The 55689-nt window shown below is 65.6% G+C and carries 56 protein-coding genes and 2 riboswitches; of the genes, 35 read left to right on the forward strand and 21 right to left on the reverse strand.

The genetic code is table 11. From position 1 onward, the window contains the following. Positions 1-106: 106 nt before the first annotated feature. Positions 107-706: a cytochrome b gene (locus tag AAFG07_RS16435; RefSeq protein ID WP_342728177.1), complete on the forward strand. Its 600-nt coding sequence runs from the start codon at positions 107-109 to the stop codon at positions 704-706. A gap of 94 nt (positions 707-800) precedes the next feature. After that, on the forward strand, positions 801-1829 hold the full coding sequence (locus AAFG07_RS16440) for an agmatine deiminase family protein (RefSeq protein ID WP_342728178.1): 1029 nt from the start codon (positions 801-803) through the stop codon (positions 1827-1829). A gap of 56 nt (positions 1830-1885) precedes the next feature. On the opposite strand, the gene AAFG07_RS16445 is transcribed toward AAFG07_RS16440, so the two are convergent. The 4 genes from AAFG07_RS16445 to AAFG07_RS16460 all read right to left on the reverse strand — a co-directional run bounded on the left by AAFG07_RS16445 (position 1886) and on the right by AAFG07_RS16460 (position 6810). After that, complete coding sequence (locus tag AAFG07_RS16445; RefSeq protein ID WP_342728179.1) at positions 1886-3058, reverse strand: M20 aminoacylase family protein; 1173 nt, start codon at positions 3056-3058, stop codon at positions 1886-1888. Between the two features lie 239 nt (positions 3059-3297). Beyond that, complete coding sequence (gene purB, locus AAFG07_RS16450) at positions 3298-4605, reverse strand: adenylosuccinate lyase (RefSeq protein WP_342728180.1); 1308 nt, start codon at positions 4603-4605, stop codon at positions 3298-3300. Between the two features lie 164 nt (positions 4606-4769). Beyond that, the gene (locus tag AAFG07_RS16455) at positions 4770-5438 is read right to left on the reverse strand and encodes a response regulator transcription factor (RefSeq protein WP_342728181.1); all 669 of its coding nucleotides are present in this window, start codon (positions 5436-5438) and stop codon (positions 4770-4772) included. Between the two features lies 1 nt (position 5439). Continuing rightward, positions 5440-6810, reverse strand: coding sequence for a histidine kinase (locus AAFG07_RS16460; protein WP_342728182.1), 1371 nt, complete (start codon positions 6808-6810; stop codon positions 5440-5442). Between the two features lie 221 nt (positions 6811-7031). Here AAFG07_RS16460 and AAFG07_RS16465 point away from each other — a divergent pair, with 221 nt between their 5' ends. From AAFG07_RS16465 to AAFG07_RS16495, 7 genes are all read left to right on the forward strand, one after another. Beyond that, entirely contained in the window at positions 7032-7808 is a 777-nt protein-coding gene (locus AAFG07_RS16465; RefSeq protein WP_342728183.1) for a MotA/TolQ/ExbB proton channel family protein, read from the forward strand. Then, positions 7805-8476 carry a hypothetical protein gene (locus tag AAFG07_RS16470; protein ID WP_342728184.1) on the forward strand — a complete coding sequence of 224 codons (672 nt, stop codon included), beginning with the start codon at positions 7805-7807 and terminating at the stop codon, positions 8474-8476. The genes AAFG07_RS16465 and AAFG07_RS16470 overlap by 4 nt, the downstream gene beginning before the upstream one ends. Further along, complete coding sequence (locus AAFG07_RS16475; RefSeq protein ID WP_342728185.1) at positions 8469-9077, forward strand: hypothetical protein; 609 nt, start codon at positions 8469-8471, stop codon at positions 9075-9077. The genes AAFG07_RS16470 and AAFG07_RS16475 overlap by 8 nt, the downstream gene beginning before the upstream one ends. Before the next feature lie 642 nt (positions 9078-9719). Beyond that, positions 9720-9854, forward strand: coding sequence for a hypothetical protein (locus tag AAFG07_RS16480; protein WP_256375171.1), 135 nt, complete (start codon positions 9720-9722; stop codon positions 9852-9854). Then, the gene (locus AAFG07_RS16485) at positions 9851-10444 is read left to right on the forward strand and encodes a TetR family transcriptional regulator (protein ID WP_342728186.1); all 594 of its coding nucleotides are present in this window, start codon (positions 9851-9853) and stop codon (positions 10442-10444) included. Before AAFG07_RS16480 ends, AAFG07_RS16485 begins: the two co-directional genes overlap by 4 nt. A 108-nt stretch (positions 10445-10552) precedes the next feature. Further along, entirely contained in the window at positions 10553-11293 is a 741-nt protein-coding gene (locus AAFG07_RS16490) for a metallophosphoesterase family protein (RefSeq protein WP_342728187.1), read from the forward strand. A 5-nt stretch (positions 11294-11298) separates the two neighbouring features. Next, positions 11299-12768 carry a bifunctional serine/threonine-protein kinase/universal stress protein gene (locus AAFG07_RS16495; protein WP_342728188.1) on the forward strand — a complete coding sequence of 490 codons (1470 nt, stop codon included), beginning with the start codon at positions 11299-11301 and terminating at the stop codon, positions 12766-12768. On the opposite strand, the gene rpe is transcribed toward AAFG07_RS16495, so the two are convergent. Next, on the reverse strand, positions 12769-13470 hold the full coding sequence (gene rpe / locus AAFG07_RS16500; protein ID WP_342728189.1) for a ribulose-phosphate 3-epimerase: 702 nt from the start codon (positions 13468-13470) through the stop codon (positions 12769-12771). Between the two features lie 251 nt (positions 13471-13721). On the opposite strand from rpe, the gene AAFG07_RS16505 reads away from it, so the two are divergent. After that, positions 13722-14549, forward strand: a complete 828-nt coding sequence (locus tag AAFG07_RS16505) for an EF-hand domain-containing protein (RefSeq protein WP_342728190.1) — start codon at positions 13722-13724, stop codon at positions 14547-14549. Between the two features lie 204 nt (positions 14550-14753). Here the strand turns inward: AAFG07_RS16505 and AAFG07_RS16510 are convergent, their stop codons facing one another. From AAFG07_RS16510 to AAFG07_RS16550, 9 genes are all read right to left on the reverse strand, one after another. Continuing rightward, positions 14754-15749, reverse strand: a complete 996-nt coding sequence (locus tag AAFG07_RS16510; protein WP_342728191.1) for a P1 family peptidase — start codon at positions 15747-15749, stop codon at positions 14754-14756. 195 nt (positions 15750-15944) lie between these two features. Beyond that, the gene (locus AAFG07_RS16515; RefSeq protein ID WP_342728192.1) at positions 15945-17504 is read right to left on the reverse strand and encodes a GMC family oxidoreductase N-terminal domain-containing protein; all 1560 of its coding nucleotides are present in this window, start codon (positions 17502-17504) and stop codon (positions 15945-15947) included. A gap of 149 nt (positions 17505-17653) precedes the next feature. Then, complete coding sequence (locus tag AAFG07_RS16520; protein ID WP_342728193.1) at positions 17654-19225, reverse strand: ABC transporter substrate-binding protein; 1572 nt, start codon at positions 19223-19225, stop codon at positions 17654-17656. 301 nt (positions 19226-19526) lie between these two features. Beyond that, positions 19527-19644: riboswitch (glycine riboswitch) on the reverse strand. A gap of 3 nt (positions 19645-19647) precedes the next feature. Continuing rightward, positions 19648-19757: riboswitch (glycine riboswitch) on the reverse strand. Positions 19758-20030: 273 nt separating this feature from the next. Next, the gene (locus AAFG07_RS16525) at positions 20031-21149 is read right to left on the reverse strand and encodes a branched-chain amino acid ABC transporter substrate-binding protein (RefSeq protein WP_173637440.1); all 1119 of its coding nucleotides are present in this window, start codon (positions 21147-21149) and stop codon (positions 20031-20033) included. Between the two features lie 166 nt (positions 21150-21315). Then, the gene (locus AAFG07_RS16530) at positions 21316-22065 is read right to left on the reverse strand and encodes an ABC transporter ATP-binding protein (protein WP_342728194.1); all 750 of its coding nucleotides are present in this window, start codon (positions 22063-22065) and stop codon (positions 21316-21318) included. Further along, entirely contained in the window at positions 22062-22895 is an 834-nt protein-coding gene (locus AAFG07_RS16535) for an ABC transporter ATP-binding protein (protein WP_342728195.1), read from the reverse strand. Before AAFG07_RS16535 ends, AAFG07_RS16530 begins: the two co-directional genes overlap by 4 nt. Further along, positions 22892-24217 carry a high-affinity branched-chain amino acid ABC transporter permease LivM gene (livM, locus tag AAFG07_RS16540; RefSeq protein WP_342728196.1) on the reverse strand — a complete coding sequence of 442 codons (1326 nt, stop codon included), beginning with the start codon at positions 24215-24217 and terminating at the stop codon, positions 22892-22894. The genes AAFG07_RS16535 and livM overlap by 4 nt, the downstream gene beginning before the upstream one ends. A 10-nt stretch (positions 24218-24227) precedes the next feature. Further along, positions 24228-25145, reverse strand: a complete 918-nt coding sequence (locus AAFG07_RS16545; RefSeq protein ID WP_176530347.1) for a branched-chain amino acid ABC transporter permease LivH — start codon at positions 25143-25145, stop codon at positions 24228-24230. Positions 25146-25524: 379 nt separating this feature from the next. Next, a complete protein-coding gene (locus AAFG07_RS16550; RefSeq protein ID WP_342728197.1) occupies positions 25525-26283 on the reverse strand; it encodes a hypothetical protein in 759 nt (252 codons plus the stop codon). 183 nt (positions 26284-26466) lie between these two features. Here AAFG07_RS16550 and AAFG07_RS16555 point away from each other — a divergent pair, with 183 nt between their 5' ends. Then, positions 26467-27009 (forward strand): hypothetical protein, encoded by a 543-nt coding sequence (locus AAFG07_RS16555; protein ID WP_342728198.1) that lies wholly within the window; start codon positions 26467-26469, stop codon positions 27007-27009. On the opposite strand, the gene AAFG07_RS16560 is transcribed toward AAFG07_RS16555, so the two are convergent. The 3 genes from AAFG07_RS16560 to AAFG07_RS16570 all read right to left on the reverse strand — a co-directional run bounded on the left by AAFG07_RS16560 (position 26989) and on the right by AAFG07_RS16570 (position 29850). Continuing rightward, positions 26989-27381 carry a carboxymuconolactone decarboxylase family protein gene (locus tag AAFG07_RS16560; RefSeq protein WP_173637433.1) on the reverse strand — a complete coding sequence of 131 codons (393 nt, stop codon included), beginning with the start codon at positions 27379-27381 and terminating at the stop codon, positions 26989-26991. The genes AAFG07_RS16555 and AAFG07_RS16560 overlap by 21 nt on opposite strands. Before the next feature lie 227 nt (positions 27382-27608). Beyond that, the gene (gene pcaD / locus AAFG07_RS16565) at positions 27609-28391 is read right to left on the reverse strand and encodes a 3-oxoadipate enol-lactonase (RefSeq protein ID WP_342728199.1); all 783 of its coding nucleotides are present in this window, start codon (positions 28389-28391) and stop codon (positions 27609-27611) included. Between the two features lie 103 nt (positions 28392-28494). After that, positions 28495-29850 (reverse strand): 3-carboxy-cis,cis-muconate cycloisomerase, encoded by a 1356-nt coding sequence (locus tag AAFG07_RS16570; protein ID WP_342728200.1) that lies wholly within the window; start codon positions 29848-29850, stop codon positions 28495-28497. Between the two features lie 210 nt (positions 29851-30060). Here AAFG07_RS16570 and AAFG07_RS16575 point away from each other — a divergent pair, with 210 nt between their 5' ends. The 9 genes from AAFG07_RS16575 to AAFG07_RS16615 all read left to right on the forward strand — a co-directional run bounded on the left by AAFG07_RS16575 (position 30061) and on the right by AAFG07_RS16615 (position 37677). Beyond that, complete coding sequence (locus AAFG07_RS16575; RefSeq protein WP_016840413.1) at positions 30061-30507, forward strand: carbon monoxide dehydrogenase subunit G; 447 nt, start codon at positions 30061-30063, stop codon at positions 30505-30507. Positions 30508-30675: 168 nt separating this feature from the next. Beyond that, on the forward strand, positions 30676-31161 hold the full coding sequence (locus tag AAFG07_RS16580) for a (2Fe-2S)-binding protein (RefSeq protein WP_021077804.1): 486 nt from the start codon (positions 30676-30678) through the stop codon (positions 31159-31161). Between the two features lie 37 nt (positions 31162-31198). Further along, a complete protein-coding gene (locus AAFG07_RS16585) occupies positions 31199-32005 on the forward strand; it encodes a xanthine dehydrogenase family protein subunit M (RefSeq protein WP_229169887.1) in 807 nt (268 codons plus the stop codon). A gap of 86 nt (positions 32006-32091) precedes the next feature. Then, positions 32092-32997 (forward strand): MoxR family ATPase, encoded by a 906-nt coding sequence (locus AAFG07_RS16590; RefSeq protein ID WP_342728201.1) that lies wholly within the window; start codon positions 32092-32094, stop codon positions 32995-32997. Between the two features lie 178 nt (positions 32998-33175). Next, complete coding sequence (locus AAFG07_RS16595; RefSeq protein WP_342728202.1) at positions 33176-34378, forward strand: VWA domain-containing protein; 1203 nt, start codon at positions 33176-33178, stop codon at positions 34376-34378. A gap of 29 nt (positions 34379-34407) precedes the next feature. Beyond that, complete coding sequence (locus AAFG07_RS16600; protein ID WP_021077800.1) at positions 34408-34731, forward strand: XdhC family protein; 324 nt, start codon at positions 34408-34410, stop codon at positions 34729-34731. Between the two features lie 2 nt (positions 34732-34733). Then, positions 34734-35435, forward strand: coding sequence for an XdhC family protein (locus AAFG07_RS16605; RefSeq protein ID WP_342728203.1), 702 nt, complete (start codon positions 34734-34736; stop codon positions 35433-35435). Continuing rightward, positions 35432-37036 (forward strand): molybdopterin-binding/glycosyltransferase family 2 protein, encoded by a 1605-nt coding sequence (locus AAFG07_RS16610; RefSeq protein WP_342728204.1) that lies wholly within the window; start codon positions 35432-35434, stop codon positions 37034-37036. Before AAFG07_RS16605 ends, AAFG07_RS16610 begins: the two co-directional genes overlap by 4 nt. A 284-nt stretch (positions 37037-37320) precedes the next feature. Beyond that, positions 37321-37677 carry a DUF4189 domain-containing protein gene (locus AAFG07_RS16615; protein ID WP_229170874.1) on the forward strand — a complete coding sequence of 119 codons (357 nt, stop codon included), beginning with the start codon at positions 37321-37323 and terminating at the stop codon, positions 37675-37677. Between the two features lie 69 nt (positions 37678-37746). Here the strand turns inward: AAFG07_RS16615 and AAFG07_RS16620 are convergent, their stop codons facing one another. Next, a complete protein-coding gene (locus AAFG07_RS16620; RefSeq protein ID WP_342728205.1) occupies positions 37747-38964 on the reverse strand; it encodes an FAD-binding oxidoreductase in 1218 nt (405 codons plus the stop codon). Positions 38965-39310: 346 nt separating this feature from the next. Here AAFG07_RS16620 and AAFG07_RS16625 point away from each other — a divergent pair, with 346 nt between their 5' ends. Continuing rightward, the gene (locus AAFG07_RS16625) at positions 39311-39721 is read left to right on the forward strand and encodes a DUF2000 family protein (RefSeq protein WP_342728206.1); all 411 of its coding nucleotides are present in this window, start codon (positions 39311-39313) and stop codon (positions 39719-39721) included. Between the two features lie 347 nt (positions 39722-40068). Here the strand turns inward: AAFG07_RS16625 and AAFG07_RS16630 are convergent, their stop codons facing one another. Then, positions 40069-40272, reverse strand: coding sequence for a hypothetical protein (locus AAFG07_RS16630; RefSeq protein ID WP_342729447.1), 204 nt, complete (start codon positions 40270-40272; stop codon positions 40069-40071). Here AAFG07_RS16630 and AAFG07_RS16635 point away from each other — a divergent pair. The 9 genes from AAFG07_RS16635 (at position 40184) to AAFG07_RS16675 (ending at position 49373) form a co-directional block, all read left to right on the forward strand. After that, positions 40184-40807: a helix-turn-helix domain-containing protein gene (locus AAFG07_RS16635; RefSeq protein WP_342729172.1), complete on the forward strand. Its 624-nt coding sequence runs from the start codon at positions 40184-40186 to the stop codon at positions 40805-40807. The two genes, AAFG07_RS16630 and AAFG07_RS16635, sit on opposite strands and share 89 nt — an antisense overlap. Continuing rightward, the gene (locus AAFG07_RS16640; protein ID WP_342728207.1) at positions 40804-41589 is read left to right on the forward strand and encodes an efflux RND transporter periplasmic adaptor subunit; all 786 of its coding nucleotides are present in this window, start codon (positions 40804-40806) and stop codon (positions 41587-41589) included. The genes AAFG07_RS16635 and AAFG07_RS16640 overlap by 4 nt, the downstream gene beginning before the upstream one ends. Next, the gene (locus AAFG07_RS16645) at positions 41586-42545 is read left to right on the forward strand and encodes an ABC transporter ATP-binding protein (protein WP_342728208.1); all 960 of its coding nucleotides are present in this window, start codon (positions 41586-41588) and stop codon (positions 42543-42545) included. The genes AAFG07_RS16640 and AAFG07_RS16645 overlap by 4 nt, the downstream gene beginning before the upstream one ends. 6 nt (positions 42546-42551) lie before the next feature. Continuing rightward, the gene (locus AAFG07_RS16650; protein WP_342728209.1) at positions 42552-43715 is read left to right on the forward strand and encodes an ABC transporter permease; all 1164 of its coding nucleotides are present in this window, start codon (positions 42552-42554) and stop codon (positions 43713-43715) included. Positions 43716-43832: 117 nt separating this feature from the next. Continuing rightward, positions 43833-45146, forward strand: a complete 1314-nt coding sequence (locus AAFG07_RS16655; RefSeq protein WP_342728211.1) for an adenylate/guanylate cyclase domain-containing protein — start codon at positions 43833-43835, stop codon at positions 45144-45146. 71 nt (positions 45147-45217) lie between these two features. Beyond that, a complete protein-coding gene (locus AAFG07_RS16660; RefSeq protein WP_342728212.1) occupies positions 45218-45946 on the forward strand; it encodes a GntR family transcriptional regulator in 729 nt (242 codons plus the stop codon). A gap of 45 nt (positions 45947-45991) precedes the next feature. After that, positions 45992-47236 (forward strand): MFS transporter, encoded by a 1245-nt coding sequence (locus AAFG07_RS16665; RefSeq protein ID WP_342728213.1) that lies wholly within the window; start codon positions 45992-45994, stop codon positions 47234-47236. 15 nt (positions 47237-47251) lie between these two features. Beyond that, entirely contained in the window at positions 47252-48151 is a 900-nt protein-coding gene (locus AAFG07_RS16670; protein WP_342728214.1) for an amidohydrolase family protein, read from the forward strand. A gap of 307 nt (positions 48152-48458) precedes the next feature. Further along, on the forward strand, positions 48459-49373 hold the full coding sequence (locus AAFG07_RS16675) for a PhzF family phenazine biosynthesis protein (protein ID WP_342728215.1): 915 nt from the start codon (positions 48459-48461) through the stop codon (positions 49371-49373). Between the two features lie 2 nt (positions 49374-49375). Here AAFG07_RS16675 and AAFG07_RS16680 read toward each other — a convergent pair whose 3' ends face one another. Together AAFG07_RS16680 and AAFG07_RS16685 are read right to left on the reverse strand one after the other, a co-directional pair. Next, entirely contained in the window at positions 49376-49837 is a 462-nt protein-coding gene (locus AAFG07_RS16680) for a DUF488 domain-containing protein (protein ID WP_342728216.1), read from the reverse strand. Between the two features lie 10 nt (positions 49838-49847). Beyond that, entirely contained in the window at positions 49848-50675 is an 828-nt protein-coding gene (locus AAFG07_RS16685) for a DUF72 domain-containing protein (RefSeq protein WP_342728217.1), read from the reverse strand. Between the two features lie 139 nt (positions 50676-50814). Here AAFG07_RS16685 and AAFG07_RS16690 point away from each other — a divergent pair, with 139 nt between their 5' ends. The 5 genes from AAFG07_RS16690 (at position 50815) to AAFG07_RS16710 (ending at position 55328) form a co-directional block, all read left to right on the forward strand. Continuing rightward, positions 50815-51201 carry a hypothetical protein gene (locus AAFG07_RS16690; RefSeq protein WP_342728218.1) on the forward strand — a complete coding sequence of 129 codons (387 nt, stop codon included), beginning with the start codon at positions 50815-50817 and terminating at the stop codon, positions 51199-51201. Positions 51202-51268: 67 nt separating this feature from the next. Beyond that, positions 51269-51472: a hypothetical protein gene (locus AAFG07_RS16695; protein WP_342728219.1), complete on the forward strand. Its 204-nt coding sequence runs from the start codon at positions 51269-51271 to the stop codon at positions 51470-51472. Positions 51473-51910: 438 nt separating this feature from the next. Beyond that, positions 51911-53044 carry a glycosyltransferase family 2 protein gene (locus AAFG07_RS16700; RefSeq protein WP_342728220.1) on the forward strand — a complete coding sequence of 378 codons (1134 nt, stop codon included), beginning with the start codon at positions 51911-51913 and terminating at the stop codon, positions 53042-53044. A gap of 7 nt (positions 53045-53051) precedes the next feature. Continuing rightward, complete coding sequence (locus AAFG07_RS16705; RefSeq protein WP_342728221.1) at positions 53052-54554, forward strand: glycosyltransferase family 39 protein; 1503 nt, start codon at positions 53052-53054, stop codon at positions 54552-54554. A gap of 78 nt (positions 54555-54632) precedes the next feature. Then, entirely contained in the window at positions 54633-55328 is a 696-nt protein-coding gene (locus AAFG07_RS16710; RefSeq protein WP_342728222.1) for a DUF899 family protein, read from the forward strand. The last annotated feature ends 361 nt before the right edge of the window (positions 55329-55689 follow it).

Below are 55689 nucleotides of genomic sequence, written 5' to 3' on the forward strand. Positions count from 1 at the left end.
CAAAAGGCGGTGAAGCCGGGAATTTCATATGGCCTTGACCTATCCCTGCAAGTATCACGGCAAACTATTGCTGCGACGTGCGAAATCCAAACGGGGCCATTCGACCATGATCCGCAATACCGCCGCGAGCTGGGGCTCGCTCGCCCGTGCGTTCCACTGGGTGCTGGGCATCACTATCATCGGCATGCTGGCCTATGGCTGGTGGATGAACCACTTCCCGGCACGGGCGGACAAGTTCTTCTACCGGTCGATCCATGCCGATATCGGCTATCTGGTGCTGCTGCTGACCGTGCTCCGGCTGCTCTGGCGCGGCATCAACCCGACGCCGGTGCTGCCGGCCGATATGCCCGCCTGGCAGCGGATCGCCGCCCGCGTCAACCATGGCGCGCTCTATGCCGTGACCATCCTGGTGGCGATGCTGGGCTGGGCGCATTCCGGATCCCGCGACCAGGACTATTCGAGCTTCTTCGGCCTGTTCCACGTTCCCCAGATCACCTCGCCCGACAAGGCGGCGGCGGATGCCTTTGAGCATCGCCACATCTTCTTCGCCTACGTCTTGCTCGCACTGATCGTGCTGCACCTTGCCGCGGTCGCGTTCCATCATTTCGTCAGGCGCGACCGGGTCGCCGCGCGGATGATGGGGGCGGGCGAGGTCGACCCCGCCCATGAGGCGGCACGCGCGGCGACGCCGAGGACGAGCGGGTGACCGCCGAGCCTCGAACGGCCAGGTGATGGCATCGCACGGGCACCGGCGCTAGTCTGGCGGTGAACCCGGGAGGGCCGTCGCGGCCGGAACGCTCGTGGATGATTTGGCGCGGGACAATGCGAACTGGCGGATGCCGGACGAGGGCGCGCCGCATGCCGCGACCTGGATGGCCTTCGGCGCCAGCGCCGCGATCTGGGGCGGCAAGCTGCTTCCGGTCGCGCGGGAAAATCTTGCAGACATTGCCAAGGCGATCGCAGCCTATGAGCGCGTCAACATGCTGGTGCGCGAGGAGGACCGCGAGATTGCCGCGCGGCTCTGCGGCCCCGCGGTCAGCCTCGTCGTTCAACCGGTCGATGACGTGTGGATGCGCGACACCGGACCGGTGTTTGTGAGGGACCCGTCGGGACAGCTTGGCGCGGTCGGTTTCAACTTCAACGGCTGGGGCAACAAGCAACGCCATGCGCTCGATGCCGAGGTCGCCGCGCACGTCGCCCGGGCCGCGAAGGCGATGTTCTTGAAGGCGGGCCTGGTGCTGGAAGGCGGCGGGATCGAGGTCGACGGTGAGGGGACCGCCATCATCACCGAGAGCTGCGTCCTCAACCCGAATCGCAATCCCGGCGTCTCCCGGGACAAATGCGAAGCCGAGTTATCTCGCCTGCTCGGGCTGGAGAAGATCATCTGGCTGCCCGGGATCGCCGGCAAGGACATCACCGACGGCCATACCGATTTCTACGCACGATTTGCCGGTCCCGGCGTTGTCGTGGCGGGCCTGGAGGTGGACCCGTCGTCGTTCGATCACGCGGTGACCAAACGACACCTCGATATCCTGCGCGGCGCTGTCGATGCGAAGGGCCGGCGTCTGGATGTCGTGGTGTTGCAGGGCCCGTCGACGGTGCGTCCAAAGCACGGCAGCAAGGACTTCGCCGCCGGCTACATCAATTTCTACGTCTGCAACGGCGCCGTCATCGCGCCCGAGTTCGGCGACGCGACCGCGGACCGCAACGCGCGCGACAAGCTTCGCGATCTGTACCCGGACCGGGAGATCATCCAGCTCAACATCGATGGCATCGCCGCCGGTGGCGGCGGCATTCACTGCACCACGCAGCAGCAGCCGCGCCTGTGAAAAGCTGGCGGCCCGGCCACGCAGCGGGCGACCGGGCCGTGGCCGCACGAGCGGCGTTAGCCCGCCGGCATCTGCTTCTCGACCAGCCGCACCCAGTAGGAGGCGCCGTGGCCGAGGATGTTGTCGTTGAACTTGTAGGCCGGGTGATGGCACATCGGGCCGTCGCCCATGCCGAGGAACACGAACGCGCCGGGGCGCGCCTCCAGCATGAACGCGAAATCCTCGGCGCCCATCACCGGCACCAGATTGTCGTTGACGCGGTCTGCGCCGGCCACATCGCGGGCGACCTCGGCGGCGATGCCGGCTTCGCGCGCATGGTTCAGCGTCACCGGATACATCCGCCCATAGTCCGTCTCCGCCGATCCGCCATAGGCTTTGGCGATGTTGGAGGCGACCTCGCCGATCCGGCGCTCGACCAGATCGCGCACGCCGGGATCCAGCGTGCGCACGGTGCCGCCGAGCGTGACGGTCTCCGGGATCACGTTGAACGCGGCGCCGGCCTCGAACATGGTGATCGAGATCACCGCCGATTTCAGCGGATCGATATTGCGCGACACGATCGATTGCAGCGCATTGATGATCTGGGCGCCGATCAGCACGCTGTCGACCGCCTCATGCGGGGCGGCACCGGCGTGGCCGCCCTTGCCGTGGACGACGATCTTCAAGGTGTCCGACGAGGCCAGCATCGGGCCCGGCGTAGTCGCGAAATAGCCCTCGGGCAGGCCGGGCATGTTGTGCAGGCCATAGACCTCCTGGATGCCCCAGCGGGTCATCAGCCCGTCGTCGACCATCGCCTTGCCGCCGGCGCCGCCTTCCTCGGCGGGCTGGAAGATCACGACCGCGGTGCCGTCGAAATTGCGGGTCTCGGTGAGGTATTTCGCGGCGCCGAGTAGCATCGCGGTGTGGCCGTCATGGCCGCAGGCGTGCATCTTGCCGGGGACCTTCGAGGCGTAGGCGACGCCCGAGGCTTCCGCGATCGGCAGCGCGTCCATGTCGGCGCGGAGTCCGATGGTCTTGCCCGAGGCGGACTTGCGGCCGCGGATCACGCCGACCACGCCGGTGCGTCCGATTCCCGTCACCACCTCGTCGCAGCCGAACTCGCGCAGCTTGTCGGCAACGATGCCGGCGGTGCGGTGGACCTCGTAGAGCAGTTCGGGGTTCTCGTGGAAGTCATGGCGCCAGGCGGCCATTTCATCCGAGAGGGCGGCAACGCGATTGACGATGGGCATGAGGAGTGTCCGTTTCTTGTGAGCTTTGTAGTGAACCGTGGTGGGCGGGTCAGCGTAGCGTAACCCGCCGGCTTGTCACGCGAAAGCGACCGTCATTCCGGGGCGATTCGAGCCCCAATTCGCAATTGCGAACTGTGGAATCCAGCCCGTAGCCCGGATGGAGCGCAGCGCAATCCGGGGTCTGCATCCGCGGCAAGATCCCCGGATTTCGCTTGCGCTCCATCCGGGCTACGGAGTGTTCACGCTTCGCCGAACACCCGCTGGAAGATCGTGTCGACGTGCTTGAGGTGATAGCCGAGGTCGAACTTCTCCTCGATCTCGGCATCCGTCAGGTATTTCTTCACGTCCGCGTCCTGCTTCAGCAGCGTCTGGAAGTCGCCTTCGCCGCGCCAGACCGGCATCGCGTTGCGCTGCACGAATTTGTAGGCGTCCTCGCGGCTGGCACCCTTCTGGGTCAGCGCGATCAGCACGCGCTGCGAATGCACCAGGCCGCCGAGCCGATCGAGGTTCTTCTGCATGTTCTGCGGATAGACCAGCAGCTTCTCGATCAGGCCGGCGAGGCGGACCAGCGCGAAATCGAGCGTGACAGTGGCGTCGGGGCCCATCATGCGCTCGGCCGAGGAGTGCGAGATGTCGCGCTCGTGCCACAGCACAACGTTTTCCAGCGCCGGCGTCACATAGGCGCGCACCATGCGCGCCAGGCCGGAGAGGTTCTCCGACAGCACCGGGTTGCGCTTGTGCGGCATTGCCGACGAGCCCTTCTGGCCCTCGGAGAAGAATTCCTCGGCTTCCAGCACCTCGGTGCGCTGCAAATGGCGCACTTCCACGGCGAGCCGCTCGACCGAGGCGGCGATTACGCCGAGGGTGGCAAAATACATTGCGTGGCGGTCGCGCGGGATCACTTGCGTCGAGACCGGCTCCGGCCGCAGGCCCATCGCTTTCGCGACATGCTCTTCGACCCGCGGGTCGATCTGGGCGAAGGTGCCGACCGCGCCGGAGATCGCGCAGGTCGCGATTTCGTCGCGCGCGGCAACCAGGCGGGCGCGGGCACGCGCGAACTCCGCATGAGCATAGGCGAGCTTGAGGCCGAAGGTGACCGGCTCGGCATGGATGCCGTGGGAGCGGCCGATGGTCGGCGTCATCTTGTGCTCGAAGGCGCGGGTTTTCAGCGCCGCCAGCACCCGGTCGAGATCGGCGATCAAGAGGTCGGCGGCGCGCTTGAGCTGGACGTTGAGGCAGGTGTCGAGCACGTCGGAGGAGGTCATGCCCTGGTGCACGAAGCGCGCCTCGGGGCCGACGATCTCGGCGAGATGGGTCAGGAAGGCGATGACGTCGTGCTTGGTCTCACGCTCGATCTCGTCGATCCGCGCGACGTCGAAAGTGGCGTCCTTGCCCTTGGCCCAGATCGTCTTGGCGGCTTCCTTGGGGATCACGCCGAGCTCGGCCAGCGCGTCGGCGGCATGCGCCTCGATCTCGAACCAGATCCTGAAACGCGTCTGCGGCTCCCAGATGGAAGCCATTTCCGGGCGGGTATAGCGGGGGATCATCGAGAGCTCCGAATCGAGCGGGGTGGGGCCACGCACTGGGAATATAGTGCGGAAAACGGGCCAAAATAGCCGGCGTGGTGGCCGTAGCCCGGATGAGCGAAGCGATATCCGGGGCCTCGCGGCCGCTCCCGGGTGTCGCTGCGCTCACCCGGGCTACAAGGCGGCTACAAATTCGCCAACCCGCATTCGACGGCCAGGCGGACCAGCTGGGCGTCGGTCCGCATGCCGGTCTTGGCCTTGATCAGATAGTGGTAGTTCTGCACGGTCTTGGTGCTGAGGTTGAGATTGGCCGCGATCTGTTCCTTGGTGTTGCCTGCCGCGAACTGCCGGAGAATCTCGATCTCCCGCTCGCCGAGCTGGTCGAGCGCCGATTTGGCCGGCACCAGGCTCTCCAGCGCGAGCACCCGCGCGACGTCGTCGCTCATCGCATGCTCGCCGCGCGCCACTGAGCGGATCGCCGCGATCAGCTCGGCCGGCTCGCTGCCCTTGGTGACGAAGCCGCTGGCACCGGCGCCGAACGCCGCCTTCACCTGCGCGGCCTCGCTGTGCATGCTGAAGACCAGGATGCGGGCATCGGCATCGCGCGCGCGGATGTTGCGGATCGCTTCCAGTCCGCTGGCGCCGGGCATCGAGATGTCCATCACCACCACATCGGGCTGGTGCGACTTGAACGCGCGGTAGGCATTGGCGGCGTTGTCGGCCTCGGCGACGACGCGAAAATCGTCTTGATGCTCGAGCACGCGCCGGTAGCCCTGACGGACGACGGGATGATCGTCGACCAGCAGGATCGAGATGCCCCGAGTCCTTACAGTTGTCGTCGACACGGTCGTCATCTCAGGCAGCGAGCGGGATCGTGGCGGCGACGGAGAGGCCGCGGCTGGCACGCGCGATCGACAGCGAGCCGCCGAGAGCTGCCACGCGCTCGCTAACGCCGGTGAGGCCGAAGCCCGCTGACTGCGCCACCTTGGCGGCATCGCCGCCGCCGTCGTCCTCGACCCGCACCAAGAGCGCGTTCTCCGCTCCGGTCCGCCGCTCGATCCGCAGCACGATCTCGCGCGCGGCGCTGTGGCGCAGCGCATTGGTCAGGCACTCCTGCGCGATGCGATAGGCAGTCGCGGCGACCGTGCCGCTGATGTCGGCGAGGTCGCCCTGTAGATCGAGCTGGATCATCGGCTGCGTCGTGCGCGATCGCCAGCTGTCGACGAGATCGACCAGGCTTGCCTCCAGCCCGAGCTCCTCGGCCGGCGGATGGCGCAGGCGGTTCAGCGTATCGCGCAGGCAGGCGATGATGCGGCGCGTGGCCTGCGAGATCATCCGTGCATCCTGCGCAATTTCGGTGCCGGCGGCGTATTTGTCCCCGGCGCTTGCCTCGATCGTGGTGGCGAAGGCGAGGATCGCGGTGAGATTCTGGCCGAACTCGTCGTGCAGCTCGCGGGCCAGCGCGCGGCGTTCGTCGCTGCGGATTTCGAGCAGCCGCCGCGTCAGCATCGTGCGCTCTTCCTCCGCCTGCGCGAGGCGGTCGCCGAGATCGCCGACGGCGCGTCCGATCATCGCGAGATCCATCGAGCGGACGCGCGGCAGCGGCGTGCGGTACTCGCCCTCGGCCATGCGCCGCAGCGCTGACACGATCGAGTGGGCGGGCGCCAGCGTATGCGCGATCGCGAGCGAGGCGAGCAGCGCGATGGCGAGCGCCATCAGCAGCGCGACATGGATGTTGTCCAGGATGTGCTGCCAGGCGAGCGCGATCGCGGCCTCCGGATCGGAGATGGCGCGGACGGTTCCAGCGGTCGCAGTGCGGGCGCTGATCGGCCGCTCGACGGTGGCGTGATCGCCGAGCACGGTCTGCACCGTGGCCGCGAACCAGTGCGGCGGCGCCTTGCCGATCCCCTTGCTCTGGCCGCAGAGCGGCTTCTCGAAGGCGCCGGCCGGTTCGAACTGCACGCAGATCCCCGGAGCAATCAGGCCCATGGTTTCGATGGTGCGCCAGTCCGGCGCCGGCAGCAGTTGCTCGCGCATCCGGTTGCTGCGCAGCAGCAATTCGCGCCAGTACAGTGCTTCAAGCGCCTGCGAGACCCGCTCGGCGGACGCCGACGTGGCGCGATCGACGCTGCGATAGGCATCGATCGTGGCCCAGACGGTGGCCGCGCCGAGGCACAGCGCGACGATGACGAGCAGGCGGGCGACCAGTTGAAGCACGAGGCGCATGCGATCACTCCACGGCCGGAGCATGATCCAGAAAGAGGGGCGGAGCCTAACAGCAACCCCGTTCCCGGCAAGTGCAAGCATGCGCAGCGATGCAGGTCGGGAAATTTGCCCGACGAAACCTGGGCAGATGTCTTTGGACGGCGCCCACAGGCTCTGCTCTAACGGGAGGCGAGGCCGTCGCGGAGCCTCATGGAACAATCGCCGCTGGGAGATCACGCAGCATGAATGCCAAGGTCGGCGCCGCCGCATCGGCCGGCACGGATGCGGCGGAGCGCAGTGTCCTGCTGCTCTGGATGATCTTCACCGGCCTTTCGGTGTTCGCTGCCTTCCTGCTGTGGCGCTATGGGCTGATCCGCCTCTTGGTCAGTTCCGACCGCACCTACATCTCCAGCATCATCGCCGTGCTCTACATCGTCACCTGCATCCATTGCTTCTGGCGGACGCGGGCGATTGCGCGGGAAGGGGAGGTCGCGCGCGGCTGCCGCGCCATCCTCGCCGCGCCCGATGGCGCCAAGGTGCTGGCGTCGGATGCGCGCGGCCTGCCCGGTGGCCTCGTCACCGATCACATCAAGAGCCTGGTGCAGAAGGCCGATGCGCAAGCCAAAGGCCGCATCGACCAGACCCTACTGCTGCGGACGCTGGCGGACCGCCTGCGCGGCTCGAACGGATTTGGCGCCTTCGTCTCCGACACGCTGATGAAGCTCGGCCTGCTCGGCACCATCATCGGCTTCATCATCATGCTGGCGCCGATCGCCTCCCTCGATGCCGCCGACAAGGTTGCGATGAAATCGTCGATGGGCCTGATGAGCGACGGCATGGCGGTCGCGATGTACACGACGCTGGCCGGGCTGATCGGCTCGATCCTGGTCCGGATCCAGTACTACATGCTGGATTCCGCGACCCAGCGGGTGTTCTCCGATGCCGTTGTGCTGACCGAGACGCACGTTACCCCGGCGCTGGAACGCCGCCTTGGTACGCCCCTTGGAACGCCGCCATGATGGACGAGTTCGGGCTCTATCCGCGCGAGGAAACATTCGATCCGCTCGGCGTGATGCTGTTCAAGGCGCTGCAGGTGATCGCCTTCCTGTTCTTCCTCGCGCTGCTTTCGGTGTCGCCGGACTCCAAGGAGGGCAAGATCGACTCCAAGGCGGAGTTCATCATCACGATGGACTGGCCGGACAACCATCCTGACGATCTCGACCTGTTCGTGCAGGACCCGGCCGGCAACATCGCCTGGTACCGGCATCGCGAGGCCGGCTTTCTGACCCTCGATCGCGACGATCGCGGCGGCGCCAACGACTTCATCGTGGTCAACGGCAAGAAGATCGCCTCGCCGATCCGCGAGGAGATCGTCACCTTGCGCGGCATCGTCGCCGGCGAATACACCGTCAACGTCTCGCATTTCCAGGCGACGACCGGCGAGCCGGTGCAGGCCAATGTGAAGGTGCAGAAGCTCAATCCGACGGCGCAGGTCATCTTCGACGACAAGCTGACCGTCACTCACACCGGCGACGAGAAGACCGCGGTCAGGTTTCGTATCGACGCCGAGGGCAAGGTAATCAACGTGGACCAGCGGCCGAAATCGCTGCTGGAGACGTTTCGTAACGTCCACGCCAACGGCGCCGATCTCGACCCGAAGACCGGGGTGAGGATGCGCCGTGATTAGCCTGCAGTCGGTCATCCTCACGCTTGCGGTCGCCTACGCGGCGGTCGGCGCGCTGCTGCTGATCGTGCTGGTCTATGCGCGGCTGCACTGGTCGCTGAAGGCTGTCGTCATCGTCGTGACCAGCGCCTTCTACTTCGTCAGCTTCGGCGGCATGCGCGGCCTGCTCGGCTGGGCCTCCGCGGAAAAGCTGCCGGCGAATTTCAAGCTGCTGTCGACGCGGATCGTGGAGCCGCATTCGCTGGAGGGCGATCCGGGCTCGATCTATCTCTGGGTTGAAGAACTCGACGAAGACAATCGGCCGAGCGCCGTACCACGCGCCTTCCGGATTCCCTATAGCGACGGGTTGGCCGAGCAGACCCACACCGCCGACAACGAGATCAAGGCCGGGCATCCGCAGGGCGGGCGGGCAGCGGATTTCGGCGGCGGCGACGGGACCATCATGGACTTTGTCAGGGAGTACATCACGCCGAAGACGATTCTGGAGACCACCGGCGGCGACTCCACGACCGGGACCTTCGTGCCGCCGCCGGCGGGCGCGCAAGGATCGGTCTTCACGCCGCTGCCACCGCCGCGAATGCCACCCAAGGACGAGCAGCGATAGATGGATGCGCACCGCCACGCGGATGGCATAAAAATAGGGATCGCCAATAATCGGTCAGCCGGGTGGACAGTAGTCATCCGGAATTCCTCAATTCCGTGAACCGTGTAGTCTTAGAGCTAACCGGGGCTAGATTTCATCCCCAAGCCATTTTCCCGGCAAAGGGGCCGCTGCGTGAAGCGGCCCCTTTCGATTCCGGAGCCAATTCCAACACTGAGGTTCCGGTGCTGTGAGGCGGCCTCAGAGTACTGACAGGAATGCGATCGCGAGAACCATCAGCCACCCGACGATGACGAGCGAGACCACCGCGCCCGCGGTGATCTTGGCGATCTCCTTGAAGGTCATTGGATGATCCATACGGGCCTCTCCCGGGGGTGCCGTAGCGAGACATAGGCACCGGGCCGGCAGATCGCGCCGCCGCTCACGGAACGGTGTAGCGCGCCATATGGCCGGGCCGCAGGGGCCCGGTGGGCCCGTCCGGACCGCATAGCTGTCATCTCGCAAAGTTTGTCTGACAGATATTGAAATCTGTCAGCGGGATGGTGTATATACTCAGCAGCCCAAGGGAGGAGGGCGCCCAGTGGCTGTTCCGGCGTTTGGCCGGGGGAGCCGTACTTAATTTGACTACCTCGAAGGACTACCTCCATGACGATAGAAATCTTTCAATTGACCGCCCAGATTCAACAGTGGCTCAACCTTCGCGTCGCCCGCCATCTGGCAGCTCAGGCTGCCAAGTTCAGCCGCGGGCAGGACAGCGATAACCAGACGGTAAACGCATGAACGAGGCGGTGGTTTTGACACCCGAGCGGATCCTCGAAGCAACCGAGGATGTTTTGAGGCGCTTCGGGCTCGCCAAGGCCACCGTTGTCGACGTTGCCCGTGCGCTGGATGTCAGCCACGGCAGCGTATACCGCCATTTCCCCAGCAAAGCCTCGCTCCGTGACGCGGTCGCCGAACGCTGGCTCGACCGCGCCAACGAGCCGCTGTGCAAGCTCGCAGCAAGCGATGGCCCTGCGCCGGAGCGGCTGGAGAAATGGCTGCGGACCATGTTCGCGATCAAGCAGAAGAAGGTCTGCGACGATCCCGAGATGTTTGCGACCTATCTCGCGCTGGCCCAGGAGGCGCGCGAGGTGGTGGAAGCCTATAAGGACAAGCAGGTCGATCTGGTCGCGAAGATTTTGTCCGACGGTGTCGCGCAGGGCGTGTTCGAGATCGACAATGTGAAGGCGACCGCGCGGGCCGTGTTCGACGCAACCGTCCGCTACCATCACCCGGCGCATGCCGAGGAATGGGCCAAGCCCGAATGCCCGTCGCGGATCGACGCCCTGATCGCCCTGCTGCTGCGGGGCGTGCAGGTGTGCAAGCCCTAACCGACCTTATCTTCCAACAGCCTCGGACTACCTGATGCCTTTGGCCCGATTGCGAGCCCGGGGCCGCGTGTGCTTGATATCGGGCAGGGATCAGCAGCGCGGACCTCGATGCGGCTTGCACTCTTTGCCGATATTCATGCCAACCGGCAGGCCTTCGCGGCCTGCCTCGATGCTGCGCGTGCGCGCGGCGCCGAGCGGCTGATCTGCCTCGGCGACATCGTTGGCTACGGCGCCGATCCCGAATGGGCCGTCGATACGGTGACGGACCTCGTGGCGAAGGGCGCAATCGCGGTGCGCGGCAACCATGACAATGCAATCGGCGCGCCGAGCGACAGCATGAATGCCGACGCGCAGGCCGCCATCGACTGGACCCGCAACCGGCTCAGCGCCGGGCAGAAGAAGTTCCTCGACGAGCTTCCGATGTCGCGGGAAGAGGACAACCGGCTCTACGTGCATTCCGAGGCCTCCGATCCGGCGAAGTGGCGCTATGTCCGCGACACCGCCGACGCCGCGCGCAGCATGATGGCAACCGAATTGCAGATCACCTTCTGCGGCCACATCCATCGTCCGGGCCTCTACTCGATGTCCTCGACCGCGAAGATGACGAGCTTCGTTCCGACCGCGGGCATCGCGGTGCAATTGTTGACGGGGCGGCGCTGGCTCGCCGTGCTCGGCTCGGTCGGCCAGCCGCGCGACGGCGATCCGGCGGCTTCGTTTGCGATGTTCGACACCATCAGCCGCGAGATCACCTATCACCGCGTGCCCTATGACGTCGCGACCGCCGCCGCGCGGATCAAGGCCAGCGGCCTGCCGCTCTGGCTCGCCGATCGTCTTTCGATCGGCAGGTAATGCCGATGGCGGCGCTGACGATGCAGGCGGGCGCCAAGATCGATGGCTTCACCATCGGCGAGCGCGTGCACCGCGGCGGCATGGCGACGCTGTGGACCGTTACCCATCCGGGCATCACCGTGCCGCTGTTGATGAAGGTGCCGCTCACCTCGGAGGGCGAGGATCCGGCTGCGATCGTCAGCTTCGAGATGGAGCAGATGATCCTGCCGCGGCTGTCGGGGCCGCACGTGCCGGCCTGTTTCGGCACCGGCGACTTCGAGCGCCAGGCCTATGTGGTGATGGAGCGCATCCCCGGGCAGACGCTCTACAAGCGGCTCGACGCCCTGCCGCTGCCGTATGAGGAGGTGAGGGTGATCGGCGGCAAGGTCGCGACCGCGCTTGCCAGCCTGCACCGGCAGAACGTCATCCATCACGATATCAAGCCGAGCAGCATCATGTTTCGCGAGCGCGGCGAGGCGGTGCTGATCGATTTCGGCCTCTCGCATCACCAGCATCTGCCCGATTTGTTGCAGGAGGAGTTTCGCCTGCCTTACGGCACCGCGCCCTACATGGCGCCGGAGCGCCTGCTCGGCGTGCGCGACGATCCGCGCAGCGACCTGTTTTCGCTCGGCGTGCTGCTGTATTTCTTCACCACCGGGGTCCGCCCGTTCGGCGAGACCGAAACCCTGCGCGGCATGCGCCGGCGGCTGTGGCGTGATCCCACCCCGCCGCGCAGGCTGCGATCCGACTATCCGCCATGGTTGCAGGAGATCGTGCTGCGCTGTCTGGAGATCGATCCGGCCGCGCGCTATCCGACCGCGGCGCAGCTTGCCTTCGATCTTGCCCATCCCGAGCAGGTGAAGCTGACCGCGCGGGCGCAGCGGCTCGATCGAGATCCGCTCGGCACGGTCTGGCGCCGCCGCTTCAATCTCGGCGCGGTGCCGCCGCAGCCGAAGTCCAACGCCGCAGCCCAGCTCGCATCGAGCCCGATCGTCGCCGTTGCGCTCGATCTCGGCGAGGGGACCGAGGCGTTGAACGAGACCATCCGCGTCACTGCCGAGCAGGTGCTGTCGACGTCGCCGTCGGCGCGGCTCGCCTGCGTCAACGTGCTCAAGCTCAATCGCCTGGCGATCGACCGCACCCATGACGAGCAGGGTCAGAACAAGCATGTCGACCGCCTGGTGGCGCTCCAGCATTGGGCGCGGCCGTTCAAGCTCGAGGAGGGGCGGTTGACCGTGCATGTGCTGGAGGCGATCGATCCCGCCGCCGCAATCCTGGAATTCGCCGCGGTCAATCTGGTCGACCACATCATCATGGGCGCGCGGCAGAACTCGGTGCGGCGTGCGCTGCTCGGCAGCGTCTCCGCCAAGGTCGCCGGGGAAGCGCCGTGCACGGTGACCGTGGTGCGGCCGTCGCGGTTGACGCCGGCGACGGGCGACGATGAGGCGGCGGTCCCGTCGGCGAATGCCGCGGTCACGCCGCCCACGCTGTTTTGATCAGATCGCTTCGCCGCGCGCCTCGGCAGCCGCGTGGCGGATCGCGGCGATGTTGGTCTTGTAGGCCTCGACGGTGCCGCCCTTGAAGACGGCGGATCCCGCGACGAAGGCGTTGGCGCCGGCCGCGGCGAGCTGGCCCGCGACATCGGGCGCGACGCCGCCATCGACCTCGATGTCGATCGGGCGGCCCGCTGTCATCGCCCTGACGTCAGAAATCTTGCCGATCGCCGAGCGGATGAAGGCCTGGCCGCCGAAGCCGGGATTGACCGACATCACCAGCACGAGGTCGATCAGGTCGAGCACATATTCGATCGCGCTCGCCGGCGTTGCCGGATTGAGCGAGACGCCGGCTTTCTTGCCGAGCGCGCGGATCGCCTGCAGCGAGCGATGCAAATGCGGGCCGGCCTCGGCATGCACCGTGATGTGGTCGCAGCCCGCCTTGGCGAACGCCTCGAGATAGGGATCGCAGGGCGAGATCATCAGATGGGCGTCGAAGATCTTCTTGGTGTGCGGCCGCATCGCCTTGATGACATCGGGGCCGTAGGAAATGTTCGGCACAAAATGTCCGTCCATCACGTCGAGATGGATCCAGTCGGCGCCGGCCTGGTCGACGGCGCGGACCTCCTCGCCGAGCTTTGAGAAATCCGACGCCAGGATCGACGGGGCGATGACGAGGGGACGCGGGGTGAATGACTGAGTCATAGCGCAGTTCCGAAAGGCTTCAGGGGGCGACGGGTGATCCCGCCTAACACGCGGACGCGTGGCGGGCAATGCGAGCGGACGACACTACGGTGCCGGAAAATTCTGCCGCCGGCGGCAGCTCTTGCCGGGTGCGCGGAACCTGCATCGATGCGCCAAGGCCTGGTTTTATTGGGTTTTTGCCATGGCACGCCGCTTGCTGCGCCTTTGCCAAGCGTTTGAGCCGCCAGGCGCGGCCTTGTTGGAGTATTGCCATGTTATTTGCCATTGGCGCTGCGTCATCCGCCATCGATCTTTTGAGCTCGCTGATGTCGTCGAAGTCGACGACACAGACCGGCAGCTCCACGCAGGGAAATCAGTCGACCGGGCTGTTCTCGGCCTCGACCGATACCTCGACATCGACGAGCAGCAGCACGGGCACAGGCTCGGGCAGCAGCAGCACCCCGCAGATTTCGCCGCTGACCATGAGTGCGCTGCTCGACGCGCAGAGCCAGTCGCAGACCACGGCCTCGACCAGTGCGACGCCGACCAGCCGGTCGGACGCGCTGAAGGATCTGTTCTCGCAGATCGATGCCGACGGCAACGGCCAGATCACCAAAGCGGAATTCGAGAAGGCGCTCGGCGCCGGCGGCACCAACATCGCGCAGGCCGACGACGTGTTCTCCAAGCTCGATGCCAATGGCGACGGCAGCGTCAGCCTCGACGAGATGTCGCAGGCCCTGCAGGGCCACAGGGGCGGCGGCCATCACCATCACCACGCGTCCGGCGGCTCGACCGACGGATCAGGCGCCAGCAGTGGTTCGGGCGGATCGAGCTCCGATCCGCTGATGCAGGCGCTGAACGGCGCGACCTCGACCTCGGTGACCAACAGCGACGGCTCGACCACGACGACGACGACCTATGCCGACGGCTCCAAGGTGTCGATGACGTCGGCGGCCACGTCGTCCGCCACCGGCAGCGCGAACTCGTCCACCGCCGGCAGCAACGCGACCTCGTCCTACAATTTCATCGAGCAGCTGATCCAGCGCCAGTCGCAGGCGATCTCGGCCCAGGCCTCGTCGTCGCTGTCGGTCAGCGCCTAACCGATTACGTTACCTGAGGCGGTACGACCGCGAACTCCATGCCTCGCCCCGCGTGCGGGGAGTGGCCGGAACGCATCGTCAGATTCGTTCCGGGTGAGGGGGAGTCTCCGCGAGTCAGTCTATCACCGTTGGCGCGGTGAAAGCCCCTCACCCCAACCCTCTCCCCGTAAGAACGGGGCGAGGGAGCGCACTGCCTTCGCGGCTCTAACCGAATTTGTCGTGCCAGCTCGGCAGCGCGCCGGGGAAGGGCAGGGCGGTGGCTGAATGGACGCCGCGTGCGATCGCGCGTGCCACCGTGTTGGCGGCGATCGCGCCGAGCTTGGTCAGGCCGAACAGCGGATCGACCGGCTTTGCGCCCGTCGCCGCGGCGAACACCACGTCGCCATCGAGCGGGGCGTGCACCGGATAGATCGCGCGCGCCATGCCGGTCTGCGCGATCATCGCAAGCCGCTTCGCCTGCGGCTTGGTCAGCTGCGCATCGGTCACGACGACGACGAGCGTGGTGTTCTCGGCGGCGGTGGCGTCCGCGCCGCCCTTCAGCCGCAGCTTCAGCATGTCCGGCGTGAACGCGGGCGGCAGGCCGCGCCCGCCGAATTCGCCGTCGACCTCGAACGGCGCTGCCCAGAACCACGGGCCGCCGCCGACCGTGACGCTGCCGACCGCGTTGACCACCGCAAGCGCCGCGACCTTGATGCCGTCGTCGGTCACATCAGACGCCGAGCCGAGGCCGCCCTTGAGGGTGGCGGTGGTCGCGCCCATGCCGGCGCCGACACTGCCGAGCTCGAAATTGTCGGAGGCGGCATTCGCCGCCGCATAGCCGAGATCGCGATAGGGCGGAAAGCGTCCCCACGCCTTGTTGCCGCCGTTGAGCAGATCGAAGCAGATCGCACCCGGCACGATCGGGATCACCGCATCGCGGATGCGAAAGCCACGGCCGCGCTCGGCGAGCCAGGCCTGCACGCCGCCGGCCGCGTCAAGCCCGAGCGCGGAGCCGCCGGACAGCGTGATGGCGTCGATCGCCTCGACGACATTGTGCGGGGACAGCAGCGCGTCCTCGCGGGTGCCCGGACCGCCGCCGCGGACATCGATCGAGGCCACCGCCGGCTGCTCGAACAGGATGGCGGTGACGCCGGAGGCGATCACGGCGTCGTCGGCGTGGCCGACGGCAACGCCGGCAATATCGGTGAGAAGGTTTTTCACGATTGAGTCCGTCCGCGCCTTGTCCGAGCTTGGGCTGCTCGAACCGGTATAGCAGCCGCGGCGGGCTCGGCCAGAGCGTTTTCGAGCGAAGTGGACACCGGTTCGCGTGAAGAAACGCGTCGAGACAAGGATCTAGAGCTTCGGTTCTGACTCAATCAGAACCGAAAATGCTCTAGAGCCGCGTTGACGGCCTGGTTATGACCTCATCATCCGGGCAATGGCTTCGCCAATGACAACCGTTGTGAAGTGCGTATTCGCCCGGCAATCCGACGGCATGATCGATGCGTCGGCGACCCGCAGGCCGCCGATGCCCTTCACCGTACCGTCGGGATTGACCACGCCCGCGGGATCGTTGGCGCCGGCCATCCGGCAGCTGCCGGCTGCATGCTGGATATCGCCGGTCTCCCGTCGCAACACCGCCTCGAGCTCGGCTGTTGGCAAGGTTGCGGCGGCCGGCAGGGTCAGCTCGGTATCTCCGAGGCGGATCCAGTCCGATATGCCGGCCAGTGCCGGCTGCGTGGCCAGGACGGCGAACCGCTTCACCGCATCGGTCATGCGCAGCATGTCGCGTGGATCGGCCAGCATGTTCTCCTCGACGATCGGATCGATCATCGGATCGGGCGAAGCCAGTTTCAGGTGACCACGCGAATAGGCGTTGAACAGGCCCGCGCCGATCGCTCCGGGATTTCCGATACCGCGATGGTTGAAACCGATCATGATCATATCGCGCTTGCCGCCGTCGGCGAGACCGGATGAATAGGTCACGCAGCAATTGGTATGACGCGTGTCCCGATCAGTGGGCCGCAGCTCCTCACGCAGCTGGATCGTCATGCGAAACAGCGGATGGTCGAAGAAATTGCGGCCGACCGGCAGATCACGCTCGACCGCGATCCCCATGGCTCGCAGCTCGTCCGCCGGGCCAATGCCCGATCGCAGCAGGATCGCGGGGCTGTGGATGGCGCCGCCGCACAGCACGATCTCGCGCGCGGCGATCTCGCTGGTGCCCTGGCCGTCGATATGGACCCGGACGCCGGTCGCCCTGCCGTCGCGGATCAGGACCCGATCGACCAGCGCCTTGCCACGGATCTCCAGATTGGCGCGGCCACGGGCCGGCTCGAGATAGCCTTCGTTGGTTGTGATGCGACGACCGTTGCGGCTGTTGATCGGATAGCAGGCAACGCCTTCGCCATCGGGGCCGTTGACGTCGGCGCACCACGGATAGCCGCTGGCGAGCGCTGCATCGCGCAGGCCACGATCAATCGGGCCCCACGTCTCTAGCGGCGCGCGATAGACCGGCAGCGGACCGCCGCGTCCATGTCCCTTGGTGTCGCCGAATTCCTCGTCGTCCTCGATGTCAGAGAAAAATGGCATGATCTCGCGCGCGGACCAGCCGGTGCAGCCGAGCGCGGCCCATTCGTCGAAGGCATCCGCGACGCCGCGAATGGCGATCTGGCCGTTCATCATCGAGCTGCCGCCCAGCCCCTTGCCGCGCCAATAGAAGCGCGGTTCCTGCCCCGCGATGCGGCGGGTCAGGAGGTCCGGCCACTGCCACTTCTCCTGGAATTCCCGCTGGTGAATGATGGGAATCGGGTTGGGCGTCCTGATCTCCCAGGGGGCTTCATCGGCACGCCAGTCGAGGCCCGCTTCGAGCAGCAGCACCCGCCGCTTTCGATCCTCGGACAACCGGGCGGCAATGGCAGCGCCGGCGGAGCCGCCGCCGACGACGATCACATCGTACGTGGTATCAAGTGACATGGCATCAAACCTTGCTGCGTCGGAAAGTCCAAACAAAGGACATCAGATGGCATCCCGACATCTCTGATGTTTCTCGTTTCATCGCCCGCTGGAGACTTCGGCCTGTCCCGGATAGCCGCCAGCGTCGATCAGAATCATGCGGGTTGAGACTACTCGGGTTTATCGATGTTCCAGAACAGTGGCGTGGCCGGACCATCGAGCATGCCCGTCAGCTCCTTGTGCCACACGCTCGGCGCAAAGTACTGGCCCAGGGGAACGTAAGTCACCTGGTCGAGCGCACGCGCTTGAATCTCCGCTGCGATCTTCTTCTGTGCCTCGGGCGAGCCGGCGCGGGCGAAGGCATCGCGAAGGCTCTCCATTTGCAGGTCGTCCGGCCAGCCGACCCATCCGCCCTTGCGACCCCTGCTGTTCAGGGGAGCGCTGACGACGGGGTTCATGATGTCGGCAATGCCCCAGTTGGTGAAGAACATGTTCCAACCGCCATCCTTCGGCGGCTTCTGGCTTGCGAAGACCATGTTCGCTGTCTGCCAGTCCATGGACTGGACCGTCACCTGGAAGCCGGCCTGGCGCAGCAGCTGCGCCGCGACGATGGGCTGCGCCTTGAGGGTCACCACATCGGTCGGTGCCAGCATCACGACCGGCGTGCCGTCGTAACCGGATTCGGCCAGCAGCTTCTTCGCCTCGGCCATGCCGCCGCCCTTGACGAGAGAGTCCGATCCGAGATCGGAGGCGAGCGGTGTGTCGCAGCCGAAAACGGCGCCGCAAATCTTGTAGAGCTTCGGATCCCCGACCATGGCGTCGAGTATGTCCTTCTGGCTCAGCGCCATCATGGCAGCCCGGCGCACCTTGACGTTGTCGAATGGCGGATAAAGAAAATTCATCCGCCCGATGGTCTGGAAGCCGAGGCCGCTCAAAGGGCGCGACGTCAAATCCTGGTCGGCTTGCAGGATCGGCAGCATGTCGAATGACGGCCGCTCCAGGAAATCGATGTCGCCGGACTGAAGCGCGCTGGTTGCAGTCTGCACGTCGGGCATCGTGATCCATTCGACGCGATCGACCTTCACCACCTTGCCGCCCGAGGTCCAGCTTGGCGGTTCGGCGCGCGGCACATAGTCCCTGTTCTTCTCGTAGACGGCCTTCACGCCGGGCTGGAATTCCGCCGGGACGAACTTGAAAGGTCCCGAGCCGATCTGCTCGGGGATCGGCCGATCCGACGGTGTGTCGGCAAGGCGCTTCGGCATCATGAAAGGCACCAGCGTGGATGGCTTACCCAGCGACTCCAGCACCAGGCCGTAGGGTTCCCTAAGTTTCAGCACGATCGTCCTGGTGTCGGGGGCCTCAACACCGGCGGTGAAGTCCATCAGCTTCTGGCCCATGCCGTCGACGGCGGCCCAGCGCTTCAATGACGCGATGCAGTCATCCGCGGTCACCAGCGTTCCGTCATGCCACTTCAGGCCGTCGCGCAGCGTGAACGTGTAAGTCAGCTTGTCGTCGGACACCTTCCAGTCCGCCATTTGAGGCCGGATCGTGAAGCTGGAGTCCATCGCCACCAGCGTGTCGTAGACCATATAGCCGTGGTCACGCGTGATGTAGGCTGACGAAACGATCGGATCGAGCGCCCGCAGATCCGAATGCATCACTGCCCTGATCGTCTTGGCGTGAGACAGGCCGGGCCACACGAGAGCGGTGACGAGCAGCAGCCCGCGTAACGCGGTTTTCATTGACGTCGGGGTGTTTCCGGCTCGCGGGGTGGCTGACATCATTTTCCTCGGATGAACGTTGAACGGACTTCGATCGGCGCGTTGAAGAGCGCATTGGTTGAATGGAAGCCGCCCGCCGGTGCGAGATGGCTTTTGTCATGGCGTCGAGACATCCGTCGAAGGCAATCGCGCGTCCGCGTCACACGGATGGTCGTTGCGCCGGTGAGGCCGGCGCCGACGGGTGCAATGAGGGGCATGTCTTGAAGAGGCTCCCGGACGCTAGAGTCGCCCCGACGCCGGCGTAAACCGGTGGAGGCGCCCCATCTGTCTCGGTACCTGAGAGCTTGATCCGCTGGAGCCCTTTGCTCGACGCAATGGCTCGATGACGGATATCCCCTTCGGTGGACACCGCATCAAGGATACGGTGTCTCTCTCCAGATCGTCCTGACGACACGGTCCTTGTGCCTGAGAGTTTCCGGGGCAGTTGCTCCGTCGGCGCCGAACACGAAAACGATGCGCTCGCTTTCGTTTCGATCTCTCCCGCATCGTCGCGTTGGACTGTCAAAACGATATTGTGCGCTCCCAAGCCAGGCAAGACTAAACTTCAATCGGGATCTGCCCACATCATATGCGATCAATCTTGCGAGGCTCATGGCTCCGTCAACTGCGTGGTCGTGCAACTGGGAATTGGAGCTGCGGAACAGAAACGGCATTTCCGTCTGCGAGGCGTCGAGCGACGGGCCGGGCATCGCGATCCTGCCCAACAAAAAAACGCCCCGGCTGACCGGGGCGTTTCGTCTCTCTGATGGGATCAGGCGCGAGAGGCTTAGGAGCCCTTCGGATTGATCTCGGTGTAGTTGCCCTTGGCGTCCCACTTGTAGACGACGTAGTCGATCGCCTTGATGTCGCCCTTGGCGTCGAAGCCCATCTTGCCGAGCACGGTGTCCCAGTCGCCGGCCTTGATGGTGTCCATCACCTTCTTGGCGTCGGTGGTGCCGGCCTTGGCGACGGCCTGCGTCCACACCTGCATCGCGGCGTAGGTGTAGAGCGTGTAGCCTTCGGGATCGATGTTCTTGGCCTTGAACTTCTCGACGATCGCCTTCGCGGTCGGCTTGTTGCGCGGATCGGGGCCGAAGGTGAACAGCGTGCCTTCGGCGGCGGGGCCGGTGATCGAGGCGAACTCCTTGTCGTTCATGGCGTCGCCCGCCATCAGCACGGTCTGCAGGCCCTGGTCGCGCATCTGGCGCAGGATCAGGCCGGCTTCCTGATGGTAGCCGCCGACATAGACCAGATCGATATTGTCGCGCTTCAAGCGCGAGACGATCGAGTTGAAGTCCTTGTCGCCCTTGTTGTAGGACTCGAACATCTTCTCCTGGAAGCCGGCCTTGTTCAGCGCCTTCTTGGTCTCGTCCGCGAGGCCTTTGCCGTAGGTGGTCTTGTCGTTCAGGATCGCGACGTTCTTGCCCTTGAAGTTCTTCATGATGTAGTCGGCGGCGACCAGGCCCTGCTGGTCGTCACGGCCGCAGACGCGCGCCACGTTCCAGAGCTTGCGCTCGGTGAACAGCGGGTTGGTCGAGGCCGGGGTGATCTGCAGCACGTTGGCGTCGGCATACGCCTCGGAGGCCGGGATCGACGACGACGAGCAGAAATGGCCGGCCACGAACGGGATCTTCGCGGAGCCGATCTTTTCCGCGATCGAGCGCGCCTGCTTCGGATCGCAGGCATCGTCGTCGGCTTCCAGCGCGAGCTTCTTGCCGAGCACGCCGCCGGCGGCGTTGATGTCGGCGACTGCCTGCTCGGCGCCGTTCTTCATCTGCCGGCCAAAAGCGGATTCGGAGCCCGTCATCGGGCCCGCGACTGCGATGGTGATGTCTTGCGCGAACGCGCTCGCCGATAATGCGAACGACGCGCCCAGTGCCAGGCCGATCAGCTTCAGTGATTTCATGAGACGTCCCTCGTGGTCGTTGCCTCTTGCGGAAGGGCCCGGCACGCCGGGCCCCAAAACCGGCGGCATTCTCGGCTGATTTCGCGGCGAAGTCACCGGCAATTTTCAGGCAAATCGACGCTGCATCAGCCACATCCTGCTGCAACGGGCGGCGCACAGGGGTGAGCTAGCCGCGGCGGCCGCCTTCCAGATAGGCGGCGCGGATTTCCGGGCGCTGCAGCAATTCGGCGCCGGTTCCGGCCAGCGTGATCAGGCCGTTGACCATGACGTAGCCGCGATGGGCGAGCTTCAGCGCATGGTTGGCGTTCTGCTCGACGATCAGCACGGTGAGGCCGTCCTGCCGGTTCAGCGTGCGGATGGCATCGAAGATCTGCCGCGCGATCAGCGGCGCGAGGCCGAGCGAGGGCTCGTCCAGCATCAACAGGCGCGGCCGGCTCATCAGGGCGCGGCCGATCGCGAGCATCTGCTGCTCGCCGCCCGACAGCGTGCCGCCGCGTTGTGCGACGCGCTCCTTCAGCCGCGGAAACAGCGCGAACACGCGCTCCAGCCCGGCCTCGCGTTCGGTCTCGCTGCATTCGGTGGCGTCGGCGCCCATCTGCAGGTTTTCCGCGACGCTCATGCGCGGAAAGATCCGCCGGCCCTCGGGCGATTGCGCGATGCGCAGCCGCGCGATCTCGTGGGTCGACACGCCGGTGATGTCGTGGCCGTCGAATTCGATGGTGCCGGCGCGGGCGCGCGGCCGGCCGAAGATCGTCATCATCAGCGTCGACTTGCCGGCGCCATTGGCGCCGATCAGGGCGACGATCTCCCCTCGATTGATCTCGATGTCGACGCCCTTCAGCGCCTCGATCTTGCCATATGCCGCACGCACGCCGCGCACCGCGAGCAGGGGTGTGGTTGCCGCTGCCGAGCTCACGTGCCGCTCTCCATCACGGCGATCGCCTCTTCCTCGTCGGCGCCGAGATAGGCGGCGATCACCTTCGGGTCGTCGCGCACCGCTTGCGGCGTGCCTTCGGCGATCTTGACGCCGTAGTCCATGACCACGATGTGATCGGAAATCTCCATCACGACGGACATGTCATGCTCGATCAAGAGGATCGAGGTGCCCTGTTCGTTGCGGATCGACAACAAGAGCTCGTTGAGCCCGCCGCTCTCGCGTGCGTTCAGTCCGGCCGCGGGCTCGTCGAGACAGAGCAGCGCCGGCTCAGTGCACATCGCGCGCGCGATCTCGAGCCTGCGCTGGTCGCCATAGGGCAGATTGCCCGCGGCATCGTCGGCGCGGTCGAGCAGGCCGACGCGGTTGAGCCAGGTCCGCGCCAGCTCGATGGCGCGCGCTTCGGCCTCGCGCCAGGACGGCAGGCCGAGCAGGCCGAGCAGGGTCAGCCCCGAGGCGCGCATCAGCGCGTTGTGTTGGGCGACCATCAGGTTTTCCAGCGCGGTCATGCCGGGAAACAGCCGGATGTTCTGGAAGGTGCGCGCCACCTTGGCCTGCTTGGAGATGCGGAAATCGTTCAGCCGCTCGAGCTGGATGGTGCGGCCGTCGTCGTGGGCGAGGCGGATCGCGCCGCCGCTCGGCCGGTAGAAGCCGGTGATGCAGTTGAAGACGGTGGTCTTGCCGGCGCCGTTCGGCCCGATCAGCGCAGTGATTTTGCGCCGCTCGGCCGCAAAGGAGAGGTCGTTGACCGCGACGATGCCGCCGAAGCGCATCATCAGGCGGTCGACGGTGAGGATGTGGTCGCCGCTCATCCGTGGCCCTCCTTGACGAGGTCGGAGGAGATTGCCTGGTTGCGCTCCAGGAACACGGTGGGCGCGCGATGGCCGATCAGCCCGCGCGGCCGCCAGATCATCAACAGCACCATGGCGATGCCGAACACCAGCATGCGGTACTGATCGAAACCACGGAACAGCTCGAAGCCGCCGATCATGGCGAGGGCGGCAAGCGCGACGCCGAGCTGCGAGCCCATGCCGCCGAGCACGACGATCGCCAGCACCAGCGCCGATTCCTGGAAGGTGAAGGATTCCGGGCTGATGAAGCCCTGCCGCGTGGCGAAGAATGCGCCGGCCAAGCCGCCGAACATCGCACCGGTCGCGAACGCCGTCAGCTTGGTGGTCGTGGTGTTGATGCCGAGCGCGCGGCAGGCGACCTCGTCCTCGCGCAGCGCCTCCCAGGCGCGGCCGATCGGCAGCCGCCGCAGCCGGATCGTCACCCAGTTGGTGAGCAGCGCCATCGCCAGGATCAGATAGAACAGGAAGACGAGGCGGTGGGTCGGCGAGAACTCGATGCCGAGCCTGGCGGCGAGCCCGTCATCGCCCGGCGTCAGCGGAATGCCGAACATGGTCGGGCGCGGAATCCCCGAGACGCCGTTGGGGCCGCCGGTCAGGCTTTGCCAGTTGATGATGACGAGGCGGATGATCTCGCCGAAGGCGAGCGTCACGATCGCCAGATAATCGCCGCGCAGCCGCAGCACCGGGAACCCGAGCAGCACGCCCCAGAACGCCGCCAGGATGCCGGCGAGCGGCAGGCAGACCCAGAACGACAATCCGAAATTGGTCGCAAGCAGCGCGTAGGAATAGGCGCCAACCGCATAGAAGGCGACATAGCCGAGGTCGAGCAGGCCGGCGAGCCCGACCACGACGTTCAAGCCCCAACCCAACATCACATAGGTCAGGACCAGGATCGACAGGTCGAGAATGTAGCGCTGGTTGTAGAAGATGACCGGTACGAGGAACGCGAACACCAGGAGCGCGGGCGCAAGCCATCGTCCGGCGAACGAGATCGCTGATTGCACCGGCTTCGGCACGATGCTGTCCTTGTCGACCGGGCCCCACCATTGCCGCAGCAGCTCGACGATGATGCTGCCGCCGAACACCGTGCCGACGAGGGCGGCGAGGTCGCCGAACCGCGTCCAGTAGATCAGGCCGCCTTGCGGTCCGGCCTCGGTGCGCACGCCGATCATCAGCGAGAACAGCACCAGCGCGACCAATGCGCTGATCAGGGCTTTCTTGAGAATGAAGGCGCTGCCCGAGGGCTGCGCGGCGGGCGATGGGCGGGCTGAGGTCGCGCTCACGAAGTGCCTGTCAGACTTTTTCGACTTCGGGACGGCCAAGCAGGCCGGTCGGCATGAAGATCAGCACCACGATCAGGATCGAGAACGCGGCGACGTCCTTGTATTCCACCGAGAAATAGGCCGACCAGAACGTCTCGATCAGGCCGATCGCGAGCCCGCCGAGCATCGCGCCCGGCAGCGAGCCGATGCCGCCGAGCACGGCGGCGGTGAACGCCTTGATGCCGGCGACGAAGCCCATGAAGAAATCGACCAGGCCGTAATACAGCAGATACATCATGCCGGCGACGGCGGCGAGCGCGGCACCGATCACGAAGGTCATCGAGATGGTGCGGTCGACGTCGACGCCGAGCAGTGCGGCCATGGTCTGGTCCTGCTCGCAGGCGCGCATGTCGCGCCCAAGCCGGGTGCGCGACACCAGCCAGGTGAACAGCGCCAGCACCACGATGGTGGCGAGCACGACCATGATCTGGACGTTGGAGAGCTGCACGGCGAAGCCTTGCGCGCCCTCATGCAGCGTGTAGCCGCCGGTGATGATCGGCGGCACCGGCTTGACGCGCGCGCCCTGCGACACCTGCGAGAAGTTGGTCAGCACGAACGACATGCCGATCGCCGACAGCATCGGCGCCAGGCGGAATGAATGCCGCAACGGCCGGTAGGCGATGCGCTCGATGGTCCAGCCATAGAGCGCGGTGATCGCCATCGAGACCAGCAGCACGATGAGAAGGATCAGGGGGATCGCGGTGAGGCCGAGCGACACCAGCACCAGGAACGAGATCAGCGCGATGAAGCCGCCGATCATGAAGATGTCGCCATGGGCGAAGTTGATCATGCCGACGATGCCGTAGACCATCGTGTAGCCGATGGCGATCAGGCCGTAGATCGAACCGAGCACGAGGCCGTTGATCAGTTGCTGGGCGAAATAATCCATGCGCTGCCGTAACTCGAGGGGTGACGCGCCGAGGGCCCCCGGGCAGCCTGATCCGTCGCGTCGTGGTATTTTCTAACAGTGGGACCCGGGCGGCGGCAACAGCGTGGCAGCAGCAGACGAGGGCTTGTACATAACTACTTCGGCGGGTGCGGTTCCGATGTCACAGGGTCGACACCTCGTTGCCTTGCAATGATCGCGCCAGAACCCGTGTTGGCCGAGCCACGACGGCGGTCAGATGCCCGGGGAGCAGCAGGATCCGCGCCGGCAGGACCAGAAGCCCAATCCGGAGTGCTCATTCCGGGCAATTGAGCAGATGCAACAAGAGGGGCTTGCCGAATGGCGAAGCCCTTTTGTCAGCTCATTTGTTTCTGCTTTCTGTTCAGGCCAATTGATCGGCGAAGCGGCCGCGGAAGGCGTATGAACCGAAATGCGTGAGCTCGCTTCGAAGGTCCAGCAAGATTTCGCCGCCGAGGTCGATCCAGCGCCGGCAGAAGGCGTAATCTTCGGACAGATACTCGCCGGTCGTCTTGTCGATCATGCATTCGAACAGCGAGATGCGATCGAGGTCGGCGCGAACCAGGTCTCCGGTGTTCAAGTCGTTGCTCTTGTGGTTCGCCCGATATTTGAGCTCGGGATGGGCGTCGCACAGCCTGACGAGGGCGGATCGCTTCATCATCAGGAAGCCGGTTCCGGCATATCGGACCTTGGCGAAGCCATCGCCGCGAGCCGTGAGCTGGTCGCCCTCCCATGTGACGACATAGTCCAGCGAGGATGACGCGAGGTTCTTGCGCTTGGCCTCCGCAGCCCGCTGCACCTTTGCCCAATCGATGTGCTTGAGCGGGTAGGCCGCGGCCGAAACCTCGGCGTCGCAATCCAGCAGCCGGAACACGGATTCGGGTTCGAACCCGATATCGGCATCGATGAACAGCAGATGGCTGGCGCCGGATACAAGGAATTGGTGGGCCAGTTCGTTCCTGGCGCGCACGATCAGCGATTCGTTTCCTATCAGGTGGAACTGGATGTCGATGCCCCGGGCAGTGGCCACGGCCTGAAGCTTCAGGGCGGACAGCACATAGGCCATCTTCAGGTCGCCGCCGAAGCAGGGCGTCGCGACGAAAATGCGGGTTCTTTCGCTCATTTTACCCCCCTTTATCCCGGCCGGCGCAGGCGCTGGCCGGGCCCGATCGCATCGATCCGGAACCATCGCACCGCGCTTAACCTTAACAAAGGGTTTAAATTGCTGCCGGCAATCGATCGGCGTTACCTCGCAGGCTGAACCGTCGCCGATCCAAAAGGCGCCGGAGAGAAGCGGGAAGCGGCAATGTCGAGCAACTGGCGGATCAGCTCCTTCAACGGCGCGCTGCTTGCGGCCTATTTCATTCCGGTCTGGACCATCATCGCCTTTAGCATCATGGTGTCGCCGATCCACGGCCTCTATGAGCGGCCGAGCGTATCGATCGCGCTCTATGCCAGCGACTATCTGCACCTCGGCAAGATGGCGACGGTGCGGCTGGCATGGCTGCTGGCGCTGGCGCGGATCACGGTGGTGGCGTTCTTCGCGGTCTTCCTCGCGATGACGGCCTTTTCGCCGTTGCGCAAGACCAGCAGCGGCGCCGACGAGGCGCTGGCGGTGGCGCTTTGCCTCGGCAGCGTGCTGAGCTTTGCCAGCATGATGATGGCGTCCAAGGTCGGCGAGATCGAAGCGTTGCGCATGCATGCGGCCGAGCTTCTGATGCTGCTCGGCACCGCGATCGTAATGCTGCTCGAGACCTCGCCGAAGCGAACTGTCGAGTCGTCCGCCATCCAGGCGCCGGCCGCCGAGACCAGCACACCGGCGAGCGAGCTATCCCTTCAGCAGCCCTAGTTCGGCAATGATCGCGCCGGCTTCCTTGACGGCGTGATTGGCCGCGGGCACGCCGCAATAGATCGCCTGCTGCAGCAGGATCTCCTTGATGTCCTCGGGCGTGAAGCCGCCTTCGCTGAGCGCGGCGCGGACATGCAGGCGGAACTCGTCCCACTGGCCGAGCGCGACCATGGTGCCGATCACGAGTACGCGGCGCGTGCGGTGATCGAAATGCGGCCGGGTCCAGATGTCGCCCCACGCATAGCGCGTGATCAGGTCCTGGAAGTCGGTGTTGAACGCGTTGCGGTTCTTGATCGACTTGTCGACCCATTCATTGCCCAGCACCTTGCGGCGCTGCGTCATGCCATCGTCGCGGCGCTGATTGTCGTCCATGGATGTCTCCTCATGAAATCGTAGCCCGGATGGAGCGCAGCGCAATCCGGGGTTTCAGTGTCCGCCGCAAAGACCTGTCCCGGATTTCGCTTCGCTCCATCCGGGCTACGCAGCTCTTGGGTCATTCCGGGGCGGTCCGCAGGACCGAACCCGGAATCTCGAAGTTGTGGATGCGGATCGGGATTCCGGGTTCGATGCTTCGCATCGCCCCGGAATGACGATGGTCGTTAACGTTGCGTCAGGAAGCCGACCACGGCTTCGGTGAAGGCGTGCGACTGCTCGACATTGGAGATGTGCGCGGCATCGAGCAGTGTCATGCTGGCGCCGGGAATGCCGCTGCGGATCATCTCACCCGCCGATACCGGTGTCGCCATGTCCTGCTTTCCCGCGATCACCAGGGTCGGGCTCTTGATCCGGGGCAACAGCGCGCGCTGGTCGAGCGTCGACAGCGCTTCGCAGCAGGCGAGATAGCCTTCGACGGGAGAGGCCAGCAGCATCGCCTTCATCCGCGCCGCGGTCTCCGGCTCGCGCTCGCGGAAGTCGGCGGTCAGCCAGCCCGCGATCACGGTGTCGGCGACCGCGGCGATGCCGCCTTGCTTCACCGCCTTGATGCGGTTCAGCCAGTTGGTCGGATCGGGATAGTAGCAGGCGGTGTTGGCGAGGATGATCTTGCCGAATCTTTCGGGCGCGTTGGCGCCGAGCCATTGCCCGACCATGCCGCCCATCGACAGGCCGCACCAATGCACCTTCTCGATGTTGAGGTCGTCGAGGATCGCAAGCACGTCGCGGCCGAACCGCTCCATGGAGTAGGGGCCCTCTGGCACGCCGGATTTGCCGTGGCCTCTGCGATCGTAGCGTATGACGCGGAACATCTGCGTCAGCGCCCGCATCTGCGGCTCCCACATCTGCAAGGTGCAGCCGAGCGAGTTCGACAGCATCAAGGTCGGCCCGCCGTCGCGGCCGTCCACCTGGACGTTGAGCAGGCATCCGTCGGCGTTGATCATCGGCATCTTGCACTCCTTGTCATGCGCGGACTTGATCCGCGCATCCATCGAGAATGAGTCTCTTTTGCGATGATGGATTGTCGGGTCAAGCCCGGCAATGACACCTTCGCTATTTCTCGTCCAGTGAAGCCAGCAGGCGGTCGATCAGCGCCTGCGAGGCGCCCTGATAGGCCATCGGCTCGAACAGGTCCGCGATGCGCTTGGCATCGAGATGCGCGGTGACCTTGGTCTCCGCCGACAGCACGTCGCGCAGATGCTTCTTCTCCGCAACCGCTTTCTTGCTGGCGGCCTCGATCAGATGATGAGCGTCGCTCTTGCCGATCGTTTCGGCCAGCGCAAAGGTGACGGCTTCCGCCATGATCAACCCATGCGTCGCATCGAGGTTGACGCGCATCCGCGCCGCATCGACCTCGAGCCCTTCGGCGAGATCGACGACGGCGGCGAGCGCGCCGGACGTCACCAGCATCAGGCCCGGCAAGGTCGGCCATTCCGCGTGCCACGGGCCGGCGCTGCGCTCATGGTCCTGCACCTGCGCGGCGAAGATCGTGGCAGCGAGGTTCGGCGCCATGGTCGCAGCCCCCAGCGCGCTCGCGGCGGCGACGGGATTGCGCTTGTGCGGCATGGTCGAGGAGCCGCCGCGGCCGGCGCCCGCGGGCTCGAAGGCTTCGCCGACATCGGTCTGCATCATCAGCGAGACGTCGCGCGCGATCTTGCCGCAGCTGCCGGCGAGGATCGCGAACACCGAGGCGGCCTCCGCGATGCGGTCGCGGTGGGTGTGCCAGGGCGCATCGGGCAGGGGCAGGTCCAGCTCTTTCGCAAGGCAGGCTGCGACGGTGAGGCCCTTGTCGCCGAGCGCGGCGAGCGTGCCGGCGGCGCCGCCGAATTGCACGGCCAGCGTCTCGCGGCGCAGGCGCAGCAAGCGCTTTCGGGAGCGATGCAGGGCGGCGGCATATTCGGCGAGCTTCAGGCCGAACGGCATCGGCAGCGCGTGCTGCAGCCAGGTCCGCGCCACGACCGCGGTGTCGCGATGGGCGCGCGCAAGCCCGGCAAAACCCGCGACGGCGCGGTCGAGGTCGGCGAGCAGCGCATCGATGCCGGCGCGCAGCGACAGCATGGTCGCGGTGTCGATGACGTCCTGGCTGGTCGCGCCCCAATGCACATGGCGCGCAGCCTCGGCATCCTTTTTGGCGACGTTGGCGGTCAGGGCCTTGACCAGCGGGATCGCCAGATTGCCGGATCGCGTCGCGGCATCGGCCAGCGCGGCGAGGTCGAATGATTCGGCTTTGCAGGCCGCGGCGATCGGTCCCGCGCTGGCTGCAGGAATCACGCCGCAGGCCACTTCGGCGCGGGCCAGCGCGGCCTCGAAATCCAGCATGTTCTGCAGGGTGGCGGCGTCGTCGCACACCGCGCGCATCGCGGCGCTCGACAGCATCGGCGCAAGCATGGGGGAGAGGGCTGTGCTCATGGCGCGCGACCTAACCACTGTCGCGCGCTCCTGCCAATGGGCCGCCGCTGCCGCCAATTTCGGCAGCGCCGATTGCGCGATTTTGTGAACAGCGGACGCGTCTTGCTGCGGTGCGAATATGCATCGCTCATCCTCCGAAGGTGCCCTTTCCTTTGCGCCCCGGCTGCTTTACTTGGGGGCAAAGGTTCTAGCGATCGAGGAGGTCCCCCCATGGCCATGACGATGACCGGCGAAGTCCAGCTTGCAGCGCCGCGCCAGGCTGTGTGGGACAAGCTCAACGATCCCGAGGTGCTGAAGGCCTGCATTCCCGGCTGCGAAGAGCTGGAGAAGACCGACGAAGGCGGCTTCCGCGCCACCGCCAAGATGAAGGTCGGTCCGGTCTCCGCTCGCTTCAAGGGCAAGGTCACCTTGAGCGATCTCGATCCCCCGAACGGCTACAAGATCTCGGGTGAAGGCGAGGGCGGGGTGGCCGGCTTCGCCAAGGGCGGCGCCACCGTCGGCCTCGCCGACAAGGATGGCGGCACGCTGCTGAGCTACAACGTAGAGGCGCAGATCGGCGGCAAGCTCGCCCAGCTCGGCCAGCGCCTGATCAATGGCGCCGCCAAGAAGCTGGCGGACGAATTCTTTGCAAATTTCGCCAAGGCGGTACAAGGTTAGCCCCGCAGGCGGGCCGGCTCATTCAGGCCCCGCCATGCCTTGCCGTTATGTCCTGGGTGGGTGGCTCGAAAGGTTGCCCATCGCGGGGCGCGCCCATATTATGCCGTCTGGAATGATTTTAAACCGCCTGCTTCGCCGATATGCGGTGGGGCAGATAAGAGAGTGCTGATGGCCAAGATTTCAATGATCGTGAACGGCAACCCCGTTAACGCGAACGTCGACCCCCGTACCCTTCTGGTCCAGTTTCTGCGCGAAAACCTGCGGCTGACAGGTACCCATGTCGGCTGCGACACTTCGCAGTGCGGCGCCTGTGTCGTGCACCTCGACGGCAAGGCGGTGAAGTCGTGCACGACGCTTGCGGTGATGGCCGACGGTCATGAGGTCAAGACCATCGAGGGGCTGGCGGCCGATGGCGCGCCGCTGCATCCGATGCAGGAGGCCTTCCGCGAGCATCACGGCCTGCAATGCGGCTTCTGCACGCCGGGCATGATCATGACCGCCGTCGACCTGGTCCATCGCAAGGGCCACGACCTCTCCGACGAGGTGATCCGCGAGGAGCTGGAAGGCAATCTGTGCCGCTGCACCGGCTACCAGAACATCGTTGCTTCGATCGCCGCTGGAGCCAAGGCGATGGCCAAGTCGGACCTCGCTTAACCAGCCATTCGTCGCGATCTGCGATCAGGACATTCCAATGTACGAATTCAAATATCATCGCCCCGGGACCGTGCGGCAGGCCGCCAACTTGCTGGTGAAGAACGAGGACGCCAAGCTGATCGCCGGCGGTCACACGCTGGTGCCGGTCATGAAGCAGCGGCTCGCGAGCCCGCCGCATCTGGTCGACCTCTCCCATATCGAAGGTCTCGACACGATCGAGATGAAGGGCCGCTCGCTGGTGATCGGCGCCACCGCCAAGCACGCTGAGGTCGCGAACTCCGCGGTCGTGGGCGAGGCGATCCCGGCGCTGGCCGAGCTTGCCGGCATGATCGGCGATCCCGCCGTGCGCCATCGCGGCACCATCGGCGGCTCGCTCGCCAACAACGACCCGACCGCCGACTATCCGGCCGCGGTGCTGGCGCTGGGTGCGACCATCGTCACCAACAAGCGCCGCCTCAAGGCCGAGGAGTATTTCCAGGGCCTGTTCACGACTGCGCTCGAGGCCGACGAGATCATCACCAAGGTGATGTTCCCGCTGCCGAAGAAGGCGGCCTATGTGAAGTTTCGCAACCAGGCCTCGCGTTATGCGTTGGTCGGCGTGTTCGTGGCCAAGCGTCCGTCCGACGTGCGTGTCGCGGTCACCGGTGCGGGCTCCGACGGCGTGTTCCGCGTCACCGCGTTCGAGGAGGCCCTGAAGAAGCGCTTCTCGCACAAGGTGCTCGACGGCATCGCGGTTCCGGCCGACGGGCTGAACAGCGACCTGCACGGCAGTGCCGAATACCGCGCGCATCTGATCGGCGTTCTGACGCGCAGGGCGGTGGAAGCCGCCAACGCAAAGGACTAGATCCAAGGGACTAGATCCGAACCGGATCCCAAGGATTAGATCTAACGCGTGACATTGCTAACCCCTGTTCGAAGACTGGCTGTTCCATGAGTGCATCGGCGTTACCCACTTCCGTCGATGCGCTCGAGGATCTCCTGACGTCGCGCGGCTATCTCGCCGAGCGGTCGCTGGCGACCGTGACCTATCTCGCGCTGCGGATGGGCCGGCCGCTGTTCCTGGAAGGCGAGGCCGGCGTCGGCAAGACCGAGATCGCAAAGGTCCTGTCGGCGGCGCTCGGGCGCAAGCTGATCCGCCTGCAATGCTATGAAGGCCTCGACGTCGCCTCCGCCGTCTATGAGTGGAGCAGCGCGGCGCAGATGATCGCGATCCGGCTCGCGGAAGCCTCCGGCGATACCGATCGCGACCAGCTCGCCAGCGACATCTTCGCCGAGCGCTTCCTGATCAAGCGGCCGCTGCTGCAGGCGCTCGAGCCCGATGTCGCGGGGCCCCCGGTGCTGCTGATCGACGAACTCGACCGCGCCGACGAGGCGTTCGAGGCATATCTCTTGGAAATCCTCAGCGACTTCCAGGTCACCATCCCCGAGCTCGGCACCGTGAAGGCGCCGGCGCCGCCGATCGTCATCATCACCTCGAACCGCACCCGCGAGATCCACGACGCGTTGAAGCGGCGCTGCCTCTATCACTGGGTGGATTACCCCACAGCCGACCGCGAGCTTGCGATCGTCAAGTCGCGGGTGCCGAACATTTCAGCAAAACTGTCGCAGCAGGTGGTCCGCTTCGTGCAGGCGCTGCGCAACCAGGATTTCTACAAGTCGCCGGGCGTCGCCGAGACCATCGACTGGGCCACCGCGCTGTCCGAGCTCGACGCGCGCTCGCTGACGCCGCAGGTGGTCGGCGACACGCTGGGCGCACTCTTGAAGTACCAGGACGACATCGCGCGGATGCAGGGCGATGCGTTGCAGAAGACATTGAAGGAAGCGACGAGCGACTAGCTGGGTCGCGCGCGTTACAACAACGTTCAGTCGCGCGCCGCAACAAAGGTTCGTCATTCCGGGGCGCGCCACTTGGCGCGAGCCCGGAATCCATTGGGCCGCATCGGCGTTGAAAAATGGATTCCGGGCCCGCGCTGCGCGCGTCCCGGAATGACGGGTTGGAGAGAGTGCGCATCTAATGGCCATCAACCACCTCAATCCCCCAACCGGCCACATGGCTGACAACGTGGTCGGCTTTGCCCGCGCGCTGCGGGCGGCCGGGCTCCCGGTCGGGCCGGGCTCGGTGATCGATGCGCTCGACGCGCTGCAGCTGATCGAGGTCGGCCATCGCTCCGACTTCTACGCCACGCTGGAGGCGATCTTCGTCAAGCGCCATGAGCATGCGCTGATCTTCCGCCAGGCCTTCGAGCTGTTCTTCCGCGCCGCCGAGGAGTGGAAGAGCATGCTGGATTCCGTCCCGCTGCCCGACCACGCCAAGAAGAAGCCGCCGCCAGCCTCGCGCCGCGTCCAGGAGGCGATGGCGCAGCCGGCGAAGAGCGAGGAGCGGCCGCAGGCCCAGGAGCAGGAGCTGAAGCTCTCGGTCTCCGACAAAGAGGTGCTGCAGAAAAAGGATTTTGCGCAGATGACCGCGGCCGAGATCGCCGAGGTGACGCGCGAGATCGCCAGGATGCGGCTGCCGCAGGCTGAGCTCGTGACCCGCCGCTACCAGCCGGATGCGCGGGGCTTGCGGCTCGACATGCGCCGCACCGTGCGCAACTCGCTGCGCACCGGCGGTGAGATCATCGATATCAGGAAGCTCGGCCGGATCGAGAAGCCGGCGCCGATCGTGGCGCTGCTCGATATCTCCGGCTCGATGAGCGAGTACACCCGCCTGTTCCTGCACTTCCTCCACGCCATCACCGACTACCGCAAGCGGGTTTCGGTGTTCCTGTTCGGCACCCGCCTGACCAATGTGACGCGTGCGTTACGGGCGCGTGACCCCGACGAGGCGCTGGCGAGCTGCACGTCCTCGGTCGAGGACTGGGCCGGCGGGACGCGGATCGCGACCTCGCTGCACACCTTCAACCAGCTCTGGGCCCGCCGGGTGCTGGGGCAGGGCGCCATCGTCCTCCTTATATCCGATGGACTAGAACGCGAGGCCGATGCCAAACTGGCCTTCGAGATGGACCGATTGCACCGCTCCTGCCGCCGCCTGATCTGGCTCAACCCGCTGCTGCGCTATTCCGGCTTCGAGGCCAAGGCCCAGGGCATCAAAATGATGCTGCCCCACGTTGACGAATTTCGCCCGGTGCATAACTTGACGTCCATCAAGGGCTTGATCGGGGCGCTGTCATCCCCGCCGCCGGCGCACCACCGCAGCCTGATCCGCTCTGTAGCCTAAGAAGCCTGACCCGATAGCAGGAGGCCACCATGCTGAACCGCGACGAAGACATCCTTCAGGCCGCCGAGACCTGGCAGAAACAGGGCCATGGCGTGGCGCTCGCCACCGTGGTCGAGACCTGGGGCTCGGCGCCGCGCCCGGCCGGCTCGAGCCTCGTCATCAATGACGACGGCACGTTCTTAGGCTCGGTCTCCGGCGGCTGCGTCGAGGGCGCGGTCGTCACCGAGGCGCTCGACGTGATCGCGAGCGGCCAGCCCAAAATGCTCGAATTTGGCGTCGCCGACGAGACGGCCTGGAACGTCGGCCTGTCCTGCGGCGGCACCATCCGCGTGTTCGTCGAGAAGGTCGGTTAGTCGTGAAACTCGAGATTTTGAAAGAGCTGAACGCCGAGCGCGCCGCGCGCCGTCCGGTCATCATCGTCACTGACACCGCCAATGGCGAGCAGCGCCTGGTCAAGGCTGCGGACATCGCCGCCGATCCGCTGCGCGCCGAGCTCGCCAAGCAGCTCAGGATGGGTAAGAGCGGCAATGTCGAGGCCGCCGGCAAAAAACTGTTCCTCAACGTCTACGCGCCGACCGCAAAGCTCGTGATCATCGGCGCGGTCCATATCAGCCAGGCCTTGGCGCCGCTGGCGCGCTCGCTCGACTATGACGTGACTGTGGTCGATCCGCGCACGGCGTTTGCAAGCCCGGAGCGTTTCCCCGACGTGCCGCTGGTCGCCGAATGGCCCGACGTCGCGCTGCCGCCGCTCAACGTCGATCACTACACCGCGTTCGTGGCGGTGACGCACGATCCCAAGATCGACGATCCGGCGCTGCTGCACGCCTTCGACCGCGACTGCTTCTATATCGGCGCGCTCGGCTCGCGGAAGACGCATGCCAAGCGGGCCGAGCGGCTGCGCGCGCAGGGCGCCAAGGACAGCGACATCGCGCGCATCCACGCGCCGATCGGGCTGGACATCGGTGCAGTGTCGCCGTCGGAGATCGCGGTCGCGATCATGGCTGAGATCACCGCGCAGCTGCGCTTGCCTCCCAAAGAAAAAGAAGAAGCGGCATGAAGTTCGGTCCCGCCAGTCCGGCCGACGCGATTGGCGGCGTCACCGTGCATACGCTCCGCCAGGGCACGCTGGTGCTCAAGAAGGGCACCACGATCGGCCCTGACGAGGTCGAGGCGCTGACCAAAGCCGGCGTCCAGGACGTCGTCGTGGTGCGTCTGGAGGAGGGCGATGTCTCCGAAGACGTCGCGGCCGCCAGCATCGCACAGGCGGTGGCGGGCGAGGGCGTCAACGTCGAGCGCGCCTTCACCGGTCGCGCCAATCTGTTCGCGGCGCGCCCCGGCGTGCTGGTGGTCGACCGCGCCGCGGTCGATCGCATCAACGGCGTCGACGAGGCCATCACCTTTGCGACCCTCGCGGCCTACAAGCCGGTGGTCGAAGGCGAGATGATCGCGACCGTCAAGCTGATCCCGTTCGGCGTCGAGGGCCGGCTGCGCGACGCCGCCGTTGCGGAGGCCGGCAAGGGTACGCTGCGGATCGCGCCTTACGTGATCCGGAAGGTCGGCGTGGTCTCGACGCTGCTGCCGGGCCTCGCGCCGAAGGTGATCGACAAGACGCTGCGCGTCACCGCCGAACGGCTCGCGCCGGCCGGCGCCACCATCATCGCCGAGCGCCAGGTGCCGCATGACGAGACCGTGCTCGCGGCCTCGATCAAGGAATTGCTCGATCTCGGCGCCGAGCTCGTCATCGTGTTCGGCGCATCCGCGATCGCCGACCGCCGCGACGTCATTCCGGCCGCGATCACCGAGATCGGCGGCGCGATCGAGCATTTCGGCATGCCGGTCGATCCCGGCAATCTGCTCCTGATCGGCAGCGCCGGCGGCGTGCCGGTGCTGGGCGCGCCGGGCTGCGCGCGCTCGCCGGTCGAGAACGGCTTTGACTGGGTGCTGATGCGGCTGCTCGCCGGCATCAAGGTGACGCGATCGGATCTCACCGGCATGGGCGTCGGCGGCCTGTTGATGGAGATCGTGACGCGGCCGCAGCCGCGCACCGTCCCCGACACCGAAGGCAACCGCAGCGTCGCGGCGATCGTGCTCGCCGCCGGCCGTTCGACCCGAATGGGCGGCCCGAACAAGCTGCTCGCCGAGCTCGACGGCAAGAAGCTCGCGCGCATTGTCGCCGAGCAGGCGCTGGCCTCGAAGGCCTCGGAGGTGATCGTCGTCACCGGGCATCAGGCCGACCTGGTCGAGCAGGCGCTTGATGGACTCAAGATCAAGTTCGTCCGCAATCCGGATTTTGCCGGCGGGCTCGCCAGTTCGGTGAAGGCGGGCATCTCGGCGGTCTCCGACAGCGCCGACGGCGCGGTCGTCTGCCTCGGCGACATGCCGCTGATCGATGCGAAGCTGATCGATCGCCTGATCGAAGCCTTTGCACCTGACCGCGGCCACCTGATCGCGATCCCGGTCAGCGAGGGCCGCCGCGGCAATCCGGTGTTGTGGTCGCGGCGTTTCTTCAGGGAATTGATGACGCTCGACGGCGACATCGGTGCCCGTCATCTGATCGCCAAGCATGTCGAGGTGGTCGCCGAGGTCCCAGTCGAAGGCAACAGCGCCTTCCTCGACATCGACACGCCGCAGGCGCTGGAAGCCGCAAGGCGCGGCTAGCTCCATCCGCCGTCGTCCCGGCCAAGCGAAGCGCGAGCCGGGACCCATAACCACAGGATGCACTTGTTGTGCGACGCTGGGGCCCCAGCGAATTCGATCACACAAGGCGGTGGTTATGGGTCCCGGCCTTCGCCGGGACGACGCGTGGTTGGAGTTGCGCCCTTCAACCCGTCATTCACCATCTGGAAACGACCCCTTTGTACAGTCCGCGCCGGGCTTTGGGGGATTTCCGCTTGATCATTTCGACCGCCGCCGCGCAGCGCCGCGCGCTGACGATTCTCGTCCTGACATTGCTGCTCGGTGCCACGCGTTTCTCCGTGGAAACCTTCGTCCCCAAGGCTCATGCGGCCGGCGCGTTCGCGGTCGGCAAATGCGGGGCATATGGCCAGGCCTACGACTATCCGGCGGAGGGCGCAGCGCGCGCCGCGGCGCTGAAGCAGTGCAAGGGCGATTGCACCACGGTCACCATGAAGCGCGCCTGTGCCGCGCTCGCGATCGACATGAAGAATCCTTGCGGCGCCCATGGCTACGCGGTGGCGCCGAAGATTTCCAGTTCGCTCAATGCCGCGACGAAGAAATGCTACGACTATGGCGGCAAGGAATGCGTGATCCGCGCCTGGGCCTGCGACGCCAAGGGATAGGGCTCGTCCATCCGCAAGGTCCGCTTGGCTGGGCAAAGCGCGCCGATGGCCCGGGACCCCGAGCCGCGTTCAGACGGCGCCGTAGAAGTGCCGATATTGCCAGGCGGCGTCGCTTTGTAGTTGAGATTCGGACCACGATTGGTCTTTGAACCGCGTGACCGACATCGGCGATAGATCGACGGGCGGCTTGCCGTCCACGATCCAGGCGGCGAGCGCCTCGCCGACGGTCGGCGAGATCGACAGACCGGCGACGTTGCATCCGCTTGCAAAATAGAAGCCTGTCGCGCCGGCGGCTGGGCCAAGAATATGATGGCCGTCGGCGGTCATCGTCGGAATGCCACCGCGAAATTCCCGCACCTTGGCGGTTTGCAGGAACGGGAGCTGGTCCTTCACCTCATCGGCGGCTGCATGAAGCACGTCGATGTCGAGCGGCATGTCCTTGACGTCGAAGTCAGCCCCAAGCGATTGCATATCGAAGAAGCGCGGCGTTTCCTCGTAGACGCCCCACAGGAAGCCGCCCTGACACGGTCGCGTATACACCGCGGCATCCATGATGCGGATCATCGGCAAATCGGCACGCGCGCCGTCCAAGGGCTCGGTGACGATCAATTGCTGCCGGGTCGGCACCAGCGGCACGCGAATTCGGCTTGCTTCCGCGACCTGCCGCGTCCACGCGCCGGCGGCATCGACAACGACTGGGCTTTCAATGACGCCGCTCGCCGTGGTCACGCCGATCACGTTGCCGCCGATGATATTGACGGCACGCACGTCGGTCTTCGGCAGCAAGGTTGCACCGTGGGCAGCCGCGGCCCTCGCGAAGCCGACGGCCACCTGCGCCGGGTCGAAATAGCGGTCGTCGCCGATCCGCATCGCGGCGACGACACCCGTCGGCTGCAAAAACGGATTGAGGCGGCCCGCCTGCTCCGGCGAGATCAGCTCGACATCGAGGCCCACGCGACGTCCGCGCGCAAAGTCGTCCTCGATCACTTCGGCGTCCTGCGGCCGACGTGCGATCTTCAGGCTGCCCGAATGCACCCAGTCGAGCGGCTGACCGGTTTCTTCCGTGAACGCCTCGATCTTGCGGCATGCGTCCTTGATGAGGCCAATCATCAAGTCGCTCTTGCGCACGCAGCTCACCATGCCTGCAGCGCGGGGCGAGGTTTGCGATCCGATCTCATGCTTGTCGACAAGAGCGACGCTGAGACCTCCACGCTTGCTCAAGTAATAGGCTGTGGCAGCGCCCAATCCGCCCGAACCAATAACAACGACATCGGCCTTGCTGATCATGATGCAATGCCCCGAAATATGCTGATGGTAATCGAACGCCCGAAGCCTACTCCGCTGCGCAGGACCTGACTACGGCTATCCGCCCGGGGTACAGGCCTCAGGCCTAGCGGTTGAGATCGCCGGTCTGCGCATGGGCCTGTGCGCGGTAGGTCAAGGCCTTGGCGAGATCCTTGCTGGCGAACTTGTCTGATCCGATCGCCTGTCGCGAGCCCGGAATGGCAGGTTCAGGTCGGGCAGGGCAGTCCCGGGGTCTCAAAGAGAAACTAAGGTCAGCGCCTGGCGGGCAGATGAGGGATGCACCGTCAGAACTGGTGTTTGTCGCCAACCTGCGGATAGATTTAGTCCCATGCAGTTCGACACCAAGATCGCGGTCGTGATCCGCACCGACCTGGAAGTCTGGCAGAAGCTCAACGTAGCGTCGTTCCTCGCCGGTGGCATCGCAGCTTCCTTTCCCGAATGTATCGGCGAGAATTACGAGGACGGCTCGGGGACCGGATATCTCTCCCTGATCGGCCAGCCGATCCTGATCTACGGCGCCGATCGCGCGCAGTTGTCGCGCGCGCTGGATCGAGCACTGGCGCGCGACGTGCGGCCGGCGCTCTACACCGAGGACATGTTCAAGACCACGCATGACGCCGCCAACCGCGAGGTGGTGAGGGCGGTTGCACGGAGTGACCTCAATCTGGTCGGCCTCGCCATCCGCGCCGAGCGCAAGGTGGTCGACAAAATCCTCGACGGGCTGAAGTTTCACACGTAGCTCCCAGCGCACGCTAGCGCCTCGGCGCGTGAGCGGAGCAGGGCGTCGGTGCACCGGACCCAAGGGTGCAATTGGCACCCGGCTTTCCCTGCGTCCCCACCCACACTGTCATCGCCCGGCCTGTGCGCAATTGCGCACATGGACCGGGCGATCCAGTACGCCGCGGCCTCTCGGCTTAAGCACTGGCGTCGCTGGAATACTGGATCACCGCATGCGCGGGTGATGACACCGAACAATGACGGCGAGAGATGGCGTTCAGGCGCGTCCTCACGACCTGCCGACGGATAGGAACGCTTAGCGTCACCAGACGTTCTATTCGATCGCATTGACAATGACTGACCAGTCAGTCATATTACCGGTATGACAAAGCGCACCAAAGCATCGACCCGCACCCGGCCCGCCAAGCGCCGGACCACGATCCGGGCTGCCGCGGCGAGGATCCCAAAGGTGGCCTCGGCAACATTGCCTGAAGCGAAGCCGGCTGCGAGCCGCGCCGGGAAATCCGCGGAGCGGCGCGCGGCGATCATCGAGGCGGCGATGGACGAGTTCATCGCGCGCGGTTTTGCCGCGACGCGGCTCGACGACGTCGCCAAGCGGGCGGGCGTCGCCAAGGGCACGCTCTATCTCTACTTCAAGGACAAGGAAACGATGTTCGAGGAGCTGATCCGCACCGCGCTGGTGCCGCTGATCGGCCGCCTGACCGCGCTGCCGACGATCACCGGTCCGGTGCGCGACGCGGTGGAGGGGTTTGCCGAGACCTTCATGCGCGAGGTCGTGGCGACCCGGCGCGGCGACATCATCCGCCTGATCGTGTCCGAAGGGCCGCGCTTTCCGGCGATTGCCGATTTCTATTTCCGCGAGGTGGTGTCGAAGGGCCTGACCGGCATGAAGGCGCTGGTGCAGCTCGCGATCACGCGCGGCGAGATCAAGCAGCGCGAGCTCGGGGATTTCCCGCAGCTGGTCGTCGCGCCCGCGATCGTCGCGGTGATCTGGCAGAGCCTGTTTGCCCGGCACGCGCCGCTCGACGGGCTCGCGATGTTCAAGGTTCATCTCGATCTGATCTTCGGCGAACGGAGGAAGACATGACCGCGTCGCGCATGATGAAGCTGATCGCGGTCGTCGCGCTGGCCGCGGCGCTCGCTGGCTGCAAGGAGAAGCGCGACCCCGGCTTCCAGGGCTGGGTCGAGGCCGACATGATCTTCGTCAGCCCCGATGAATCCGGCCGCGTCATCAAGCTCAACGTGCGCGAGGGCGACGAGGTCAAGCCCGGCGACATGCTCTATTCGGTCGACGACGATCTGCAGCGCGCCGATCTCAACCAGAACAACGCGACCCTGGCCAACGCGCAGCAGAGCTACGACCGCGCGGCCTCGCTGCGCGGCACCGGCGCCGGCACCCAGGCTAATCTCGATTCCGCCGTCTCGGCGCTGCGTGTCGCGGAAGCGCGCGTCGTCACCTCGCAGACGCGGCTCGATCGTCGCAAGGGCTTTGCGCCGATCGCGGGCGCGATCCAGCAGATCTATTTCCGCGAGGGCGAGATGGTGCAGGCGCAGCGGCCGGTGCTGTCGATCATGCCGCCCGGCAACATGAAGCTGCGCTTCTTCGTTCCGGAGACCGAGCTGCCGAAGCTCGCGCTCGGCGACGAGGTGAGGGTGACCTGCGACAATTGTGCCGCCGACCTCACCGCCAAGATCTACTTCATCGCTACCACGGCGGAGTACACGCCGCCCGTCATCTACAGCCTCGATGAGCGCAACAAGCTGGTCTACCTGATCCAGGCGCGGCCGAGCCGGCCCGATGTGCTGCGCGTCGGCCAGCCGATCAGCATCTACCTCAATCCGAAAACGCCAATGGCGGAGCGCAGATGAACGGCGGTCCGACCAACGCCCGCTCCAACGCATCGTCCATCGCGATCGATGTGAAGGGACTGACCAAATCGTTCAATGGGCGCGAGGTGGTCCACGACTTGTCGATGCAGGTCAAGCGCGGCTCGATCTACGGCTTCCTCGGGCCCAACGGCAGCGGCAAGACCACGACCATCCGCATCCTGTGCGGCCTGCTGACGCCCGACAGCGGCGAGGGCACCTGCCTCGGCTACGACATCCGGCGCGATGCCGACAAGATCAAGCGCAAGGTCGGCTACATGACGCAGCGCTTCAGCCTCTACCAGGATCTGTCGGTGCGCGAGAATCTGGAGTTCGTCGCGCGGCTCTATGGCATGCCGGATGCGCGTGGCGCCGCAGCCGACATGATCGCGCGGATCGGGTTGAAGGGCCGCGAGGAGCAGCTCGCCGCCAATCTCTCCGGCGGCTGGAAGCAGCGGCTGGCGCTCGGCGCCTGCACGCTGCCCAACCCGCAATTGCTGCTGCTGGACGAGCCGACCGCCGGCGTCGATCCCAAGGCGCGGCGCGATTTCTGGAACGAGATCCACGCGCTCGCGGCCGAAGGCCTCACCGTGCTGGTCTCGACCCATTACATGGACGAGGCCGAGCGCTGTCACGAGATCGCCTATATCGCCTACGGTCACTTGCTGGCCCACGGCACGGTGGACGAGGTGATCGCGGCCTCCGCGCTGTCGACCTGGACGGTGACGGGCGAGGATTTCAACGGGCTGATGGCCGAACTGTCAGGCAAGCCCGGCGTCGACATGGTGGCGCCGTTCGGCACCAGCCTGCACGTCTCCGGCCGCGACAAGGCGGCGCTCGAGGCTGCCATCGCGCCGTATCGAAACAATTCGAAATGGCGCTGGCAGCCGAGCGAGCCGTCGCTCGAAGACGTCTTCATCGACTTGATGGGGCGCTCCAAGGACAACTTTCAGGGATAGGCTCCGATGAGTGCGGCGGATACGATCCGGAAAGATGAAGAGCGAGAGCCGGCGTTCGGCTTCTGGCGGCGCAGCTATGCGATGCTGGTCAAGGAGTTCATCCAGCTCCGCCGCGACCGCGTCTCGTTCGCCATGATCATCATGCTGCCGGTGATGCAGCTGACACTGTTCGGCTACGCCATCAACACCACGCCGCGCAATCTGCCGACCGCGGTGCTGACCCAGGAGGACACCGATCTCGGGCGCTCGATCCTGAAGGCGATGGAGAACACCGCCTATTTCCATTTTGTCCGCGAGGTCCACACCGTCGAGGAGTTCGACGAGCTGCTGCAATCCGGCAAGGTGCTGTTCGGGGTCGAGATCCCGCGCGGCTTCGAGCGCGCGGTGCGGCGCGGCGACCGGCCGGCGCTGCTGGTCGCGGCCGATGCCACCGACCCCACCGCGGCGGGTTCGGCGCTCGGTACGCTCGGGCCGCTGGTGCAATCGGCGCTGGCGCACGATCTGCACATTGGCGATCCCCCGGACATGCCGTTCGAGATCCGCGCCCATGCCCGCTACAACCCGGCGGCGGATTCGCGCCTCAACATCGTGCCCGGCCTGGTCGGGACCATCCTGACCATGACCATGCTGATCTTCACCGCGCTCTCGGTGACGCGCGAGATCGAGCGCGGCACCATGGAGAGCCTGCTGTCGATGCCGATCAAGCCGGTCGAGGTGATGTTCGGCAAGATCATCCCCTATGTGCTGGTCGGCTTCATCCAGGCCACGCTGATCATCGCCATCGGTATCTTGCTGTTCGGCGTGCCGGTCCTCGGCAGCCTGACGCTGCTGGCGCTGCTCACCACGCTGTTCATCACCACCAATCTTTCGATCGGCTACACCTTCTCGACCATCGTGCAGAACCAGCTGCAGGCGATGCAGCTCTCGATGATGTTCTTCCTGCCGAGCATCCTGCTGTCTGGCTTCATGTTTCCGTTCGCGGGCATGCCGGTCTGGGCGCAATATGTCGGCGAGGGGCTGCCGCTGACCCATTTCGTCCGTATCGTCCGCGCCATCATGCTGAAGGGCGCCGGGATGCCGAACCTGCAATACGACACCATCGCGCTGGCCGCCCTGATGCTGTTCGCGATGACGATCGCCGTGACGCGCTTCCGCCGCACGCTCGATTGAGGCAGAATGGACATGATTGTTCATCGTCATTCCGGGGCGGTGCGAAACACCGAACCCGGAATCTCGAGATTCCGGGTCTGGTCCTTCGGACCATCCCGGAATGACGGGGTGGGAGGCATGGCCGGGTTCTGGGTTAACGACAAAGCGGTGCAGGACACGACCGTCTCGGCCGATTTCCACCACGCTTTGATGCGCGAGGTGATGACCACCGAGCTGCTCCGCATCAAGGTGCTGATCGGCACGACCATCGTGCTGGGGGCGATCAGCCTGCTAGTGTATCTGTTCGCACCCGAGGCGGTCAGCCGGGTCTGGCATGGCAATCTCAACCCGGACTACATTTTCTATGTCACCGTTCCGCTGATCCTGTTCGAGCTCTGGGTGCACGGTGCGATCAGCTGGTACAGGCGCAAGGGCCGCGACCTGCCGGTGATCCGGCGCTACATCGGCGTGCTGGTCGAGACCTCGCTGCCGACCGTCGTGCTGGCGCTGCATATCGACAGCATGGGCCGCCAGGAGGCGCTCGGCTTCGTCGCCCCTCTGGTCTATTTCGTGTTCATCATCCTCTCGACGCTACGGCTCGATTTCTGGCTGTCGACCTTTACCGGCGTCGTCGCCGCGACCGAGCTGTTCTACATGGCGGTGTTCTTCCATGCGGCCGATGGCGTCGCGGCCGGTCAAGGCATTTATTATCACGCCGCGCGCAGCACGATCATCCTGATCTGCGGCGTGCTGGCCGGCGCGGTCGGCCTGCAGCTGCGGCGGCAATTCGCGGCCAGCATTGCGGCTGCCACCGCGCGCGACCGCATCACCAATCTGTTCGGCCAGCACGTCTCGCCGCAGGTGGTCGAACGCCTGATGGCGGAGGGCGCCTCTACCGCGAGCGACATCCGCCGTGTCGCCGTGATGTTCGTCGATTTCCGCAGCTTCACTGCCGGTGCGCGCTCACGCTCGCCGCAGGAGGTGGTCGATCGGCTCGACGGCGCCTTTGCGGTGCTGGTCGATATCCTCGATCGCCATGGCGGCATCGTGAACAAGTTTCTCGGCGACGGCTTTCTCGCGCTGTTCGGCGCGCCGTTCGAGACCGGCGACGCCGCGCATCAGGCGGTCGCCGCCGCGCGTGAGATGCTGGCCGCCAACGAGCGCACCAATGCGTCGTCGAGCTGGCCGCTGCGCATCGGCATCGGCATCCATATCGGCGAGGTCGTCGCCGGCAGTATCGGCTCGCCGCGGCGCAAGGAATACACCGTGATCGGCGATACCGTGAACTTTGCCGCCCGGCTCGAGGCGCTCAACAAGGAGCTCGGCTCGCAATTCCTGATCTCGTCTGCCGTGCGCGAGGCGCTCGGCGACGAATGCAAGGACGCCGTGTCGCGCGGCGAGATCCCGGTGCGGGGTTACGAGCACCCGGTGCCGGTCTGGCAGTTGGGGTAGGGCGCTGCATTCAGGCCTGAGGTAATAAGGTAGCGATTGACGCGGCGTCCTATATTCATATAGATGACTATATGAGTTCAACTCTCGACGACCGCCTGCCGCGCTACCAGCGTCTTCGCGACGACCTCGCGGCGCGCATTAATCGCAATGAATGGCGTCCGGGGGACCTGATCCCCTCCGAGGCCGAGCTCGGCGCGCATTACGGCGTCGCGATCGGCACCGTGCGCAAGGCGATCGACCAGCTCGTCAGCGACGGCGTGCTGGAGCGCCAGCAGGGCCGCGGCACCTTCGTGCGCCGCGCGCGGTTCAATTCGTCGCTGTTCCGCTTCTTCCGCTTCCAGTCGGAGAGCGGCGAGCGCCGCGTGCCGCAAAGCCGCATCCTGCGGCGCAAGGCGATGCCGGCGACTTCGGCGGTCGCCTCGGCGCTGCGCATCGGTGTCGGCGAGCCCGTCATCAGCCTGTCGCGCCTGCGCCTGATCGACGACGTGCCGCTGCTCGCCGAAGAGATCTGGCTCGAGAGATCGCGCTTCGAGGCGCTGCTCGCGCTCGCGACTTCCGAGTTCGGCGACCTGCTGTATCCGCTCTACGAGGACCGTTGCGGCCAGGTCGTGGTCTCCGCCGATGAAATCCTCACCGTCGAGATCGCGACCGAGATGCAATCGCGCCTGCTGCGATTGGAGGCCAACGCGCCGCTGATCGTGATCGAGCGCCTGGCGTTCGATCTGGAGCGGCGGCCGATCGAATGGCGCCGCTCGCGCGGGCCGGCGGATCGCTTCCGCTACCACGCCGAGATCAGATAGCGCGGCAACCAAACACAACAACATAAGAATTCACAGGGAGAAGAAATGACGAACTGGTACAGCGAATGCTCGCCGCTCGAGCGACGCACCTTCTGGGCAAGCTTCGGCGGCTGGGGGTTAGATGCGCTCGACGTCCAGATGTTCAGCCTCGCCATTCCGGCGCTGATTACGGCCTTCGGGATCAGCAAGGCCGATGCCGGGCTGCTCGGCTCGGTCACGCTGTTCTTCGGCGCGTTCGGTGGCTGGCTTGGCGGCGCGCTCGGCGACCGTTTCGGCCGGGTGCAGGCGTTGCAGATCACGGTGGCGACCTTTGCGCTCGCGACCTTCGCCTCGGCCTTCGCGATGAACTACAGCCAGCTCGTGGTCCTGAAGGCGATCCAGGGCATCGGCTTCGGCGCAGAGTGGGCCTGCGGCGCGGTGTTGATGGCCGAGATCATTCGCGCCGAGCATCGCGGCAAGGCGCTCGGCGCCGTGCAGAGCGCCTGGGCAGTCGGCTGGGGCGCCGCGGTGCTGCTGTCGGCTTTGGTCTTCACCTATGCGCCCGCCGATATCGCCTGGCGCATCCTGTTCGCCGTCGGGCTGATCCCGGCGCTGCTGATCCTGTATATCCGCCGCGGGCTGAAGGAGCCGCCGCGCGCTGCGCCGCGTGAGGCCGAGCCGCCGTTCTTCGCGACGCTTGCCGGAATCTTTCACCGCGACGTGCTGCGCTCGACCTTGATCGGCGGCCTGTTCGGCATCGGCGCCCATGGCGGCTATGCCGCGCTGACGACATTCCTGCCGACGTTCCTGCGCGAGGTGCGGCATCTCTCGGTGCTCGGCTCCAGCGCTTATCTCGCCGTGATCATCGTCGCCTTCTTCTGCGGCTGCGTGGTGTCGGGGATCGTCAGCGACCGGATCGGGCGGCGCGCCAACGTCACGCTGTTCGCCGCCGCCTGCGTCGTGACCGTGCTGGTCTACATCTTCGCGCCACTCTCGAATTCGCAGATGCTGGTGCTCGGATTCCCGCTCGGTTTCTTCTCGGCGGGCATTCCCGCCAGCATGGCGGCGTTGTTCAGCGAGCTCTATCCGGCAGGCGTGCGCGGCACCGGCGTCGGCTTCTGCTACAATTTCGGCCGCATCGTCTCCGCGGCGTTTCCCTTCCTGGTCGGCTACCTCAGCGATCACATCGGCCTTGGTGCTGCGATCGGGATCGACGCGGCGTTCGCCTATTCGCTGGTGCTGGTCGCGGTGCTGATGCTGCCGGAAACCCGCGGCAAGGTTTTCGAGCAGGCCGCCGCCACGCGCGCGTGATGATGAGGAATGATCATGACATCGTACGAACATGGGTTGACGCGGCGCCGGTTTGCCTCGGGATTGGTTGCCGCGCTGTCGGCGGGCGGATTGGCGAGCAAGGTGAGGGCTGAGGTGCCGAAACTGGCGATCGATACCCACGCCCACGTCTTCCATCGCGGGCTGAAGCTCGCGCCCGGCCGGCGCTACGCGCCCGACTACGACGCGCCGCTCGCGCTCTATCTGCAGCAGCTCGACCAGAACGGCATCACCAATGGCGTGTTGGTGCAGCCGAGCTTTCTCGGCACCGACAATTCCTATCTCGCCGAATGCCTGAAGGCGACCAATGGCCGGCTGCGCGGCATCGCCGTGGTCGACGTTGCCGCTACCGCCGACGAGCTACGCGCGCTCGATCGCGCTGGCGTCGCGGGCATCCGTCTCAATCTGGTCGGCCAGAAGCTGCCTGATCTGGCGTCGCCGGAGTGGACGGCGCTGCTGGCACAGATCAGGACGCTCGACTGGCAGGTCGAGATCCAGCGCAACGCCGGCGATCTCGCGACGCTCGCACCACAGCTGCTCGACCAGGGCGTGAAAGTCGTGCTCGATCATTTCGCCTTGCCCGATCCGAAGCTCGGCGTCGACGATCCCGGATTCCAGTCGGTCCTCAAGCTTGGCGCGACGCGAAATGTCTGGGTCAAGATCTCGGCGCCCTATCGCAACGGCGCGGCCGGCGAGGCGTTCGCGAAGCAGGCCTATCCGTTGCTGCGCAATGCTTACGGCGTCGACCGGCTGCTGTGGGGCAGCGACTGGCCGCACACCCAATTCGAGGCGACGCAGAGCTACGCGAAGAATCGCAAATTCCTCGACGAGCTTATTGTCGACGCTGATGAGCGCGCCCGCGTGCTCGCATCGCCGCGCGAGCTGTTTCGCTTCTAGAGCGCGATGAGTTTTGGTTGAATCGGCTTGCGGCAGTTTCGGTTCACCTCTCCCCATCGGGGAGAGGTCGGATTGCAAAGCAATCCGGGTGAGGGCCCTTGCTCTCTCGATAGACCGTAATCCCTCACCCGATTTGCTGCGCAAATCGACCTCTCCCAGAGGGAGAGGTGGACTTTCGACGCCGTTCCAGCTCAACCTAATCTCATATGCTCTAGCTCGCGCGCGATTGTACCGAGTGCTCTGAAAGGCGTCGTTGCTGCTGTGCTACGATGACGCCATCGGAATGACCGGCACAAGGACACGCAAGATGCAGCGCCGCTATATCACCGTCGACGTTTTCACCGACCGCGCCTTCGGCGGCAACCCGCTCGCCGTGGTGCTCGACGCCGAAGGGCTGTCGAGCGCGCAGATGCAGGCGATCGCGACCGAGTTCAACTATTCCGAGACGACCTTCGTGCTGCCGCCGCAGGACAAGGCCAACGACGCCCAGGTTCGCATCTTCACGGTGCGCTCGGAAATTCCCTTCGCCGGCCATCCTAATGTCGGCACCGCCTTTGTGCTGGCGAGCCGAGCAGCGAAGGCGCCGGAGCAGCTGAGGTTCGAGGAGAAGGCGGGCCTCGTGCCGGTCAAAATCCTTTCTGACGGCGCCAGGGTGATTGGCGCCGAGCTGACGGCGCCGCAGCAGCTGCAACGGTCGAATGAGGTGAGCGCGGCCGATGCCGCGGCTTGTCTCTCGCTGTCGGCGGCCGACGTGAAGACCGATCGGCATGTGCCGCAGGTGGTCTCGGTCGGCCTGCCGTTCCTGGTGGTGGAGATCGCCTCGCGCGAGGCGCTGAAGCGCGCCGGGCCTGATGCCGCGGCATTCGCCAGGGCATTGGCGCAGATCGGCCGCGACGTCGTCTATTTCTACACGCGCGATGTGCCGGCGAGCGAGCAGCCGCTCGACCTGCAGGCGCGGATGTTTCATCCGGGTGCCAGCGGCCTGTCAGAAGATCCCGCAACTGGCAGTGCGACAGCAGCCTGCGCGGCGCTGCTCGCGGATATCGATCCCGCGCGCGACGGCGAATTGCGGCTGCGGATCGGGCAGGGCGTCGACATGGGCCGGCCGAGTCTGCTGCTGACGCGGGTGCGCAAGCAGGGCGGCGCGATCACATCGGTGCATGTCGGCGGCGGCTGCGTGAAGATGATGGAGGGAGCGATCAGCGTGCCGGGGCAGGGCTGACGCTAGACCTGCGGCGCCACGAGATTATCGATCTTGACGCCGTCGCGCTCCTCGATGATCTCGGCGATCCAGCGGCGGTGACAATGTTCGTGGTCGCGCTCGTAGCAGAGGATGCAGACCGGGCCGGACTTCTTCACCAGCGCCGACAGCTCGTCGAGCTCCTCCTTGGCCTGCACCGTCTTGAGGTGCGCCGAATAGATCTTGTGCAGCAGCGCATATTGCCCGCTGCGCGCCGCCTCCCGTCCGCTCTTCGGTGTGCCAAGGCCACGGAGGTGGACGTAGCCGATGCCGCGCTCGTCGAGGCCGGCGGCGAGCTGGCTCTTGGAGAAGCCGGGACGGCGCGAGGAGGCCACCGCGCGAACATCGACCAGCAGCTTGACGCCGGCGTGCTGGAGCTCGTCGAGCACCGCCTTGGACGGCGTCTGCTCGTAGCCGATGGTGAACAGCCTTTTCGCCTTCGCCATCGGCTCTCCCTCACTTCACCCGGTCGATCAATTCCATCGCGCCCGCGGGCGCGCGGATCTTGCCCTCGTGGATCACATAGGCGAACACGTCGCGCGGGGCCTTCTTCGGCGCGGATTTGTCGACCCGCGGCAGGTCGTCCGGCTCGCTGCCGCCGGCCCAGTCCTGAAACCGCTTGGCCCAGGCATCGAGCTGCTTCGGCGGATAGCAGGTCTTCAGTTCGTCATTGCCCTTCTGCAGCCGGGCATAGACGAAGTCGCTGGCGACGTCGGCAATCGCCGGATACTTGCCGTGTTCGGCGAACACCACCGGAACCTGGTGCTCGCGAATGAGGGCGATGAACTCGGGCACGCAAAAGCTGTCGTGACGCACTTCGACGACATGGCGCAGCGCGCGGCCGTCGAGCTTGCGCGGCAACAGCTCGAGGAACTTGCCGAAATCGGCGCCGTCGAACTTCTTGGTCGGCGCAAATTGCCAGAGCACCGGTCCGAGCCGGTCCTTCAGCTCCAGCACGCCCGAATCATAGAACCGCTTCACCGAATCGCCGGCCTCGGCGAGCACGCGGCGGTTGGTGGCGAAGCGCGGCCCCTTCAGCGAGAAGATGAAGCCGTCGGGCACCTCGCTGGCCCATTTGCGAAAGCTCTCCGGCTTCTGCGATCCATAATAGGTGCCGTTGATCTCGATCGAGGTCAGCTTGGAGGCGGCGTAGGACAGCTCCTTCGCCTGCGTGAGCTTCTCGGGATAGAACACCCCGCGCCACGGCTCGAAGGTCCAGCCGCCGATGCCGATGTAGATGTTGCCTGCGTCTGTCTTGGTCGCCTTGGTGGGAGCTTTGGCCACGACTGCACTCATCGCGAGGAGGGGAACGGGGATCGAGAGTAGTCAAAATAATCGTGATTGGCCAGTTTGCCAGATTGGCGCGGGGGTGCTTATCGTCGTTGTCGCTCTTCGCTACGATGCGCCAAAATGGAGAACAACAATGCGCATGCTGGTTGCGGCCGCCCTCCTGATCACGTCCTCCGCTGCCATATCGCCCGCTGCCATATCGTCCGCTGCAATGGCCGACGAGGTCGACGATGCGCACAAGCTTGCGATCACCGGTCGCGACGCCTACTGGAATTGTCTCGCCCGCGAATATCCCCGCGACAGCAACAAGGCGATGTCCGACCAGGAGTTCACCTCGCTGATCGCCAATGTCTGTCCCTCGGAGCGGCAGAACTTCCGGGTGTCGCTGATCGACTTCCTGTCGCTGCAGTTTCCCAAGCAGGATGCCGACGCCAATCTGACGACGGCCAACCGCGCGATCGAGCTGGCGCAGAAGGACATCGTGACCGCCTTCACCCGGCGCAGGGCCGCGGCGAAATAGGTTCCCGAATCCTGTTGCGGCCGGCCGATTTTTGATATCAATCCGCGCAGGCAAGGGGATGATCGGTATGAGATCACAATCGACGGCAGGCTTCTTGGGCGCAGTGGTCGCGGCCGTCGCGCTGGCGGCGGCGTTCATCTACGGGCCGTCGCCGAGCCAGCTCCGTAACCCGACCCAGCCCGCAGCCGTGCAGGCGGCTCCCGCCGCCGAGGCCGCGCCGGCGGCCCCGGTGCCACGCGGCCCGGTGATCCGGGAAGTCCCGAACAACTAGACCGGGATGAATTTTGGTTGAATCGGCTCGCCAAGGTTTCGGATCACCTCTCCCCGCTGGGGAGAGGTCGGATTGCGCCTGGCGATGCGAAGCATCGTCCAGTGCAATCCGGGTGAGGGCTCTTGCTCTATCGATAGACCGTAACCCCTCACCCGATTTACTGCGCAAATCGACCTCTCCCAAGGGAGAGGTGATCCTTGCCCCTTGCGGACCGCCTGGGGCCTTCCCATCTAGCGTCCAACGGCGACGTTGCAGCTTCAGGGCTCCGGCGCCGGAACGACCACGACATTGTTTGGCTGCGCCGGATGTACGCGCGCCCCTTGTTCGTGGTCGTTGGCATTTTCGAACGGTTTTTGCCCCGTTTTCCCGCTTTCCGAGACAGCGTTTGCGCCGGCCCGCCTTGGCAGCGGGGGAGGCTGCGGCTATACGCTGGCGCTCATGAATGACGCCATCAAGCTAGCCCCCGAAACCGCCTCGCTGGCAGCAAGTCTGCCGCAGCTGTCGGTGGTCGTCCCGACCTTCAACGAGCGCGACAATGTCACGGTGCTGTACCGCCGGCTCGACGCGACCCTGAAGGACGTGTCCTGGGAGGTCATCTTCGTCGATGACAATTCACCCGACGGTACCTGGGACGTGGTGCGCGCCCTGGCGCGGAAGGATTCCCGCGTGCGCTGTATCCGCCGGATCGGCCGGCGCGGCCTGTCCGGCGCCTGCATCGAGGGCATCCTGGCCTCGAGCTCGCCCTATGCCGCGGTCATGGACGCCGACCTCCAGCATGACGAGACCCAGCTCCCGAGGATGTTCGCCCTGCTGCAGAGCGGCGAGGCCGAGCTCGTGGTCGGCAGCCGCTATATCGAGGGCTACAAGACCGAAGGCTTCAACAAGCAGCGCGCCGGCGCCAGCGCCTTTGCCACCGAGATCGCGCGCCGCTCGCTGAAGGTCGAGATCGCCGACCCCATGAGCGGCTTCTTCATGATCCGCCGCGACCGTTTCGAGCAGCTCGCGCCGCAGCTCTCGACCCAGGGCTTCAAGATCCTGCTCGATGTCGTGGCGACGGCGGAAGGCAAGCTGCGCGCGGTCGAGATTCCCTACACATTCGGTGCCCGCCAGCATGGCGAGAGCAAGCTTGACTCGATGGTCGCGCTCGACTTCCTTGGCCTGGTGCTGGCGAAGCTGACCAACGACGTGATCTCGCTGCGCTTCATTCTGTTCGCGGCGGTCGGCGGGCTCGGCCTGCTGGTGCATCTCAGCGTGCTGTTCATCGCGCTGGAGCTGTTCAAGGCGCCATTCCCGGAGGCCCAGGCCACCGGCGCGATCGTCGCCATGACCAGCAACTTCATCCTCAACAATTTCCTGACCTATCGCGACCAGCGGCTGAAGGGCTTTGGCATCCTGCGCGGCCTGCTGCTGTTCTATCTGGTCTGCAGCGTCGGCCTGCTCGCCAATGTCGGCGTCGCATTCTCGGTGTACGACCAGGAGCCGATCTGGTGGCTTGCGGGCGCGGCCGGCGCGCTGATGGGCGTGGTGTGGAACTACGCGATGTCCGGGCTGTTCGTCTGGCGCAAGCGATGACGGTGGCATGAACGCGAACGAGGCGCGGCTGGCCCGGAACACCGCTCTCGCGGTGTGCGCGCTGGTCGTGTTGCGGCTGGCCGCCGCCGCATGGACGCCGCTGACCTTCGACGAAGCCTATTACTGGATGTGGTCGAAGGCGCTCGCCGGCGGCTATTACGACCATCCGCCGATGGTGGCGGTCGTAATCCGGCTCGGCACCATGATCGCGGGCGACACGCCGTTCGGCGTGCGGCTGGTGTCGATCCTGCTCGCGTTGCCGATGAGCTGGGCGATCTACCGGGCGGCCGAGATCCTGTTCGGCGGCCAGCGTATCGCCGCCAGCGCAACGATCCTGCTCAATGTCACGCTGATGGCCGCCGTCGGCACGCTGATCGTGACGCCGGATGCACCGCTGCTGGTGGCCGCGAGCTTCCTGCTGTATTCGCTCGCAAAGGTGCTGGAGAGCGGCCGCGGCGCCTGGTGGCTTGCGGTCGGCGTCAGCGCGGGCCTGGCGCTGCTGTCGAAATACACGGCGCTGTTCTTTGGACCCGCGATCCTGATCTGGCTTGCTGTCGTGCCGAAGCTGCGGCGCTGGTATCTCTCGCCATGGCTCTATCTCGGCGGCCTGGTTGCGGCCGGCCTGTTTGCGCCGGTCATCCTCTGGAATGCCGATCACCAATGGGTGTCGTTCATCAAGCAGATGGGCCGCGCCCGGATCGAGGACTTCCGGCCGAATTACATCGCCGAGCTGATCCCGACGCAGTTTGCGTTCGCGACGCCGTTGGTCTTCATCCTCGGTGTGATGGGCCTCTACGCGCTCTACCGGCGGCGCGCCGGCGCGATGCCCGCGCGCGTGCTGGTCAACACGATGTTCTGGACCATCGTGGTCTACTTCACCTGGCACGCGCTGCATGCCCGGGTCGAGGCCAATTGGTTCGCGCCGGTCTATCCGGCGTTTGCGGTGGCGGCCGCGGTCGCGGCGATCCAGGTGCAGTGGGCACCGCGCGAGCAGCGCACGATCGATTTCTGCCGCCGCTGGGCCGCGCCCACAGGCGTCGTGCTGTTCGCGCTGCTGATCGTGCAGGCCAATACCGGCATGCTCTCGGGCTACCGCCGCGATGCCACCGTGCGCAGCGTCGGCGTCGGCTGGCAGGAGCTCGCGAGCGAGATCGAGGCGGTGCGCGCGCGCTCCGGCGCGAGCTGTGTGCTGTCGCCGGACTACGGCACCACCGGCTGGCTGGCCTTCTATCTCCCCAAGGGCACCTGCGTCGCGCAACAAGGCCAGCGCATTCGCTGGGTCAACATGCCTGAGCCGAGCCCGGCGCAGCTGTCCGGCAAGCTGCTGTATGTGCATGAGGTCGAGCAGGCGATGCCGGCCTCGGTGCGCGACAATTTCGCCCATGTCGAAACGGTGGCCGAGGCCAAGCGCATGCGCGGGCCGCTGGTGATCGAGACTTACGCGCTCGATCTGCTTGATGGCGCAAAGGGCGAGGTCTTCGACCGTTCGCCGCCGCCGGAACTGCAGTAAGATCGTCGCTGTGCATGTCGGATCGTCCGGTTCCGGTTCGTCTTCCAGGGAGCCCGTCAACCATGCGAGGTTCCAACCATGACCAGTTCCGTCCTCAAGCCCGCCGCCGAACTTGCCAGCAGCAATGCCAGGCGCTTTCCCAATGAGAGCGCCGAGTATCGCCGGGCGCGCCAGGCGCTGCTCGTCGAGGAGATCGAGCTGCGCCGGCACATCGCGCGCGTCGCCGAGCTGCGCCGCGCCTTGCCGCCGGGCGGCGAGGTGACCAGGGCCTATGAGTTCACGGGCGAGTCCGGCGCGGCCTCGCTCGCCGATCTGTTCGGCAACAAGCAGACGCTCATCATCTACAGCTACATGTTCGGCTCGCAGCGCGAGAAGCCGTGTCCGATGTGCACATCGTTCATGGGCACATGGGAGCAGAAGCTGCCTGATATCGAGCAGCGCGTGTCGTTCGTGTTCGTGGCGCGCTCGCCGATCGCGCGGCTGATCGAGGCGAAGCAGGCGCGCGGCTGGACGCGTCACAAGGTCTATTCGGATGCGTCGGGCGATTACACGCGCGACTATGTCAGCAAGGATGACAGCGACGTGCCCGGCTACAATGTCTTCACACGAGACAACGATGCAATCCGGCATTTCTGGGCCGGCGAAATGGGAGCCGGCACGGTCGACCCCGGCCAGGACCCGCGCGGCGCGCCGGATCTGGATCCGCTCTGGACCGTGCTCGACACCACGCGCGAGGGGCGCGGCGCGGACTGGTATCCGAAGCTGAGCTATTGAGAGATGGATTTTGCTCGATCCCCGCGCGATTACGGGGCCATCGGCAAGGAAATTCTCCCTAGGATTTATCTCGGCATGCGGTAGCGGAACCGCGTGCCGGAATGTCCCATCATGGGACAAAAAAGCCGTTTTGGCGGTCCATTGCCATCTTAAAAAAGCCCTACGCCACAGGCACTTCCCGCGTTGCAGGGGATCGCGTCCGGTTAAGTCGCATTTAACTAAAAGTCGCCTTAATGGCCGTCTGTGCCCCCGCGCGACGTTGAGCCGAACATCGTTCGACGATGCGTCGAGTGAGGGACAAAGGTGGACCTGTTTTGAGCGCCGGGCGTATGGGTACGAGTGCGAGTGCGTATGTTCTTGG

Origin of the sequence: Bradyrhizobium sp. B097 (assembly GCF_038957035.1) — a bacterium.
GTDB lineage: Bacteria > Pseudomonadota > Alphaproteobacteria > Rhizobiales > Xanthobacteraceae > Bradyrhizobium.

Bases quoted from the DNA above. Each gene is read 5' to 3' on its own strand.
- AAFG07_RS16705 (WP_342728221.1), top strand. From the start codon at position 53,052: ATGAACGCGAACGAGGCGCGGCTGGCCCGGAACACCGCTCTCGCGGTG.
- AAFG07_RS16610 (WP_342728204.1), top strand. From the start codon at position 35,432: ATGAAGTTCGGTCCCGCCAGTCCGGCCGACGCGATTGGCGGCGTCACC.
- AAFG07_RS16480 (WP_256375171.1), top strand. From the start codon at position 9,720: ATGACGATAGAAATCTTTCAATTGACCGCCCAGATTCAACAGTGGCTC.
- AAFG07_RS16675 (WP_342728215.1), top strand. From the start codon at position 48,459: ATGCAGCGCCGCTATATCACCGTCGACGTTTTCACCGACCGCGCCTTC.
- AAFG07_RS16525 (WP_173637440.1), bottom strand. From the start codon at position 21,149: ATGAAATCACTGAAGCTGATCGGCCTGGCACTGGGCGCGTCGTTCGCA.
- AAFG07_RS16545 (WP_176530347.1), bottom strand. From the start codon at position 25,145: ATGGATTATTTCGCCCAGCAACTGATCAACGGCCTCGTGCTCGGTTCG.
- AAFG07_RS16585 (WP_229169887.1), top strand. From the start codon at position 31,199: ATGTACGAATTCAAATATCATCGCCCCGGGACCGTGCGGCAGGCCGCC.
- AAFG07_RS16680 (WP_342728216.1), bottom strand. From the start codon at position 49,837: ATGGCGAAGGCGAAAAGGCTGTTCACCATCGGCTACGAGCAGACGCCG.
- AAFG07_RS16650 (WP_342728209.1), top strand. From the start codon at position 42,552: ATGAGTGCGGCGGATACGATCCGGAAAGATGAAGAGCGAGAGCCGGCG.
- AAFG07_RS16590 (WP_342728201.1), top strand. From the start codon at position 32,092: ATGAGTGCATCGGCGTTACCCACTTCCGTCGATGCGCTCGAGGATCTC.
- AAFG07_RS16640 (WP_342728207.1), top strand. From the start codon at position 40,804: ATGACCGCGTCGCGCATGATGAAGCTGATCGCGGTCGTCGCGCTGGCC.
- AAFG07_RS16445 (WP_342728179.1), bottom strand. From the start codon at position 3,058: ATGCCCATCGTCAATCGCGTTGCCGCCCTCTCGGATGAAATGGCCGCC.
- AAFG07_RS16695 (WP_342728219.1), top strand. From the start codon at position 51,269: ATGAGATCACAATCGACGGCAGGCTTCTTGGGCGCAGTGGTCGCGGCC.
- AAFG07_RS16515 (WP_342728192.1), bottom strand. From the start codon at position 17,504: ATGTCACTTGATACCACGTACGATGTGATCGTCGTCGGCGGCGGCTCC.
- AAFG07_RS16665 (WP_342728213.1), top strand. From the start codon at position 45,992: ATGACGAACTGGTACAGCGAATGCTCGCCGCTCGAGCGACGCACCTTC.
- AAFG07_RS16535 (WP_342728195.1), bottom strand. From the start codon at position 22,895: ATGAGCGGCGACCACATCCTCACCGTCGACCGCCTGATGATGCGCTTC.
- AAFG07_RS16560 (WP_173637433.1), bottom strand. From the start codon at position 27,381: ATGGACGACAATCAGCGCCGCGACGATGGCATGACGCAGCGCCGCAAG.
- AAFG07_RS16465 (WP_342728183.1), top strand. From the start codon at position 7,032: ATGAATGCCAAGGTCGGCGCCGCCGCATCGGCCGGCACGGATGCGGCG.
- AAFG07_RS16700 (WP_342728220.1), top strand. From the start codon at position 51,911: ATGAATGACGCCATCAAGCTAGCCCCCGAAACCGCCTCGCTGGCAGCA.
- purB (WP_342728180.1), bottom strand. From the start codon at position 4,605: ATGATCCCCCGCTATACCCGCCCGGAAATGGCTTCCATCTGGGAGCCG.
- AAFG07_RS16645 (WP_342728208.1), top strand. From the start codon at position 41,586: ATGAACGGCGGTCCGACCAACGCCCGCTCCAACGCATCGTCCATCGCG.
- AAFG07_RS16520 (WP_342728193.1), bottom strand. From the start codon at position 19,225: ATGAAAACCGCGTTACGCGGGCTGCTGCTCGTCACCGCTCTCGTGTGG.
- AAFG07_RS16570 (WP_342728200.1), bottom strand. From the start codon at position 29,850: ATGAGCACAGCCCTCTCCCCCATGCTTGCGCCGATGCTGTCGAGCGCC.
- AAFG07_RS16550 (WP_342728197.1), bottom strand. From the start codon at position 26,283: ATGAGCGAAAGAACCCGCATTTTCGTCGCGACGCCCTGCTTCGGCGGC.
- AAFG07_RS16620 (WP_342728205.1), bottom strand. From the start codon at position 38,964: ATGATCAGCAAGGCCGATGTCGTTGTTATTGGTTCGGGCGGATTGGGC.
- AAFG07_RS16575 (WP_016840413.1), top strand. From the start codon at position 30,061: ATGGCCATGACGATGACCGGCGAAGTCCAGCTTGCAGCGCCGCGCCAG.
- AAFG07_RS16595 (WP_342728202.1), top strand. From the start codon at position 33,176: ATGGCCATCAACCACCTCAATCCCCCAACCGGCCACATGGCTGACAAC.
- AAFG07_RS16485 (WP_342728186.1), top strand. From the start codon at position 9,851: ATGAACGAGGCGGTGGTTTTGACACCCGAGCGGATCCTCGAAGCAACC.
- AAFG07_RS16710 (WP_342728222.1), top strand. From the start codon at position 54,633: ATGACCAGTTCCGTCCTCAAGCCCGCCGCCGAACTTGCCAGCAGCAAT.
- AAFG07_RS16490 (WP_342728187.1), top strand. From the start codon at position 10,553: ATGCGGCTTGCACTCTTTGCCGATATTCATGCCAACCGGCAGGCCTTC.
- AAFG07_RS16505 (WP_342728190.1), top strand. From the start codon at position 13,722: ATGTTATTTGCCATTGGCGCTGCGTCATCCGCCATCGATCTTTTGAGC.
- AAFG07_RS16670 (WP_342728214.1), top strand. From the start codon at position 47,252: ATGACATCGTACGAACATGGGTTGACGCGGCGCCGGTTTGCCTCGGGA.
- AAFG07_RS16580 (WP_021077804.1), top strand. From the start codon at position 30,676: ATGGCCAAGATTTCAATGATCGTGAACGGCAACCCCGTTAACGCGAAC.
- rpe (WP_342728189.1), bottom strand. From the start codon at position 13,470: ATGACTCAGTCATTCACCCCGCGTCCCCTCGTCATCGCCCCGTCGATC.
- AAFG07_RS16630 (WP_342729447.1), bottom strand. From the start codon at position 40,272: ATGAACTCGTCCATCGCCGCCTCGATGATCGCCGCGCGCCGCTCCGCG.
- AAFG07_RS16435 (WP_342728177.1), top strand. From the start codon at position 107: ATGATCCGCAATACCGCCGCGAGCTGGGGCTCGCTCGCCCGTGCGTTC.
- AAFG07_RS16600 (WP_021077800.1), top strand. From the start codon at position 34,408: ATGCTGAACCGCGACGAAGACATCCTTCAGGCCGCCGAGACCTGGCAG.
- AAFG07_RS16555 (WP_342728198.1), top strand. From the start codon at position 26,467: ATGTCGAGCAACTGGCGGATCAGCTCCTTCAACGGCGCGCTGCTTGCG.
- AAFG07_RS16625 (WP_342728206.1), top strand. From the start codon at position 39,311: ATGCAGTTCGACACCAAGATCGCGGTCGTGATCCGCACCGACCTGGAA.
- AAFG07_RS16655 (WP_342728211.1), top strand. From the start codon at position 43,833: ATGGCCGGGTTCTGGGTTAACGACAAAGCGGTGCAGGACACGACCGTC.
- pcaD (WP_342728199.1), bottom strand. From the start codon at position 28,391: ATGCCGATGATCAACGCCGACGGATGCCTGCTCAACGTCCAGGTGGAC.
- AAFG07_RS16495 (WP_342728188.1), top strand. From the start codon at position 11,299: ATGGCGGCGCTGACGATGCAGGCGGGCGCCAAGATCGATGGCTTCACC.
- AAFG07_RS16470 (WP_342728184.1), top strand. From the start codon at position 7,805: ATGATGGACGAGTTCGGGCTCTATCCGCGCGAGGAAACATTCGATCCG.
- AAFG07_RS16690 (WP_342728218.1), top strand. From the start codon at position 50,815: ATGCGCATGCTGGTTGCGGCCGCCCTCCTGATCACGTCCTCCGCTGCC.
- AAFG07_RS16460 (WP_342728182.1), bottom strand. From the start codon at position 6,810: ATGCGCCTCGTGCTTCAACTGGTCGCCCGCCTGCTCGTCATCGTCGCG.
- AAFG07_RS16455 (WP_342728181.1), bottom strand. From the start codon at position 5,438: ATGACGACCGTGTCGACGACAACTGTAAGGACTCGGGGCATCTCGATC.
- AAFG07_RS16660 (WP_342728212.1), top strand. From the start codon at position 45,218: ATGAGTTCAACTCTCGACGACCGCCTGCCGCGCTACCAGCGTCTTCGC.